General features: G+C 59.8%; 58 protein-coding genes (2 of these 58 running past the window's edge). 26 read left to right on the forward strand and 32 right to left on the reverse strand.

The features are described 5' to 3' along the window. The 3 genes from ACR0NJ_RS08690 to ACR0NJ_RS08700 all read left to right on the forward strand — a co-directional run. Positions 1–424 carry the final stretch of a class I SAM-dependent methyltransferase gene (locus ACR0NJ_RS08690; RefSeq protein WP_480816736.1) on the forward strand. 644 nt of this gene lie to the left of the window's left edge, so 424 of the gene's 1068 nt are visible here — the last part of the coding sequence; the start codon falls outside the window, past its left edge; its stop codon occupies positions 422–424. Next, positions 421–1179, forward strand: a complete 759-nt coding sequence (gene pgeF / locus ACR0NJ_RS08695) for a peptidoglycan editing factor PgeF (RefSeq protein WP_480816737.1) — start codon at positions 421–423, stop codon at positions 1177–1179. Before ACR0NJ_RS08690 ends, pgeF begins: the two co-directional genes overlap by 4 nt. Before the next feature lie 729 nt (positions 1180–1908). After that, entirely contained in the window at positions 1909–2691 is a 783-nt protein-coding gene (locus ACR0NJ_RS08700) for a Hint domain-containing protein (protein ID WP_480816738.1), read from the forward strand. A gap of 117 nt (positions 2692–2808) precedes the next feature. On the opposite strand, the gene ACR0NJ_RS08705 is transcribed toward ACR0NJ_RS08700, so the two are convergent. Next, positions 2809–3309, reverse strand: a complete 501-nt coding sequence (locus tag ACR0NJ_RS08705) for an Lrp/AsnC family transcriptional regulator (RefSeq protein WP_480816739.1) — start codon at positions 3307–3309, stop codon at positions 2809–2811. 225 nt (positions 3310–3534) lie between these two features. On the opposite strand from ACR0NJ_RS08705, the gene trxB reads away from it, so the two are divergent. The 4 genes from trxB (at position 3535) to ACR0NJ_RS08725 (ending at position 8614) form a co-directional block, all read left to right on the forward strand. Further along, positions 3535–4476 carry a thioredoxin-disulfide reductase gene (trxB, locus tag ACR0NJ_RS08710; protein ID WP_480816740.1) on the forward strand — a complete coding sequence of 314 codons (942 nt, stop codon included), beginning with the start codon at positions 3535–3537 and terminating at the stop codon, positions 4474–4476. 3 nt (positions 4477–4479) lie between these two features. Then, positions 4480–4944, forward strand: coding sequence for an RES family NAD+ phosphorylase (locus tag ACR0NJ_RS08715; protein ID WP_480816741.1), 465 nt, complete (start codon positions 4480–4482; stop codon positions 4942–4944). Between the two features lie 63 nt (positions 4945–5007). After that, positions 5008–6699 carry an adenylate/guanylate cyclase domain-containing protein gene (locus ACR0NJ_RS08720; RefSeq protein ID WP_480816742.1) on the forward strand — a complete coding sequence of 564 codons (1692 nt, stop codon included), beginning with the start codon at positions 5008–5010 and terminating at the stop codon, positions 6697–6699. A 196-nt stretch (positions 6700–6895) separates the two neighbouring features. Further along, positions 6896–8614: a bifunctional sulfate adenylyltransferase/adenylylsulfate kinase gene (locus ACR0NJ_RS08725; RefSeq protein WP_480816743.1), complete on the forward strand. Its 1719-nt coding sequence runs from the start codon at positions 6896–6898 to the stop codon at positions 8612–8614. Between the two features lie 67 nt (positions 8615–8681). On the opposite strand, the gene ACR0NJ_RS08730 is transcribed toward ACR0NJ_RS08725, so the two are convergent. The 4 genes from ACR0NJ_RS08730 to ACR0NJ_RS08745 all read right to left on the reverse strand — a co-directional run bounded on the left by ACR0NJ_RS08730 (position 8682) and on the right by ACR0NJ_RS08745 (position 11175). After that, entirely contained in the window at positions 8682–9542 is an 861-nt protein-coding gene (locus tag ACR0NJ_RS08730; RefSeq protein WP_480816744.1) for a hypothetical protein, read from the reverse strand. Next, positions 9539–10426, reverse strand: a complete 888-nt coding sequence (locus tag ACR0NJ_RS08735; protein WP_480816745.1) for a PhzF family phenazine biosynthesis protein — start codon at positions 10424–10426, stop codon at positions 9539–9541. Before ACR0NJ_RS08735 ends, ACR0NJ_RS08730 begins: the two co-directional genes overlap by 4 nt. 105 nt (positions 10427–10531) lie before the next feature. Further along, positions 10532–10756, reverse strand: a complete 225-nt coding sequence (locus ACR0NJ_RS08740; RefSeq protein ID WP_480816746.1) for a DUF1150 family protein — start codon at positions 10754–10756, stop codon at positions 10532–10534. A 5-nt stretch (positions 10757–10761) separates the two neighbouring features. Further along, positions 10762–11175, reverse strand: coding sequence for an Hsp20 family protein (locus ACR0NJ_RS08745; RefSeq protein ID WP_058275530.1), 414 nt, complete (start codon positions 11173–11175; stop codon positions 10762–10764). A 164-nt stretch (positions 11176–11339) separates the two neighbouring features. On the opposite strand from ACR0NJ_RS08745, the gene ACR0NJ_RS08750 reads away from it, so the two are divergent. The 4 genes from ACR0NJ_RS08750 to ACR0NJ_RS08765 all read left to right on the forward strand — a co-directional run bounded on the left by ACR0NJ_RS08750 (position 11340) and on the right by ACR0NJ_RS08765 (position 13936). Continuing rightward, the gene (locus ACR0NJ_RS08750) at positions 11340–11564 is read left to right on the forward strand and encodes a YdcH family protein (RefSeq protein WP_010441787.1); all 225 of its coding nucleotides are present in this window, start codon (positions 11340–11342) and stop codon (positions 11562–11564) included. Positions 11565–11628: 64 nt separating this feature from the next. Continuing rightward, the gene (gene purE, locus ACR0NJ_RS08755) at positions 11629–12114 is read left to right on the forward strand and encodes a 5-(carboxyamino)imidazole ribonucleotide mutase (protein ID WP_480816747.1); all 486 of its coding nucleotides are present in this window, start codon (positions 11629–11631) and stop codon (positions 12112–12114) included. Then, positions 12111–12866, forward strand: coding sequence for an NAD(P)-binding domain-containing protein (locus tag ACR0NJ_RS08760; protein WP_480816748.1), 756 nt, complete (start codon positions 12111–12113; stop codon positions 12864–12866). The genes purE and ACR0NJ_RS08760 overlap by 4 nt, the downstream gene beginning before the upstream one ends. A 2-nt stretch (positions 12867–12868) precedes the next feature. After that, complete coding sequence (locus tag ACR0NJ_RS08765) at positions 12869–13936, forward strand: 5-(carboxyamino)imidazole ribonucleotide synthase (RefSeq protein WP_480816749.1); 1068 nt, start codon at positions 12869–12871, stop codon at positions 13934–13936. Positions 13937–13996: 60 nt separating this feature from the next. On the opposite strand, the gene ACR0NJ_RS08770 is transcribed toward ACR0NJ_RS08765, so the two are convergent. The 6 genes from ACR0NJ_RS08770 to ACR0NJ_RS08795 all read right to left on the reverse strand — a co-directional run bounded on the left by ACR0NJ_RS08770 (position 13997) and on the right by ACR0NJ_RS08795 (position 19870). Further along, positions 13997–15148, reverse strand: coding sequence for an alpha-D-ribose 1-methylphosphonate 5-triphosphate diphosphatase (locus tag ACR0NJ_RS08770; RefSeq protein ID WP_480816750.1), 1152 nt, complete (start codon positions 15146–15148; stop codon positions 13997–13999). Beyond that, entirely contained in the window at positions 15145–15918 is a 774-nt protein-coding gene (locus tag ACR0NJ_RS08775) for an alpha/beta fold hydrolase (RefSeq protein ID WP_480816751.1), read from the reverse strand. Before ACR0NJ_RS08775 ends, ACR0NJ_RS08770 begins: the two co-directional genes overlap by 4 nt. A gap of 39 nt (positions 15919–15957) precedes the next feature. Further along, a complete protein-coding gene (locus ACR0NJ_RS08780) occupies positions 15958–16800 on the reverse strand; it encodes a DMT family transporter (RefSeq protein ID WP_480816752.1) in 843 nt (280 codons plus the stop codon). Between the two features lie 245 nt (positions 16801–17045). Beyond that, entirely contained in the window at positions 17046–18689 is a 1644-nt protein-coding gene (gene groL / locus ACR0NJ_RS08785) for a chaperonin GroEL (protein ID WP_480816753.1), read from the reverse strand. A gap of 54 nt (positions 18690–18743) precedes the next feature. Continuing rightward, on the reverse strand, positions 18744–19031 hold the full coding sequence (locus ACR0NJ_RS08790) for a co-chaperone GroES (RefSeq protein WP_480612517.1): 288 nt from the start codon (positions 19029–19031) through the stop codon (positions 18744–18746). A gap of 164 nt (positions 19032–19195) precedes the next feature. Then, complete coding sequence (locus ACR0NJ_RS08795) at positions 19196–19870, reverse strand: DUF2161 domain-containing phosphodiesterase (RefSeq protein ID WP_480816754.1); 675 nt, start codon at positions 19868–19870, stop codon at positions 19196–19198. 118 nt (positions 19871–19988) lie between these two features. On the opposite strand from ACR0NJ_RS08795, the gene ACR0NJ_RS08800 reads away from it, so the two are divergent. From ACR0NJ_RS08800 to ACR0NJ_RS08835, 8 genes are all read left to right on the forward strand, one after another. Further along, positions 19989–20969 carry a TraB/GumN family protein gene (locus ACR0NJ_RS08800; protein ID WP_480816755.1) on the forward strand — a complete coding sequence of 327 codons (981 nt, stop codon included), beginning with the start codon at positions 19989–19991 and terminating at the stop codon, positions 20967–20969. Positions 20970–21079: 110 nt separating this feature from the next. After that, positions 21080–22000, forward strand: coding sequence for a manganese-dependent inorganic pyrophosphatase (locus ACR0NJ_RS08805; protein WP_480816756.1), 921 nt, complete (start codon positions 21080–21082; stop codon positions 21998–22000). Between the two features lie 226 nt (positions 22001–22226). Then, positions 22227–23102 (forward strand): TIGR01459 family HAD-type hydrolase, encoded by an 876-nt coding sequence (locus tag ACR0NJ_RS08810; RefSeq protein ID WP_480816757.1) that lies wholly within the window; start codon positions 22227–22229, stop codon positions 23100–23102. Positions 23103–23202: 100 nt separating this feature from the next. After that, positions 23203–23646 carry a MaoC family dehydratase gene (locus ACR0NJ_RS08815; RefSeq protein WP_480816758.1) on the forward strand — a complete coding sequence of 148 codons (444 nt, stop codon included), beginning with the start codon at positions 23203–23205 and terminating at the stop codon, positions 23644–23646. Between the two features lie 88 nt (positions 23647–23734). Then, a complete protein-coding gene (locus ACR0NJ_RS08820; protein ID WP_480816759.1) occupies positions 23735–24226 on the forward strand; it encodes a ClbS/DfsB family four-helix bundle protein in 492 nt (163 codons plus the stop codon). A 92-nt stretch (positions 24227–24318) separates the two neighbouring features. Further along, positions 24319–25251 carry a bifunctional riboflavin kinase/FAD synthetase gene (locus ACR0NJ_RS08825; RefSeq protein ID WP_480816760.1) on the forward strand — a complete coding sequence of 311 codons (933 nt, stop codon included), beginning with the start codon at positions 24319–24321 and terminating at the stop codon, positions 25249–25251. After that, positions 25248–25721 carry a YcgN family cysteine cluster protein gene (locus tag ACR0NJ_RS08830; protein WP_480816761.1) on the forward strand — a complete coding sequence of 158 codons (474 nt, stop codon included), beginning with the start codon at positions 25248–25250 and terminating at the stop codon, positions 25719–25721. The genes ACR0NJ_RS08825 and ACR0NJ_RS08830 overlap by 4 nt, the downstream gene beginning before the upstream one ends. Beyond that, entirely contained in the window at positions 25721–26755 is a 1035-nt protein-coding gene (locus tag ACR0NJ_RS08835) for a threonine aldolase family protein (protein ID WP_480816762.1), read from the forward strand. Before ACR0NJ_RS08830 ends, ACR0NJ_RS08835 begins: the two co-directional genes overlap by 1 nt. On the opposite strand, the gene ACR0NJ_RS08840 is transcribed toward ACR0NJ_RS08835, so the two are convergent. Together ACR0NJ_RS08840 and ACR0NJ_RS08845 are read right to left on the reverse strand one after the other, a co-directional pair. Then, positions 26712–27560, reverse strand: a complete 849-nt coding sequence (locus ACR0NJ_RS08840; protein ID WP_480816763.1) for an alpha/beta fold hydrolase — start codon at positions 27558–27560, stop codon at positions 26712–26714. The two genes, ACR0NJ_RS08835 and ACR0NJ_RS08840, sit on opposite strands and share 44 nt — an antisense overlap. Continuing rightward, positions 27557–28159: a DsbA family protein gene (locus ACR0NJ_RS08845; protein WP_480816764.1), complete on the reverse strand. Its 603-nt coding sequence runs from the start codon at positions 28157–28159 to the stop codon at positions 27557–27559. The genes ACR0NJ_RS08840 and ACR0NJ_RS08845 overlap by 4 nt, the downstream gene beginning before the upstream one ends. A 108-nt stretch (positions 28160–28267) precedes the next feature. Between ACR0NJ_RS08845 and ACR0NJ_RS08850 the strand changes: the two genes are divergently transcribed. The 3 genes from ACR0NJ_RS08850 to ACR0NJ_RS08860 all read left to right on the forward strand — a co-directional run bounded on the left by ACR0NJ_RS08850 (position 28268) and on the right by ACR0NJ_RS08860 (position 30738). Continuing rightward, positions 28268–29287, forward strand: coding sequence for a ribose-phosphate pyrophosphokinase (locus tag ACR0NJ_RS08850; protein WP_480816765.1), 1020 nt, complete (start codon positions 28268–28270; stop codon positions 29285–29287). Between the two features lie 56 nt (positions 29288–29343). Then, a complete protein-coding gene (gene rpiB / locus ACR0NJ_RS08855; RefSeq protein ID WP_480816766.1) occupies positions 29344–29793 on the forward strand; it encodes a ribose 5-phosphate isomerase B in 450 nt (149 codons plus the stop codon). A gap of 255 nt (positions 29794–30048) precedes the next feature. Continuing rightward, the gene (locus ACR0NJ_RS08860; RefSeq protein ID WP_480816767.1) at positions 30049–30738 is read left to right on the forward strand and encodes a hypothetical protein; all 690 of its coding nucleotides are present in this window, start codon (positions 30049–30051) and stop codon (positions 30736–30738) included. Between the two features lie 46 nt (positions 30739–30784). On the opposite strand, the gene ACR0NJ_RS08865 is transcribed toward ACR0NJ_RS08860, so the two are convergent. From ACR0NJ_RS08865 to ACR0NJ_RS08895, 7 genes are all read right to left on the reverse strand, one after another. After that, positions 30785–31135 carry an H-type lectin domain-containing protein gene (locus ACR0NJ_RS08865; RefSeq protein ID WP_480816768.1) on the reverse strand — a complete coding sequence of 117 codons (351 nt, stop codon included), beginning with the start codon at positions 31133–31135 and terminating at the stop codon, positions 30785–30787. 115 nt (positions 31136–31250) lie between these two features. Next, positions 31251–31661, reverse strand: coding sequence for a F0F1 ATP synthase subunit epsilon (locus ACR0NJ_RS08870; protein ID WP_480816769.1), 411 nt, complete (start codon positions 31659–31661; stop codon positions 31251–31253). 12 nt (positions 31662–31673) lie between these two features. Beyond that, entirely contained in the window at positions 31674–33098 is a 1425-nt protein-coding gene (gene atpD, locus ACR0NJ_RS08875; RefSeq protein WP_480816770.1) for a F0F1 ATP synthase subunit beta, read from the reverse strand. A 20-nt stretch (positions 33099–33118) separates the two neighbouring features. Beyond that, the gene (locus tag ACR0NJ_RS08880; RefSeq protein ID WP_480816771.1) at positions 33119–33994 is read right to left on the reverse strand and encodes a F0F1 ATP synthase subunit gamma; all 876 of its coding nucleotides are present in this window, start codon (positions 33992–33994) and stop codon (positions 33119–33121) included. A 12-nt stretch (positions 33995–34006) separates the two neighbouring features. Further along, positions 34007–35545: a F0F1 ATP synthase subunit alpha gene (gene atpA, locus ACR0NJ_RS08885; protein WP_480816772.1), complete on the reverse strand. Its 1539-nt coding sequence runs from the start codon at positions 35543–35545 to the stop codon at positions 34007–34009. Further along, positions 35546–36106, reverse strand: coding sequence for a F0F1 ATP synthase subunit delta (locus ACR0NJ_RS08890; RefSeq protein WP_480816773.1), 561 nt, complete (start codon positions 36104–36106; stop codon positions 35546–35548). It lies immediately after the preceding gene. Between the two features lie 310 nt (positions 36107–36416). Next, positions 36417–37151, reverse strand: coding sequence for a class I SAM-dependent methyltransferase (locus ACR0NJ_RS08895; protein WP_480816774.1), 735 nt, complete (start codon positions 37149–37151; stop codon positions 36417–36419). A 61-nt stretch (positions 37152–37212) separates the two neighbouring features. Here ACR0NJ_RS08895 and gloB point away from each other — a divergent pair, with 61 nt between their 5' ends. Both gloB and clpA read left to right on the forward strand, forming a co-directional pair. Next, positions 37213–37980: a hydroxyacylglutathione hydrolase gene (gene gloB, locus ACR0NJ_RS08900; RefSeq protein ID WP_480816775.1), complete on the forward strand. Its 768-nt coding sequence runs from the start codon at positions 37213–37215 to the stop codon at positions 37978–37980. A gap of 174 nt (positions 37981–38154) precedes the next feature. Beyond that, entirely contained in the window at positions 38155–40479 is a 2325-nt protein-coding gene (gene clpA / locus ACR0NJ_RS08905) for an ATP-dependent Clp protease ATP-binding subunit ClpA (protein WP_480816776.1), read from the forward strand. Between the two features lie 71 nt (positions 40480–40550). On the opposite strand, the gene ACR0NJ_RS08910 is transcribed toward clpA, so the two are convergent. The 4 genes from ACR0NJ_RS08910 to ACR0NJ_RS08925 form a co-directional block, all read right to left on the reverse strand. Continuing rightward, on the reverse strand, positions 40551–41153 hold the full coding sequence (locus tag ACR0NJ_RS08910; RefSeq protein WP_480816777.1) for a histidine phosphatase family protein: 603 nt from the start codon (positions 41151–41153) through the stop codon (positions 40551–40553). A 4-nt stretch (positions 41154–41157) separates the two neighbouring features. After that, entirely contained in the window at positions 41158–42900 is a 1743-nt protein-coding gene (locus ACR0NJ_RS08915) for a peptidoglycan -binding protein (RefSeq protein ID WP_480816778.1), read from the reverse strand. A gap of 3 nt (positions 42901–42903) precedes the next feature. Beyond that, the gene (locus ACR0NJ_RS08920; RefSeq protein WP_480816779.1) at positions 42904–44085 is read right to left on the reverse strand and encodes a biopolymer transporter ExbB; all 1182 of its coding nucleotides are present in this window, start codon (positions 44083–44085) and stop codon (positions 42904–42906) included. Between the two features lie 69 nt (positions 44086–44154). Further along, positions 44155–44685, reverse strand: a complete 531-nt coding sequence (locus ACR0NJ_RS08925) for a gamma-glutamylcyclotransferase (protein WP_480816780.1) — start codon at positions 44683–44685, stop codon at positions 44155–44157. A 67-nt stretch (positions 44686–44752) separates the two neighbouring features. Here ACR0NJ_RS08925 and ACR0NJ_RS08930 point away from each other — a divergent pair, with 67 nt between their 5' ends. After that, positions 44753–45754, forward strand: a complete 1002-nt coding sequence (locus tag ACR0NJ_RS08930) for a DUF2125 domain-containing protein (RefSeq protein ID WP_480816781.1) — start codon at positions 44753–44755, stop codon at positions 45752–45754. Here ACR0NJ_RS08930 and ACR0NJ_RS08935 read toward each other — a convergent pair. The 3 genes from ACR0NJ_RS08935 to hisC are packed head-to-tail and all read right to left on the reverse strand — an operon-like array spanning position 45751 to position 48604. Continuing rightward, on the reverse strand, positions 45751–46605 hold the full coding sequence (locus ACR0NJ_RS08935) for an extensin-like domain-containing protein (protein ID WP_480816782.1): 855 nt from the start codon (positions 46603–46605) through the stop codon (positions 45751–45753). The two genes, ACR0NJ_RS08930 and ACR0NJ_RS08935, sit on opposite strands and share 4 nt — an antisense overlap. Next, a complete protein-coding gene (locus tag ACR0NJ_RS08940; RefSeq protein ID WP_480816783.1) occupies positions 46605–47522 on the reverse strand; it encodes a prephenate/arogenate dehydrogenase family protein in 918 nt (305 codons plus the stop codon). The genes ACR0NJ_RS08935 and ACR0NJ_RS08940 overlap by 1 nt, the downstream gene beginning before the upstream one ends. Next, a complete protein-coding gene (gene hisC, locus ACR0NJ_RS08945) occupies positions 47519–48604 on the reverse strand; it encodes a histidinol-phosphate transaminase (RefSeq protein WP_480816784.1) in 1086 nt (361 codons plus the stop codon). The genes ACR0NJ_RS08940 and hisC overlap by 4 nt, the downstream gene beginning before the upstream one ends. Between hisC and ACR0NJ_RS08950 the strand changes: the two genes are divergently transcribed. Beyond that, complete coding sequence (locus ACR0NJ_RS08950; RefSeq protein ID WP_480816785.1) at positions 48603–48821, forward strand: hypothetical protein; 219 nt, start codon at positions 48603–48605, stop codon at positions 48819–48821. The two genes, hisC and ACR0NJ_RS08950, sit on opposite strands and share 2 nt — an antisense overlap. Here ACR0NJ_RS08950 and rpsD read toward each other — a convergent pair. The 5 genes from rpsD to ACR0NJ_RS08975 form a co-directional block, all read right to left on the reverse strand. Beyond that, positions 48806–49426, reverse strand: a complete 621-nt coding sequence (rpsD, locus tag ACR0NJ_RS08955; RefSeq protein WP_480816786.1) for a 30S ribosomal protein S4 — start codon at positions 49424–49426, stop codon at positions 48806–48808. The genes ACR0NJ_RS08950 and rpsD overlap by 16 nt on opposite strands. Positions 49427–49677: 251 nt before the next feature. Beyond that, the gene (locus ACR0NJ_RS08960; RefSeq protein WP_480816787.1) at positions 49678–50124 is read right to left on the reverse strand and encodes a hypothetical protein; all 447 of its coding nucleotides are present in this window, start codon (positions 50122–50124) and stop codon (positions 49678–49680) included. Positions 50125–50491: 367 nt separating this feature from the next. Beyond that, on the reverse strand, positions 50492–52381 hold the full coding sequence (locus ACR0NJ_RS08965; RefSeq protein ID WP_480816788.1) for a TniQ family protein: 1890 nt from the start codon (positions 52379–52381) through the stop codon (positions 50492–50494). After that, positions 52335–53336, reverse strand: a complete 1002-nt coding sequence (locus ACR0NJ_RS08970) for a TniB family NTP-binding protein (protein ID WP_480816789.1) — start codon at positions 53334–53336, stop codon at positions 52335–52337. Before ACR0NJ_RS08970 ends, ACR0NJ_RS08965 begins: the two co-directional genes overlap by 47 nt. Further along, positions 53333–55353, reverse strand: the 3' portion of a protein-coding gene (locus tag ACR0NJ_RS08975) for a DDE-type integrase/transposase/recombinase (protein ID WP_480816790.1). The gene runs 241 nt beyond the window's last position; only the last 2021 of its 2262 coding nucleotides appear in the window; its start codon lies off the right edge, out of view — the gene reads right to left on this strand; it ends in the stop codon at positions 53333–53335. The genes ACR0NJ_RS08970 and ACR0NJ_RS08975 overlap by 4 nt, the downstream gene beginning before the upstream one ends.

Genomic DNA, 55353 nt, shown 5'->3' on the forward strand with positions numbered 1-55353 from the left:
GATTCTGACGGAAGTCGCCGGGCGGATTGCGAGGCATGGCGGGGCCGCGCTGATCGTGGACTACGGCGATTGGCATTCGCTGGGCGACACGTTGCAGGCGCTCAGGGTGCATGAAAGAACCGATCCGCTGGACGCGCCGTGTCAGGCCGATCTGACGGCGCATGTGGATTTTGAACCTCTGGCCATTGCGGCACAGGCCGCAGGTTGCGCCCATACGCGGCTGACGCCTCAGGGCGTGTTTCTGGAACGGCTCGGCATCACCGCCCGGGCGCAGGCTCTGGCCCAATCTGAAAGCGGTTCGCAGTTGGAAAACCTGATTGCCGCACATCGCCGGTTGACGCACCCGGGTGAAATGGGAAACCTGTTCAAAGTACTGGGTCTCTATCCGCTTCACTCTGCGCCACCACCGGGACTGGAACCATGACATTGGAAATTCTGACCTCGGACATGCTGTCCCCTGTTCGGCACGGGTTTTTCAGCCGGCGGGGGGGGGCCTCGTCCGGGATATTCTCGGGGCTGAACTGCGGCCACGGATCGTCGGACCTGTCCGAGGTCGTGGCCTTGAACCGCCGCCGCGTGGCCGACGCGATGGAGGTTGAACCAGACGCCCTGATCGGCGTGCATCAGGTGCACTCCCCGACCGTGATCACGGTCGATGGCCTTATGAACGGCGCAAAGCCCAAAGCCGATGCCGTGGTCACAGCGACCCCCGGACTGGCGTTAACCATCCTGACCGCCGACTGCCAGCCGGTTCTGTTTGCCGACCCTGACGCCAAAGTGATCGGCGCCGCCCATGCAGGCTGGCGCGGCGCACTGAGCGGCGTGCTCGAATCCACGCTGGACGCGATGGAGGAGTTGGGCGCATCACGCGAAAACACCCGCGCGGTGATCGGCCCCACCATCTCGCAGCGCGCTTATGAGGTCGGCCCTGAGTTTCTGGACGATTTCACCGCCGATGCGCCGGATAACGTACGTTTCTTCGCCAATGGTCAGGGGGACAGGCTGCTGTTCGACCTGCCCGCCTTTGGTCTGCACCGGCTGCGGCAGGCGGGTCTGGATCAGGTCGAATGGACCCGGCATTGCACCTATTCCGACCCGGACCGCTTCTATTCCTATCGCCGCGCGACCCACGCGAAAGAGGCCGACTATGGCCGCCTGATCTCGGCCATCAGATTGTAGACTTCGCCACAATTAAGGCAAATACGCCACCTTTCCGCCACATTTATTGTGTTTACCGGTTTCAAGAATCGTGTGGAATTTGTGCCAGTCCTCAGGTGGTTATCTGACTTACAGACCGTTGATGTCTGGCCTTCATGGAAAAGGTAAATATCAAACTTCATTTTTTATCCGCAATTGATCCCGGTTCAGCCTTATCCGCGCCGCAAACGGGCGTCACATAAGGTTCACAAGGGAAACGGGGCATCAGACCCCAAGCAGAGCAGGATCAGAGAATGAAGACAAAATCTCGGTTTCTCAGCGCCGTGGTTGCGGCGGCTCGGGACCAGAAGCTGGAAATGCCGTGGAAGCGGGTTTCAAGCAACTCCCTCAGGGTCGCGCGCCGTTTGGCAACGCGCCGCTGAAACAGGATACCCAAGGGGCCAGCTGCCGGTCCCAACGGGTTTAAGGCGCATCGGGTACGGCTCCGGTCTGATGCGTTGCGGGTCGCGGCCCTGACCGCGACCAGTGTTCGGAGCGTGTTTGCGGGAATTTGCCACCCGCAGAGTACGAGTTTGTCTGGGGGGTCAATGTGTTGACCAATGGGATGCGGAATTTATTCGCTGTGTGCTGGATTACAGACCGGCACCCTGAGGTTGTCCATTTATTTCAAGGCAAAGAACCAAACCATCAGGCGGGAGTGTACGGGGATTTCTCTCGGCTGGTCGGACATTTAGAGGGGAAGGAATATTAATGACTATTCCTAATTCATTGGCCCGCGCGGCCAGAAACGCTGTCGAAACGACGGCATTGCTGAAAAACGCACCGCGCCCGGCCACCAAAAGAAAAGCGCAACTGCGCCGCTACGAAGTCAGCACGTTGCTGAAGAACGGCGAGGTCGCGCAGACCCGCCATATCGCGCCCGCGTTGCCCATGTTCGAAGACGCGTTTTGCGCCTTTACCCGTGGCTCGCTGGTAGAAACCGAACTGGGCCCGATGGCGATCGAGGATCTGATGCCCGGCGATACGGTTCTGACGCAGGATGGCGCATCGGAAACGGTAGTGTGGAAGGGGTCTGTCACTCTGATCCCCGGCCGCGAAGACGCACGGGGGCGCACGCGCCCGCTAACGCGGATCATGGCCGATACATTCGGCATGCAAAAACCCATGTCAGGCGTCATTGCCGGCCCGTCGGCCCGCATTCTGAGCACACCTGCACATCTGCGCCACTTGAATGGTGGTGAACCGATTCTGACACCGGTTTCCGAGTTTCAGGACGGGATGGGCGTGATTGAGACAATGCCACCTACGCCCGTGGAATTGTTTCACATTTGCCTAAAACGGCATTCCGTTATTCGCGTGGATGGTTTACAATTTGAAACATATCACCCAGGTGTGAACGCGGTCCGGATGATCAGCCATTCGCTAAGGTCAATCTATCTGAACCTGTTCGCGCATATCGAATCGCTGAACGATTTTGGCCCGCTGCTGATGCCGCGCGCCGGAGACGGAGAGGTGGACGCGATATCGGCCTGAGACGTTAATGATTGCTGCAGTGTGGGGGCATTATGCAGATATTACTAAGTTGGATACTTTCGTTGGCGATTGCGGCCATGTTGCCGCCAATCGCACCGGCTACACGAAACGCGCAGCTTACGCCGTCCGGTTCATTCGTTCTTCCAAAACGTCGAACGGCACGCCTGGCTCGTCTTTTGCGCCTCGGATAACAAGCGATGTCTTGACGCTGGCCACGTTCGGCGTGGTCAGCAGATCGCCGGTCAGAAACTGCTGAAAACTGCTTAGGTCCGGGGCCACGCATTTCAGCATGAAATCCACCTCGCCGTTCAGCATGTGGCATTCGCGAACCAGCGGCCAGTCGCGGCAGCGTTCCTCGAACGCGCTGAGTTCTGATTCGGCCTGACTGTCTAGACCGACCATCACAAAGACTTGCACCTCGAATCCCAGTTCGCGGGCATTCACATCGGCATGGTAGCCTGTGATGTAGCCGGATTCTTCCAACGTGCGCACCCGCCGCAGGCAGGGCGGGGCCGAGATTCCGACACGTTTGGCCAGCTCAACATTGGTCATGCGACCGTCCGCCTGCAATTCCGCCAGAATCTTGCGGTCGATTTCATCCAGCCGAGTCGTGACCATCGAATGCTCCTGATTTTTCGGTTGTTATATCAGCACCCCGCTCATGCGCAATAATGTTTCGCATCTGCGCAACATTGTTGATCTTGTAATTCTCTGGTCCGGCGCTGCCCTGCCCTGGGTGCATAGCGGTTCACGGGCAAGAGGGGGCTTTAAGCCCTGCCCGCCCCTCGCTATATCGGAGCGACGGGCAAACGGCCCGGTTCAGGCAGTTCGAGCGGGGATACCATGACCGAGACACGTCACACCAAGGTTCTGATCATCGGATCGGGGCCCGCAGGATACACGGCCGGCGTTTATGCCAGCCGCGCGATGCTAAACCCCATTCTGGTTCAGGGGATCGAACCCGGCGGCCAGCTGACCACCACCACCGAGGTCGAGAACTGGCCCGGCGACACCGAAGTTCAGGGCCCCGATCTGATGGTCCGGATGCAGGACCATGCTAAAGCAATGGGGGCCGAGGTGATCGGCGACATCATCAGCGATCTGGACCTGAGCCAGCGGCCCTTCACCGCTAAGGGCGACAGCGGCACCACGTACACCGCCGACGCCGTCATTCTGGCCACCGGTGCCCGCGCAAAATGGCTGGGCCTGCCGTCGGAAGAGAAATTCAAGGGCTTCGGCGTCTCGGCCTGTGCAACCTGTGACGGGTTCTTCTATCGCGGGCAGGAAATCGTCGTGATCGGCGGCGGCAACACCGCTGTGGAAGAAGCGCTATTCCTGACCAATTTCGCCAGCAAGGTTACTCTGATCCACCGACGCGACGAATTGCGGGCCGAGAAGATCCTGCAGGACCGTCTGATGAAGAACGAAAAGATCGAACCGCTGTGGTTCCACGAGTTGGATGAGGTGATCGGCACCGATGCCCCGTTGGGGGTCGAAGGGGTCCGGGTCAAGAACGTCAAAACCGGCGAGATCACCGAGATTCCCTGTAAAGGCGTCTTCGTCGCCATCGGCCACGCGCCTGCCAACGAGTTGGTCAAGGACACGCTGGAAACCCACATGGGCGGCTATGTCGTGACCAAGCCCGGAACCACCCAAACCTCGATTCCGGGGGTTTTTGCGGCAGGCGACCTGACGGACCACGTCTACCGTCAGGCCGTCACCAGCGCGGGCATGGGCTGTATGGCTGCGTTGGACGCAGAACGGTTCCTGGCGGAGCAGGAGTAACAGGTGCTGGAATTCTCGGGCCCGGTCTGGAGAATTCTGTTCCTATCGCAAATCGAAGCCCCTCTGGCCCCCGCAAAGGCGCCAGAGGGGCGTTTTCATTACGCTGGCCAACCTGCGCTCTACGCCTCGCTCAGCGCCGAGGGGGCCGGGGTTGCGATCCGGCGTTATGTGTCAGCGGGCGACCCGCCAAGGGTTCTGCAGCGGGCACATGTCACGGGGGCTCGGCTGGTGGACCTGCGTGGACAACGCGCGGCGTCGATTGTCTGGCAGGAAATTCACGCCGATTCCGGCCGTTCTCCCACTTGGCAATTCTCGGACGACGCGCGTTCCCAAGGGGCCGACGGGTTGCTGTACAGTTCGCGCTCGCGCCCCGACCTCAGCCATATCGTGCTGTTCAGCATCTCCGCTGCCCTGATCCACGTCGATGCCCCGGCAACCACATGGACCCCGTGTTATTCTCAACCCTAGCTTGACCCGTTCGCCCGCCCGTATCAGACTCGGGCGTAAGCAAGGCGAATGCAGGTGATCTGATTGGATAGCGTTCTTTGGCGTGGAGGCTGGGCGACCCGGCTCAGGATCGGCAGCGGTCTGGTCCTGTTCACCTTTGCCTTTTTTCACTTCATAAACATCGGCTTGGGCCTGTTTCACACCGACTACCTGCACGGCATGCAGGACGGCCGCAAAGCCGTCACCCGCCACGATGTCATGAGCGCGTTTCTCTACGTTGCGCTGCTGGTGCATTCAGGGCTGGCGCTGACCTCGATTGCCCAGCGCAGGACCCTGCGCATGCCGGTCAGCACGGCGTTGCAGATCATTCTGGGGCTTCTGATCCCGTTGCAACTGATCTCTCACATCGTGCAAACCCGCGTCGCGCATGAGGTTTTCGACGTCAATGACGAGATGGGGTACATTATCGCGCTAATGTGGCCCAACTCGGCCATCTGGATGCAAAGCCTGCTGCTTTTGCTGGTCTGGGTGCATGGCTGCATCGGGCTTCACATGTGGCTGCGCCTGACAGGATGGTGGCGACAGGCCGTGCCCTATCTGATCGGGGTCGCGGTCTTCATCCCTTCGTTCGCGCTGGCCGGGTTGCTGACCGAAGGGCGGCGTATCTGGGCCGATTTCGCGGATGAGTTTCTGCGCGAACAGTATATCGAACACTATAACTGGCCCTCGCCCGAAGCCTTTCAGACCATGTTCAGCGTCAAGGACAACGCGGTGGCGGCCTTCCTCGCGGCACTGGCCGTGACCGCGATCATTTATATCGGGCGCAAGCTGTGGCGGCGCAGGCATTCTGTCCGGGTAACCTATACGCGCGGCCCCGAGGTTGTGGCAGAAAAGGGCATGACCCTGCTCGAAATCTCACAAGCCAACGGCATCCCGCATATCGCGCTCTGCGGTGGCAAGGGGCGCTGCACCACTTGTCGAGTGATCATCGAAGACGGCTCGGATAGCCTGCCCCCGCCCAGCGAGGTTGAGGCCCGCAGTTTGGCCGCCGTTGGAGCCTCGGCGCAAACCCGGCTCGCCTGCCAGATCCGCCCGACCGACCCGATTTCGATCTATCGCGTGTATCGTCCGGATGGTGGGCGCAACCGGGGTCACGCCAGTCAGGGGCAGGAACGCAAGCTGGCCGTCCTGTTTCTGGATATGCGCGGCTTTACGGCGCGCACCACGGGGCAGCTGCCGTACGACATCGTGTTCCTGCTGAACCGCTTTTTTGATGCTATCGTTCCGGCAATCACCGCAGATGGCGGGGTTGTCGACAAATATATGGGTGACGGGCTGCTGGCCGTGTTCGAACAGCCCGATGCCGCCGCCTCGGCCCGGGCCGGGTTGGAAGCGGCCATCGACATCAGCAAGGCTCTGGAGCGGTTCAACGAAAAACTCGAAGCCGAAGGCAGCCCCAGAATACGCATCGGTATGGGCCTGCATCTGGGCGATCTGGTTCTGGGTGAGATCGGTGCCGAAGGCCACGCCCCCCGCACGATCATCGGCGACGCCGTCAACGTCGCCAGTCGTCTGGAAGGCGAAACTAAGGCGCTGGGCGTAGAACTGTTGGCCTCGGGCGCATTACTGAATGCGGCGGGCCTGACCATCCCCGCAGGCGATCTGCAGCGCTTTGACTTGCGCGGTGTTCAGCACCCGGTTCCGGCCTTGCCTGTCTCTCGGGCGTTTGACTTTGATCCTTCCGTTTACAGGCAGGAACACAAACCCTCTGAGTGACGGAATTGTTGCCATATTGCGGGATCCTGGTCGGGTTTAGCCGACTGAACCGGAAAATCCTTCCAATCCGGACAAAATCGACGCATATCCTCCTTTGTTTTCCGCATGGCTGTGGACTTCATTGGGCAGTCGGGGCAAATGCCCCTCAAACACCCAAGAATCACTGGTCATAAACCACTGCGATAAGAGTATTCCGATGACGATGTTAAGCAATCTGGCTCCGATCCCCGAACTTTACGTGTCCTATGACTCGGCCCAAAAATTGAAGGTCGAAGCCGCCGATCTGACAAGCTGGGATCTGAGCCCGCGCCAGATTTGCGATCTGGAACTGCTGATGAACGGGGGCTTCAATCCCCTGAAAGGGTTCCTGAGCGAGGCGGATTACGACAACGTCGTCGAAAACATGCGCCTGGCGGATGGCACCCTATGGCCCATGCCGATCACGCTGGATGTCAGCGAAGATTTCGCGGACAGCATCGAACTGGGTCAGGACATTGCCCTGCGCGACCAAGAGGGCGTGATCCTCGGCACCATGACCGTCACCGACCGCTGGACTCCGAACAAGGCGCGCGAGGCCGAACAGGTGTTCGGCGCAGATGACGATGCCCATCCGGCCGTGAACTATCTGCACAACGTTGCGGGCAAGGTCTATCTGGGCGGTCCGGTGGTCGGCATCCAGCAGCCGGTTCACTATGACTTCCGCGCCCGCCGCGACACGCCGAACGAGCTGCGCGCCTATTTCCGCAAACTGGGCTGGCGTCGCATCGTCGCCTTCCAGACCCGCAACCCGCTGCACCGCGCGCACCAGGAACTGACCTTCCGCGCCGCCAAGGAAGCGCAGGCCAACCTGCTGATCCACCCGGTTGTCGGAATGACCAAACCAGGCGACGTTGATCATTTCACCCGCGTCCGCTGCTATGAGGCGGTGCTGGACAAATATCCGGCCTCGACCACCTCGATGTCGCTGCTTAACCTGGCGATGCGTATGGCCGGCCCGCGCGAGGCGGTCTGGCACGGCCTGATCCGCGCCAACCACGGTTGCACCCATTTCATCGTGGGCCGCGATCACGCCGGGCCGGGCAAAAATTCGGCGGGTGAGGATTTCTATGGCCCCTACGACGCGCAAGACCTGTTCCGTCAGTTCCAGGATGAGATCGGCGTCGAAATGGTCGACTTCAAGCACATGGTTTATGTGCAGGAACGCGCCCAGTACGAGCCAAATGACGAGATTGCCGACAAGGACAACGTCACGATTCTGAACATCTCTGGCACTGAACTGCGCCGCCGTCTGGCCGAAGGTCTGGAAATTCCCGAATGGTTCAGCTTTCCCGAAGTTGTGGCCGAGCTGCGCAAGACCAAACCCCCGCGCAGCCAGCAGGGCTTTACCGTGTTCTTCACCGGCTTCTCAGGCTCGGGCAAATCCACCATCGCCAACGCGCTTATGGTTAAGCTGATGGAGATGGGGGGCCGTCCCGTCACTCTGCTGGATGGCGACATTGTTCGTAAGAACCTGTCCTCGGAACTGGGTTTCTCGAAAGAGCACCGCGACCTGAACATCCGCCGCATCGGGTACGTGGCATCCGAGATCACCAAGAACGGCGGCATCGCCATCTGCGCGCCGATTGCGCCTTATGCGACGACCCGTCGTGCGGTACGGGAAGAGATCGAACAATTCGGTGCCTTCTGTGAAGTCCACGTCGCAACGTCGATCGAGGAATGCGAACGCCGCGACCGCAAGGGCCTGTACAAACTGGCGCGAGAGGGCAAGATCAAGGAATTCACCGGAATTTCCGACCCTTACGACGTGCCCGCGAACCCCGAACTCAGCGTTGAGACAGAGAATGTCGAGGTCGACAACTGCGCCCATCAGGTGCTGCTGAAACTGGAAAGCATGGGCTTGATCGCCGGGTCGTAAGCGAAGTCAAAACCCACTGAAAAGCCTCCGGTCCCGCCGGGGGCTTTTTCGTTGTGACGAAGGTTTATTACAACTCGGCCCGGATCGCCGCCACGGCGCGGCCCTCGAAATCACCGAACTCTGCGGCCTTGGGCTGAATGGCTTGCAGATGCGGCAGGCGTTCAGCGTAATCCTCGGGCGACATAGAATCGACCGCACGCTGGATATCGGCCTGCGTTTTGCACAGGACCATCCCCGATGTATCCATGAAATCGCCGATATTGGGGCAGCCCCAATAGATCGGCACGGTCGCACACAGGATCGCATCGGTCAGCTTTTCAGAGAAATAATTCCGCTCGCGCACATTCTCGATCACGATTGAATAGCGATAGGGCGCAAGCCCGTCCGATTTCTCGTCGAACGGCATATAGCCCCGGCCCATGATGTCCACGTCCACCCCGGTTTCGCGCACCCAGTCGATCAAAGAATGGCGTAACTGATGCCCCACAAGATCGCGCTTGGCCGAGGCGATCAGCGAGCAGGATTTGGTTTTCGTCGCATCGAGATCACGCCAATTGGGCACCATCGTCGGGCCGTAAGGCAGGAACACGGCGTTGGGGATGCCCTGCAGCAGGACATCGTGAAAGGTCAGCACCCGGAAAAACCGCCGCCAGGTGAAGCGCAGCATACGGTCGTGCTTGGCGTGGATTGCAGATGGCTCGCCCATCATCAGTGAAATCTGCGCGCGGGTGCCCCTGCGCCACCGCAGATGCACGGTCGAATTCGGGTACATGATCAGGTGATCGGTCGGCTCAAGGTCTCCGATTGTCTTCCCCTCCAGCCGTCCGGGGAAGCCTTCAGGCCAGATCAATTCGTCCAGAGGCACCTTGGCCAGATCAGGGCCAAGCCGGTGGCCATAGGGCAATATCGCAATCGCAGGCTCGGTCATTGCAGCCTGTCCGGCAAATCCACCTGCCCCCGCATCAGGACATGGCCGCGCCCGGCGACCTTGATCCCGGTCATCGCCTCAACCGGACCAACGCGTGTCACGGTGGCCTGCCCCGGACGGCCCATGTCGTGGCCTTGTTCGGCAGTGAATGTATCTTTGTTCATCAGGCCGTATTTCCACAAATAGGCCGCCATCGCACCAGTCGCCGACCCGGTGAACGGGTCCTCGGGCGGGCTGGGCGGGGCCATCAGCAGGCGCGAGAATGTGTCGCCCATCTCCGTCGCGCCTTTAAGCGTGACCAGAAACGGCTCGGCCATGTCTGAGCCTGAAAACCCTGCCTTAGCAGCCACTTCGCGCAGCGGACCTTCGGCCAGCTTGGCGGCGCGCAGGGCCTCATGATCCTTCAAAACGGTGATGCAAAAGGTCAGCCCGGTCGAGACCATCTGCGGTGGCGATATGATGGCGTCCTCGGGCAAGCTGATCGCCGAGGCCACAAGGTCAGCAGGGACATGCGCGCCGAATTCGGGCGCGACCTGGGTCATCTCGATCTCATCGCCCGCAAGGCGGATGGACACAATCCCGGCGCCAGTTTCCAGCGTCAGTTCATCCCCCGAAAACAGCCCCCGCGAGCGCATGGCGGCAACGGTGGCAATAGTGGGATGCCCTGCAAAGGGAATCTCGCGGCTGGCAAGGAAATAGCGTACTTTTACATCCGCTACATCGGACGGCCCGGTAAACGTGCATTCGACCAGAGAGGTTTCGCGGACATAGGCGGTGCAAACGTCTTCGGGCAGATGGGCCCCGCCATGGACAACGGCACATCCGTTGCCGCCGAACGCGCGATCACTAAATGCGTCTACCCAATCGAAATCGAACCAGCTCATGCAGATAAATCCCTGATGCAGTGCAAGCGGCAGGTCCCGCCGGTTCGTATGTGTCGCGCGTGTTGCGGGAAATGTCACGCCCCAAAACGGCGTGGAGGGGGCCGTTCAGTGAACGGCCACCGGGGACAGGTCGTGTTCGCGGGCCAGCACAAAGGCCAGTTTGCGGTCGGCCACAAGCGCCAACTGCTGCCCATCTGAATCGTGCACCGCATAAAGCTGATCCAGATCGCCCGCCTGATCGCGCAGATCGCGCGGCAAGTCCGCCACTTCGACGGTTTTTACGTAAACAATCCGATCCCCTTCGGTGTTAATTTCAATCGGTGTATTCATAGCTCTTACCCCTTTCTTATGTTGATTGTCTGCACCACGGTTTCCGGCACGGCGCGGGTCAGGTCCACATGCAGAAGACCGTTTTCCATGATCGCCTCGCCGACCTCGACGCCGTCGGCCAGCACGAACATGCGCTGAAACTGACGCGCGGCGATGCCACGATGCAGGAATATGCGCCCCTCGCTGTCGTCACGTTGACGGCCCCGGATCACCAGTTGGCGATCCTCGATGGTGATCGACAGATCCTCTTCCGCGAACCCGGCCACCGCCAGGGTGATACGGTACGAAAAGTCCGAGGTCTGTTCGATATTATAGGGCGGATATCCTTCATTTCCGGCCTTTGCAGACCGTTCCAGAAGGCGTTCCAGTTGCTCGAACCCCAAAAGATGCGGGTATGAGCCCAAGGTAAGTTTTGACACGGTGTCTCGTCCTTTTATGTCAAAGCGACGTATGGTGCGGCCCCGTTCTGGCAACCGCGTATGATAGAATATGGGAAGATACAGGGATGTCCACAAGGTCTGGCGGGATAAACCCGGACACACTATCTTGTGTGGCAAGCACCACCACAGCCACCGAGTCGCCCATGAACGCGCCCACCGATCTTTCCATGAAAACAGATGAAGTTCTGCGCGTTGAGCTTGAAGTTTTTCGCCGCCAGCACCGCGATCTGGACGAAGCTATTGAGGCGCTGCAGGCCAAGGGAACCTCGGACCAGTTGACGATCAAGCGGCTGAAAAAGCAGAAACTGAGGCTGAAAGACATCATCCGCCTGATCGAAGATCGCCTGACCCCCGACATCATCGCCTGACGCATTGCCACGAAGGCGGATTTGGCTATAGTTCGCGCTCTTTAAAAAGCCGGGGACACTGCGGATGGGTGAGATCAAAGTAGGCATTATTATGGGCAGCCAGTCGGACTGGCCCACGATGAAAGAGGCCGCTGATATTCTGGACGAGTTGGGCGTTGCTTACGAAAAACGCATCGTCTCGGCGCATCGCACCCCGGACCGGTTGTGGGACTATGGCAAAACCGCTGTCGACCGTGGGCTACAGGTGATTATCGCAGGTGCTGGCGGGGCGGCGCATTTGCCGGGGATGATGGCCTCGAAAACGCGGGTTCCCGTGGTTGGGGTACCGATTCAGACGCGGGCTTTGTCGGGGGTCGACTCGCTCTATTCGATTGTTCAGATGCCCAAGGGGTTCCCGGTTGCAACGATGGCAATCGGCACTGCAGGCGGGGCCAATGCGGGCCTGATGGCCGCCGGGATTCTGGCACTGCAGGACGAGGCTCTGGCCACGCGGCTGGAGGCTTGGCGTGCTGCCCTGTCTGCCTCGATCGCTGAAGAACCCGAGGGATGAGCCGTATCGGCTTTATCGGTACCGGGCATATTGCGGCCCCGATGGTGCGGTTTCTGGCGGCCAAAGGTCACGAGATCGCTGTGACAGAGCGCAACGCGCAGGTCTCGGCACAATTGAAGGCCGAACTGGGTGTTACCATCGGCGCGCCGCAGGCGGTGATCGACGCGTCAGAGATCGTGTTCCTCTGCCTGCGCCCGCATCTGGCGCAAGAGGTCCTGACGCCGCTCACCTTCCGCGCGGATCAACAGATCGTATCGGTCATGGCTGCCGTGCCTGCGGCACAACTGGCGATGCTCTGCGCCCCGGCCTCGGATTTTGCGCAGACCATTCCGCTGGGCTTTTTGGAAGCGGGCGGTTGCCCCTTGGCCGCCTTTGGCAATGACCGCCTTCTGGCCGTTCTTTTCGAACCTGAAAACCCCGTGGTCAAAGTCGCGGATGAGGCCGCGCTGAACGCCCATTTCGCAGTCTGCGCCATGGTGCCGGGCCTGCTGGATCTGTTGGCCACTGGCGCGGACTGGCTGGCCGGGGAAACCGGCGATGCGGACGGGGCGGAATTTTATACAACCCAATTGGTTGCGGGCTTTCTTTCCGTCATGGAAAAGGGCAAAGCGGGGCTGCTGGCGCAGGAACGCGACGCGCTGGCAACAGACGGCACGCTGAGCCTGCAGATGACGGAAACCTTGCGCGCGGGCAAAGCGCATGAGGCGTTACACACGGCGTTGACCGCCATTGGGAAACGGTTGGAGACCTGACGATGACAGACATGCTCGCCCCCGGCGCAACGATTGGAATTCTGGGCGGTGGTCAACTGGGCCGGATGCTGTCGGTCGCGGCAGCACGGCTGGGGTTTCTGACCCATATCTTTGAACCCGGCGCAAGCCCACCCGCCGGACAGGTGGCAGACCGCATCACGACCGCCGCCTATGACGACGCCGAGGCGCTAAAGGCCTTTGCCGCCTCGGTCGATGTCATCACCTATGAATTCGAAAACATCCCAACGCAGGCGCTGGACCTGCTGGAGGCACACCGTCCGATCCGACCCGGGCGCGAGGCGCTGCGGGTCAGTCAGGATCGGCTGACCGAGAAGACCTTTCTTCAGGGGCTGGGCCTGCACACCGCCCCCTTCGCCGATATCACCGATCTGGACAGCCTGAATGCGGCGATTGACGAGATCGGAACGCCTGCCATTCTGAAAACCCGCCGGTTCGGTTATGACGGCAAGGGCCAGGCCCGGCTGCGCGCGCCCGAGGATGCCGAAAGCGCGTTGGCGGAAATGGCCGGGGCGCCCTCGATCCTTGAGGGGTTTGTTGATTTCAGCCACGAGGTCTCGATCATCGCTGCGCGCGGTCTGGACGGTCAGGTCGCCTGTTTCGATCCGGGTGAGAACGTGCACCGGGATGGCATCCTGCACACCACCACCGTTCCCGCACGCCTGCCCCCGGCCCGGCGCACCGATGCGGTTCTGCTGGCCGCCAACATCCTGAACGCTCTGGACTATGTCGGGGTCATGGGGGTCGAACTGTTTGTGACGCCGGGCGGTCTGATCGTGAACGAGATCGCACCGCGGGTGCATAACTCGGGCCACTGGACGCAGAATGGCTGCGCCGTTGACCAGTTTGAACAGCATATCCGTGCCGTAGCGGGTTGGCCTTTGGGTGACGGGCAGCGACATTCGGATGTGGTGATGGAAAACCTGATTGGTCACGACATGGATCGGGTGCCCGAACTGGCGCGCGAGCGGGATGTGGCGTTGCATCTGTATGGCAAGGCCGAGGTCAAGCCGGGCCGGAAGATGGGGCATTTCAACCGGATCGTGCGCTGAGAAATCGCGCTGACGCGCGATGCCTCCGGCGGGGATATTTTTGGCCAGATGAAGCGCGGATCAGGTGACGAACCGGGCCGCGATATCCCCGGCCATGTAGCTGACCCGCCCTGCCGCAAAGGTGGCGGCCACGCGGTCGGTCTGCGCCTCCAGAATGGTCAGGTCCGCGCGTTTTCCTGAGGCCAGCGTGCCCCGGTCCGTCAGGCCCAGCACGCGGGCGGGGCCAGAGGAAACCAGCGCCCAGGCTCCGGCCATATCCAGCAGGCCGGATTTGGCCAGCATCAGCGCGGCGCGGCGCGGACTGGGATAGTGGTAGTCCGAGGCCAGCGCATCGCACAGCCCCATCGCGATCAGGTCCAGTGCGCTGGCATTGCCCTTGTGCGACCCGCCACGCACCACGTTGGGAGAGCCGAGGATGATGTGATCCCCGGCGGCGCGAGCGGCCTCGGCGGCCTCGAGTGTTTCGGGAAATTCCGAGATCGTCGCGCCGACCTGCCGCCACCACGCGCGGGTCTCAGAGGTCGCGTCGTCATGACTGCCCATCCGGACGCCCTGCCGGTTCAAGTCGGCGCAGAGCGCGGTGAGCGCGGATGGAACTTCGTCCCTGCGGGCATGCATGGTTTGCAACATCTCCAGATGCGCCTCGGGGCTGCGTCCGGCTTTCAGGGCTTGCCCGGTCAGGCGGGGCGGCGTGCGGCCCTGCGCCAAACGCTCATGCGGCAGGTGATCGTTGAACACCACATAAGGCACCTGCCAGTCGGCAATGCGCTGTGGCAGACCATCGTAGTCGTCCAGCATGTGCGTCTCGAACCGCAATTGCGGGATCAGATCGGTGACGGTGCTGTCTTTGATCGAAGCGATGGCTCCGAAGACTTGCGCGGCGAAGTCCGGGCCGCGCACTCCGCCTTCCCAACTGTAGAACTGGGCCAGAACAGCGGTTGTTATGCCGTTGGCCGCCAGTTCGGCCTCGACCGACAGGATGCCTTGATCCATCTGTTTCATCGCACCCCGGCGCGGCGCGATGTGGCGTTCGAACCCGTCGCCATGCAAATCCACGATCCCCGGCAGAACCAGATATCCGGTCAAGTCGATCCGGCGACCTGTCGCGCTTTTGCTGACCAGACCCTCCGCAATCGCCAGATCGGTGCGCGTCAGTCCATGTTCCGGCAACAGAACCTCTGCGCCGGTCAGCGTTAGGTCTAACGCAGTCATTCGCTGGGCTCCGAGTCAGGCTCTGAGCAATCCAGCCCGATGCAAATCTCGTCAATCGCATCCAGCACCCCGTCCAGCCAGGTGATCTGCGGGTCAAACTGGCCGAACTCGATGAAATGCAGTGCTTGCGCCATCACACGCGGATTGTTCATCATGAAAGTATGGGTCACGGGCAAAACAATGTGATCCGCCATCCCCTCGACCTTGGTGGTCTCGATCGAGACCTTGCCGTCATCCTTGCCGTCAATCATCGATGAAAACAACGGATTCAGAGAGTTTTCGCCCGCAATCACGCCCAGTTCGAAATCAACAGGCGGCAGTTTTCGCGGGATGCCCTCGGGGCCGGTGCCGAGCGCCAAACCGGCGGGGCCGTTGAGCATGCCGAACACCTCCCACGCGCCAAGCTCATCCACAAGCTGGCTGCCCTGATTGGGCGGGCCAAGCATGACGACGCGGCCCAGATTGTCCGGGTGATTGTCCTGCAACCAATAGCGCAACAGGATACCGCCCATGGAATGCGCCACAACATCTACCGTGTCGTCACCACAGGCGGCAAATGCATCCGGTAGCGTCTGGTCGGCAAGATCGGGAATGGGCAGGTCGGTCGACGGATACCCCGGGCGCACAACGGTATAGCCGTGCGCTTTGAACAACTGCTCCATGACCGTGAAAGACGCCTCAGTCCGTGCAAGGCCGTGCAGCAGCACGACGCATTTGGCCTGAGCCGCAGCCGGAACAAGGAACAGAAACAGGGCGAGCAGGTATCTCATAAGCCGCCAGATAAAGCCTAACAGGGGCGGATTAAACCCCTAGCGCGGCTTCCGTTGCAGCACCGCGAGCGCAATGCCGCCCAGAACCAGCGCCGCCCCAAGGATCAGACGCAGGCTGGCGACCTCGCCCAAAAGCACAACACCCGCGATTATGGCGATGATCGGAACGCTCAGTTGCACAACAGCCGCCGTTGTAGGAGCAAGTTGCGGCAGAACCCGGTACCAGAGCGCATAGCCCATCCCCGACGTCACCCCTCCGGACAGAGCCGCCAGCAGATAGCCCGCTCCAGTCATATGCCAGCCCCCGCCCGTCGCCAGCAAAGCCAAACCCGTAACGGGCAGCGCCACGATGAAATTGGCCGCCGTCCCGGCCAGCGCATCCGGTTCAGTCCGCCCGACCAGCGAATAGATCGCCCAGCCGATTCCCGCAGCGGTCATTAGCCCAGCACCCAGTGGATCGACCTGAACGGCCCCGGACGGCCACAGCACATAGGTCAACCCAACCAACGCAATCACCGCCCCGGAAATCTGCCGACCCGTTGGCGCGCCACCGGTGGCAGAACTGACGGCAAACATCGTGATCTGAACGACTCCGAACAGGATCAACGCGCCAAGGCCTGCGTCCAGCGTTAGATAAGCAATTGAAAACCCGATCATATAAAGCGACAGCGCACCTGCACCCGCAATCCTGCGCCTGTTGCGCAGGGGCAGATGCCCTCGCCTCAAGAACACCAGAACGGTCAGAACAACCGCACCGGACAGAACGCGCACCACTGCAAAACCCGCCGGGTCGCTCGCCCCGCTGTCTATGGCCAGACGGTTTAGAATGGAATTCGCCGCAAAGGCGCACATGGTCAAAGCGGTAAGCAGAAACAGTCGCATATCAACCGCATAGCGGGTTCGGCAGGGTTTGCACACTCACTTTCGCGCAACCAGCGAGCCGCCCTTCTTCTGTTCAAAAATACCTCCGCCGGAGGCATGCCCGCCCAGCGGGCATTCCAATCGAAACGAGGCCGCCCGAAAGCGACCCCGTCAATCTTGTGCTGCGGCCTCCTTTTCGGCAGCTTGGCCATTTGGCCAAGCGCCTGTTGGGGTCGTCAGAATTCGCCAGAGCGAACTCGACGTGCTTACATCATGCCGCCCATGCCGCCCATGTCGGGCATGCCACCGGCAGGTGCCGCGCCTTCTTTGGCGGGCTTGTCGGCAACCATCGCTTCAGTGGTGACCAGCAGACCAGCAACCGATGCCGCATCTTCCAGAGCGGTCCGGACAACTTTGGCCGGGTCGATCACGCCGAACGAGAACATGTCGCCATATTCTTCGGTCTGAGCGTTGAAGCCGAATGCTGCGTCAGCCGATTCACGGACTTTGCCAGCAACAACTGCACCGTCAACGCCTGCGTTTTCAGCGATCTGGCGCAGCGGCGATTCGATGGCCTTGCGCACGATGTTGATGCCTGCATCCTGGTCAGCGTTTGCACCTTCCAGATCGTTCAGCGCTTTACCGGCCTGAACCAGAGCGACACCGCCGCCAACAACAACGCCTTCCTGCACAGCAGCACGGGTCGCGTTCAGAGCATCGTCAACGCGGTCCTTACGCTCTTTCACTTCCACTTCGGTCATGCCGCCGACGCGGATAACGGCAACACCGCCTGCCAGTTTGGCAACGCGCTCTTGCAGCTTCTCGCGGTCGTAGTCCGACGAAGTTTCTTCGATCTGGGTGCGGATCTGAGCAACACGTGCTTCGATCTCGGCTTTCTCGCCAGCACCGTCGACGATGGTGGTTTCGTCTTTGGTGATTTCGATCTTCTTGGCGGTGCCCAGCATGTCCATGGTCACGGACTCGAGCTTCATGCCCAGATCTTCGCTGATGACCTGACCGCCGGTCAGGATCGCGATGTCCTGTAGCATGGCTTTGCGGCGGTCGCCGAAGCCCGGTGCTTTGACAGCAGCAATTTTCAGGCCGCCGCGCAGTTTGTTGACAACCAGAGTCGCCAGCGCTTCGCCTTCAACATCCTCAGCGATGATCAGCAGAGGCTTCTGCGACTGGATCACCTGCTCAAGCAGCGGAACCATCGGCTGCAGCGAGGACAGTTTCTTTTCGTGCAGCAGGATCATGCAGTCGTCGAGCTCTGCGATCATCTTGTCTGCGTTGGTGACGAAGTAAGGCGACAGGTAGCCACGGTCGAACTGCATACCTTCGACAACATCGGTCTCGGTTTCCAGACCTTTGTTTTCTTCGACGGTGATGACGCCTTCGTTGCCAACCTTCTGCATCGCGTCTGCGATCTGCTGGCCAATTTCGGCTTCGCCGTTGGCCGAAATGGTGCCAACCTGAGCAACTTCTGCCGAGTCTTTGACTTCGCGCGAAGCCGACTTGATGCCTTCAACAACCTTGGCGGTTGCCAGGTCGATGCCGCGCTTCAGATCCATCGGGTTCAGGCCAGCAGCAACCTGCTTCAGGCCTTCGCGAACGATGGACTGAGCCAGAACGGTTGCGGTGGTGGTGCCGTCGCCGGCTTCGTCATTGGTGCGGCTGGCGACTTCTTTCACCATTTGCGCGCCCATGTTTTCGAACTTGTCTTCCAGTTCGATTTCCTTGGCAACCGAAACACCATCTTTGGTGATGCGCGGTGCGCCGAAGGATTTGTCCAGAACCACGTTGCGGCCTTTGGGGCCCAGGGTCACTTTAACCGCGTCGGCCAGGATGTTCACACCTGCCAGCATACGATTGCGCGCGTCTGTTTCGAACTTGACGTCCTTAGCAGCCATGTCGTTTCTCCTTGAGAAATATGTTTGGAATAAAGATCAGAGAAAGCGTGCCGCTTACTCGATGATCCCCATGATGTCGCTTTCTTTCATCATCAGCAGCTCTTCGCCGTCGATGGTGACCTCGGTGCCCGACCATTTGCCGAACAGGATTTTGTCACCGGCCTTAACGGCCATCGCGATCAGCTCGCCGCTGTCCTTGCGTGCGCCTTCGCCGGTCGAGACAACCTCGCCTTCGCTGGGCTTTTCTTTTGCACTGTCAGGAATGATCAGGCCGCCTGCGGTTTTCTCTTCGCTTTCAACGCGACGGACCAGCACACGGTCGTGAAGCGGTTTCAATGCCATCTTTGCAGCTCCTTGGGCTCAAAGTTTATCTATCCTCCCCTCGCCGGATGACGAGGCGTTAGCACTCATGCTTGCCGAGTGATAACGACGCATAGCTAGGGGGTCGAAAACCCCGAGTCAACAAGACGTGAAAGATTTTTTGGCATTGGGGGCTTATCGGCGGATCAGTCGGCCTCTTCCCAACTGTAAGCCCAGTGTTTCAGCCCCTCGGCCCCCTCGGATGTAAGCCCGTAGATGCCCTTTTCAATCTTCTCAAACCACCCGTAGTGGTTTTCCCGCATCAACCGTGTGGCCACCGGTACGCCGACCGCACCTGCCACCTCGGACCCTTTGGTCGGGCCGTGTTCGGCCAGATGCGCAGCGCATTTCAAAGCGTCCTGCCGATAAGCTGTCACGATCCCGTGGCGCGTTGCGCCGCCGGAATTCGGATCACCCTCCAACCGGTCAAACTCGCGCAGCAGGCGCGCGGTTCTTGCCTTGTCCTTACGTGGCGCATATGGGCCGGGATCGCACTGCACCTCGACCCGCCCGTCAGCCCGAACCGTGATCAGACCCAACCCCAGCCTGCGGCACAGGGCAAGGTTATCCTTCAACGCCCGGCGCGCAGACCGCCCTTTGGGCTTGCAGACCGCGATATAGACCTGATCGGTGATCCTGAGCCGGGCAATCGCCTGATGGAACAAGGCAAGCGAGAACCGCAGTTTCAACTCAACAATGACCGGGTTTTCGCCATCGCGCATGGCCACCACATCGGCAGCGCCGACCTCACCCTTGACGGTGTAGCCCTGACGCTCCAGCAGCGCCTTGATCGGAGAGTACAGATCCTGCTCGCGGTCCATGCCTGCATGCTATTCGAAATGCTGAGGAATGCCAGAGTTGCGGTACCGGGCCGCTTGCATGAAATGCGCAGGCACGGCTATGTCTTGGCGCAACCCCTTCGTCCGAATGGATAGACCTATGCGCCTGATAACATTCATTGCCTTTCTGTTGCTGCCCGCGTTTGCCCATGCGGCGTGTGAGGGGCGCGACCTCCGGCTCGACCTGACGCCCGAGCAACGGCAAGAGTTGCAGCTTGCCATGGCCGACATCCCCTTTCCGGAAGGCAACCACTGGATTGCACGGAAAGGCGATACGGTTCTGCATCTGATCGGCACCCTGCACACAACCGACCCGCGCATGGAGGCGGTTGTCGACCGTCTGACCCCATCCCTCAGCCAGGCCGATGCGTTTTACTTCGAGGTCACGCAGGCCGAGATGGAGGCGTTTGAACAGGGTTTGGCCAAAGACCTCAGCCCGGTGATGATCACCTCTGGCCCGACCCTGATTGACCTAATACCCGAAGAGGATTGGGCCACGCTATCCGCAACGCTAGCCGAGCGCGGCATTCCTAGCTGGATGGCCGCCAAGATGCGGCCCTGGTTTCTGAGCATGATGCTGGGCGTACCACCCTGCCTGCTGCAAAACCCCGATGCGAACCACGGCATGGATGCGCGCCTGACTGAACTGGCCGAAGCGAAAAACATCCCGCAGCATTCGCTGGAACAGATCGCAGACCTTGTGGCCATGTTCGACAGCCACACGATCGAGGAACAGGTGCAGTCCCTCCTGCGCCTGTCGGGTGCCATTCAAGGAAGCGAAGATCAACTGACCACGCTGGCCAACGCCTATATCGAAGAGAAACACGCCGAGATCATGCAACTGGCGCGCATTCACGGGCTGGAAGTTTCCGGCCTTGAGCCCGAGGTGTTCAACGCCGAATGGAGCGGCTTCGAACAGCAGATACTGGTCGACCGGAACGCCAACTGGATGCGGCACATTCTGGCGATCACGGACCAAACCGTCGTCATCGCGGTGGGGGCCGGACATCTAAGCGGCGAACACGGTCTTCTGCACCAATTGCAGCAGGCAGGCTACACCCTGACCCGCGCGCCATTCTGACCGAAACCGGCGATTTCAAGACCAACCGCCGCAGAGGCAAAGCTGCCGGGTGACAACCCGCCCCGACGGCCCTATAAGGCGCGCAAATTTATCATTCTCAGGACGCTGACATGACAACGCTCGTATTTGGCCACAAATCCCCCGACACCGATTCCACAGGCTCTCCGATCCTGTGGTCCTGGTACCTGAACGAAGTCAAAGGTGAGACGACCGAACCGGTACTGCTGGGAGAACCCAACACCGAAGCAGCTTTCATGCTGGACAATTGGGACCTGCCCAAGCCGCGCATCATCGAAGACTTGGCCGCGGACACGCCCGTTGTGATCGTCGACACCAACAACCCGGCAGAACTGCCCGCCTCGATCAACGACGCAGATATCCGCGCCATCATCGACCACCACAAGCTGGTCGGCGGTCTGGAAACCAAAGGCCCCATCGACATCACCGTGCGCCCGCTGGCTTGCACCGCGACCATCATGGTCGATCTGATGGGCGATGACGCGGCCAAGATGCCCGACGCCATCAAAGGCGCGGCCCTGACCTGCATCCTGTCCGACACGCTCGAGTTCCGCTCGCCCACCACCACCGCCCATGACCGCGCCGTTGCCGAAAAACTGGCAGCTGAGCTCGAGCTAGACATCTCGGCCTATGCCGCCGACATGTTCGCGGCGAAATCTGATGTCTCATCCTTCTCGGATGCCGAATTGCTGCGCATGGACAGCAAGGAATACGAGGTCGACGGCACCAAGTTCCGCGTCTCGGTTCTGGAAACCACCGCACCGGGCGTTGTGCTGGATCGTAAGGCCAGCCTCGCGGATTCGATGGTGGATGTCGCCAAGGAAGATGGCGTCGATCAGGTTCTTCTGTTCGTCGTGGACATCCTGAACGAGGAAGCAACCCTACTGGTGCCCAACGATCTGGTCAAAGGCGTTGCCGAAAAGAGCTTCGGAGCATCGGTCGATGGCGACGCGGTTGTACTGCCCGGCATCATGAGCCGGAAAAAGCAGATCATCCCGAACCTCAAAGTCTGAGACCCGACAATCAGCGCCCTTCGGGGCGCTTTTTCTTGCGAGGCTCTGCCTCGCGCTCCGGGATATTTAGAGCCAGATGAATAAAGGATCCCCTGCTTCATCTGGCCAAAAATATCCTGGGGGAGTCGCCCGAAGGGCGGCGGGGGCAAAGCCCCCTACTGGCCAAACGGGTCAGGCTCTGCCATAGGCTTGGGCAGCAATCCTGCCGTTTCAACAAGGGCCTGTCATGACTCAGATCGTCCACACGCTTGCCGAAATCTCTGACCGCTACAAGGCGCTGTTCGTCGATCTTTGGGGCTGCGTCCACAACGGCATCACCGCCTACCCCGAGGCCGTTGCCGCGCTTCAGGCGTACCGGCAAAAGGGCGGAACCGTGGTGCTGGTCACGAATTCCCCTAAACCGCGCGCCGGGGTTGCCACGCAGTTGACCCAGTTCAACGTGCCATCCGACGCCTATGACACCATCGCCACCAGCGGAGATTCAGCTCGGTCCGCAATGTTTCGCGGGGCTGTTGGCCACAAGGTCTACTACATGGGCGAGTGGGGTCGCGACGCGGGTTTTTTCGAGCCGCTGAAACTGTTGCAACACCCCATTCACATTGAGCGCGTCCCGCTGGATCAGGCCGAGGGCATCGTCTGTTGCGGCCCGTTTGATCCGATGGCGGACCCTGATGTGAACCGCCCCGATTTCCTCTATGCCAAACAAATGGGCCTGAAACTGCTCTGCGCCAATCCCGACATCGTGGTGGACCGGGGTGAGGTTCGCGAATGGTGCGCCGGAGCGTTGGCGAAGTTATACACCGAAATGGGCGGTGAGAGCCTGTATTTCGGCAAACCCCACACTCCGATCTACGATCTGGCCCGCCGCAGGCTGCAGGAACTGGGCGTTGATGTATCCGACAGTGACATCCTCGCCATCGGCGATGGCCCCCATACAGACATCCTGGGTGGTATGGGCGAGGGAATCGATACGCTCTTTATTTCAGGTGGGTTGGCGGCGGCGGAGACCAAAACGTCGCACCACCCGCATCATGAGTCTTTAAAGGACTATATACAAAGGGAAAATATCAACCCAACGTACACGATCGGCCGCCTGCGATAGCCAGAAAAGGCTTGATTTTCTGCGCTTGCGAAGTAATAAAGTTACCGAACTTGGGTAACTTGGGTTTCTTTGTTACTCTTTGAATGCGAGCGAGGGCAACATGTTGGATAATCTTCCGCGCGGAACGATCTGTATCGAAGACATCGAAATGGGCATGACCCGGCACCTGCGCAAAGTGGTGACGGATGAAGATATCGAAATGTTCGCTCAGGTCTCGACCGACCGGAACCCGGTGCATCTGGACGATGACTACGCCCGCGACACGATCTTCGAAGGGCGCATTGCCCATGGGATGCTGACGGCCGGTCTGATCTCGGCGGTCATAGGCGAGCAACTGCCCGGCCACGGCACGGTCTATATGGGACAGTCGCTGACATTTCTCGCTCCGGTGCGGCCCGGCGACATGGTCTATACCGAAGTCAAGGTGATCGACATCAATTTCGCCAAGCGCCGCGTGAAGCTGGATTGCCACTGCTCGGTCAATGGCAAAAAGGTCCTGGTGGGTGAGGCGATGGTTCTGGCCCCGTCGCGCAAGTTCGACTGACCCGCACTGTCCACCCTTGATCTGTATCATTCGCGGCGCGGCGCGGCGCGATACACTCCGATGTTGATTGATCTGCTGGGGGTGAAACATGGCGGCATCAAGCAAATCGGAACTGCAGGAGATTATCGAACGGGAGTTTTCGAAGCTTCGGGCGTTGATTGCGTCCCTGGATGCGAAACAGACCCTTGTGAAGGATGACGACAACACATCCATTAAGGACGTCATCGGGCACAGAGCGCACTGGATCGATCTGTTCCTGGGATGGCACGCCGATGGGCAGGCCGGAAAAGAGGTGCATTTCCCGGCCAAGGGTTACAAATGGAACGACTTGCGCCGCTATAACGCAGAGCTGCGTCAAAGGCAGGCGGCGATGTCTTGGAAGGACGCGGTGCAACTGCTTGACAACGCGTACCGCAGGTTGGGTGAGTTTCTTGAAGCACATTCTGACGCCGAGTTGTACGACGGTCCCATGAAAGGTGCCAAAAACAACTGGACATTGGGCCGGTGGGCCGAAGCCGCAGGGGCCAGCCATTTCAGGTCGGCCGCAAAATACATCCGTAAACGGCTGCGATCCATGTAACCTAAGGTTCTAGTCCGGCTTCATCGGTGATTTTGACCCGGCTCGAAAATCATATGCTTGAACATAGGCCTGAGGAACAGTACCCACGCCTCATGCAGATCATCCGGGATTTCCAGTTTGTCGACCCCGAGGACCGAGGTGCCAGCGTGGCCATCGGCAACTTCGATGGTGTCCATGTCGGGCATCGCTCGGTCATCGAACTGGCCCGCAACGCCGCTCCGGATGCGCCGCTGGGCGTGCTGACATTTGAGCCCCACCCGCGTGAGTATTTTGCACCCGATGCGCCTCCGTTCCGGCTGATGCGGGGCAATGCGCGGGCGCACCGGTTGCAAAAGCTGGGCGTGCAGAAACTGTACGAACTGCCCTTTAATGCAGCGCTTGCCGGGCTGTCCCCCGATGAATTCGCCCGCAACGTCATCCGCAATGGGCTGGGCCTGTCGCATGTGGTCGTGGGGGCCGATTTCTGCTTTGGCAAGGGCCGCAGCGGCACGGCGCAAGATATGGCCCGGTTTGGGAATGAGATGGGGTTTGGCGTGACAATCGCACCGTTGATGGAACGAACCGACAGCGTTGTCTCTTCGACCGCGATCCGCACCGCACTCGACGAAGGCCGCCCCCGCGATGCGGCGGCGATGCTGGGGCACTGGCACCGGATCGAAGGTACCGTGATCGGGGGCGAACAGCGCGGGCGAGAACTGGGCTTTCCCACCGCCAATATGTCGATCGAAGGGCTGCACCCGCCGAAATTCGGTGTCTACGCGGTGCTTGTCGACGTGCTGGATGGCCCGCATAAGGGCAGCTATCACGGTGCGGCCTCGGTCGGGGTCCGGCCCATGTTTCAGGGTGAATTGCCCAATATCGAAACCTTCCTGTTTGACTTCTCGGGCGACCTGTATGGCGCAACTCTGTCAGTCGGTCTGGTCGACTTCCTGCGCCCGGAAACGACCTTTGACGGGCTGGACAGGCTGATCGCTCAGATGGACGCCGATTGCGATCAGGCGCGTGACCTTCTGGCGGCACTATGAGCAGAGACCCCATTGATCGCACCGGCCTAGCCCACAGGTTCTGGGAACGCAAACCTCTGCGTAAGATGAACCAGCGCGAGTGGGAGGCGCTGTGTGACGGCTGCGGCAAGTGCTGTCTGAACAAGCTGGAAGACGAAGACTCGGGCGAGGTCGCCCTGACCTGCGTTGCCTGCCGCCTGCTGGACGATGATAGCTGCCGCTGCACCCAATACGACATCCGGCATCAATTCGTGCCCGAATGCATCGTGATGACGCCCGATAACATCGACAGCCACGCCTATTGGCTGCCGCAGACCTGCGCTTATCGGCTGCTGTGGGAGGGCAAACCGCTTTACGACTGGCACCCGCTGCTGTCTGGTACGCCGGACAGCGTGCACCGTGCGGGCGTGTCGGTTCAGGGACGCACGGTGTCCGAGTTCGAAACGCCCGTCGAAGAATGGGAAGACTATATCATTGAGGAGCCCAGCTGATGTACTTCGCCTCTGACAATTCCGGCCCCGTTCATCCGCAGGTCATGGCAAAACTGGCCGAGGCCAATCAGGGCTATCAGATGGCCTATGGCGCGGACACCCTGATGAACGAGGTACGGGATCGCATCCGCAGTATCTTCGAGGCTCCGGACGCGGCGGTTTATCTGGTGGCGACGGGTACGGCGGCGAATTCGCTGGCTTTGGCGACGCTTTCCCAGCCGTGGGAGACGGTGTTCTGCTCTCCGGTCGCGCATATCCACGAAGACGAATGCAACGCGCCCGAGTTTTACACCGGGGCCAAGCTGACTCTTGTGCCCGGCGGCGACAAGATGACTGCCGAGGCCCTGCGTGAGACGATACTGAAGGAAGAAACCCGCGGCGTGCACGGCCCGCAACGCGGCCCTGTTTCGATCACGCAAGTGACCGAGCGGGGGTCGGTTTATTCGCTAGAGGAAATGCAAGCGCTCTGTGCAGTGGCCAAAGAGTTCGGTCTGCCGGTGCACATGGACGGCGCGCGGTTCACCAATGCGCTGGTCGCGCTGAATTGCTCGCCCGCCGAGATGACGTGGAAATCGGGTGTGGATGCGGTCAGTTTCGGCGGCACAAAGAACGGGCTAATGGGGGTCGAAGCGGTTGTTTTCTTTGATGAAAGCAAGGCGTGGGAGTTCGAGCTGCGCCGCAAACGCGGTGCGCATCTGTTTTCCAAGCACCGCTATTTGTCGGCCCAAATGGCGGCCTATCTGCAGGACGATCTGTGGCTGAAACTGGCGCGTCAGGCCAATGACAGCTGCGCCCGTCTGGTGGATGGGCTGCGCGCCAAAGGGGCCTCGTTCCTGCATGAGCCGCAAGCCAATATGGTCTTCGCCTCTTTCCCGCGCGCCAAGCACCGGCAATTGCATGAGGCCGGGGCGGTCTATCACCTGTGGGGCGACGAGTTGGAGGGCGAGGACGAGGCAGAAGATCTCGCCTGTAGGCTCGTCTGCGACTGGTCTATTGAAGCGGATCAGATCGACCGGTTTTTGGCCCTTCTGTAGGGGTGCTGCGCCAGAAGTCCTGAACCAGCGCGGCGGTTTCGCGGGGGTGCGTGATCGGCAGCATATGTCCCGCCCCGTCGACCACAGCGCTGGTGGCTGAGAGCAGCCGCGTTCTCAGACCTTCGCAGATGGCAGGAAGAACCGGGTGCGTGTCCGTGCCTACCAACAACAGGACCGGCATCGACGCACGTTTCAGTCTGGCCGGTTCGAGCAACTGCGCAGCATCGTCGAACAAAGCACCGTGGACTGCCGGAACCACATCAATCCCCCGAATCATCGCCGCGCGGGTGCGGTCCGGCAGGTCCGGCCATTTCGGACCGGAAGATGCCCCCCACATCCGGTTGAACAGCCGGGCGGCCATGGCCGTATCTCCGACCGCGAACGCGTCGTCTACCGGCTGCGCGTCCCGTTCGTGCCGGGCGAACAGCTCGGGGGCGTCATGCCGGGCGACCGCAAAGAACACCGGTTCTATCAACACCGCACTGCGCACCCGTTCAGGGCATTCGACGCACAGGCGCAGAGCGATCATCGCGCCGAAGGAATGGCCGATGATGTCCATCGGTGCGATCAGCTGGTCCTTGGCATGGGCCGTAACCGCGTCGAAGTAATCGCTGTGACCGTCCCATTCCGGGCTGCGGCCATGCGAGAGCATATCCGGGGCGACCAGTGTGGCATCGCCAAGCGCCTGTGACACGCCCGACCACGCGCCGGAATGCGCCAGCGTGCAATGCAGAGCGAGGGCATGCCGCGCGCCCTCTCCCATCTTCCTTACATACACGGACGGGGTCGCCGGGTCGGTCGTCACCCCTTCATCTCGGCCAGATGCCGGTCCAGATCATCCAGCCTGTCCTGCCCCCAGAATCGCTGATCGTCGGGCGTGATGTAGAAGGGCGCGCCGAACACGCCGCGCTCGACCGCCTCCTCCAGATTGGCGGCATAAGTCTCGGCCCCGACCAACAGGCCGCTGTCTGCCAGCGCCGGATCAAACCCGGCCTGCGACAGGCAATCGCGGATCACATCATCCTGCGCCACGTCCTTTTCCTCGGCCCAGCAGGCGCGCAGGATCGAATGGCACAGCTTGCCGATGTCACCCGATCCATCCTTGGTCGCCGCTATGATCGCGTACGAGGACGGGGCCGCATTGGTCGGCCAATGCGCGGGCTGAAGGTTGAACTCCATACCCAAAGAACGCGACTGCCGCAGCAACTCCTGCGCGCGGTATTCGACGCGCGAGATGTGCCGGTCCTTCGGCGCGGTGCCACCGGTCCGCCCGAACAGGGCGATAATGTCCAGCGGCTTATAGTTGATCGTGGCCCCGTGCTTCGCCGCAACCTCCTCAAGCCGGGTGCCCGCCAGGTAGCTGTACGGCGAAATTGTCGCAAAATAGTAGTCAATCTGGGCCATCTTCACTTTCTCCGCTGCGTTATCTTTGCGGAACGGTAAGGCCATGCTAAGCGGTGTCAACATCACGAATCTGTCACATTGCCATTGCTGCCCGGGGACCTTCAGCCGATGCCGACACTTCACGAACCCAAGCTGATCGCTGGGAACGCCAATCTTCCGCTTGCCGAAACCATCGCCCGCCGCATGAGCCTGCATCGCGGCGTCAACCAGGGTCTAGTCGATGCCCGCGTCGAACGCTTCAATGATGGCGAGATTTTCGTCGAGGTTTTCGAGAATGTCCGCGGCGAGGATATGTTCATTATCCAGCCGACCTCGAACCCGGCCAATGACAACCTGATGGAGCTGCTGATCATCGCCGACGCGCTGCGCCGGTCGTCGGCCCAGCGGATCACCGCTGTCATTCCCTATTTCGGCTATGCCCGTCAGGACCGTCGCACCAAGGCCCGCACGCCGATTTCGGCCAAGCTGGTCGCCAACATGCTGACCGGAGCCGGGATCGAGCGTATCCTGACCATGGACCTGCACGCGGCGCAGATTCAGGGCTTCTTCGACATGCCCGTCGACAACCTCTATGCCTCGCCGATCTTTGCGCTTGATGTGCAGAACCAGTTCAAGGGCCGGATGGATGAGATCATGGTCGTCTCGCCGGATGTGGGCGGTGTGGCCCGCGCGCGTGAACTGGCCAAGCGTATCAACGCCCCGCTCTCGATCGTGGATAAGCGCCGTGAGAAAGCCGGTGAAGTGGCCGAGATGACGGTTATTGGCGACGTGAAAGACAAAATCTGCCTGATCATCGACGACATCTGCGACACCGCCGGAACGCTCTGCAAAGCAGCACAAGTCCTGATGGATAACGGCGCAAAAGAGGTGCATTCCTATATCACGCACGGCGTCATGAGCGGCCCTGCGGTTGAACGCGTCACCGGTTCTGTCATGAAATCTCTGGTTTTGTCAGATACGATCCAACCGACCCCCGAGGTCGCAAGCGCCGCCAATATCCGCATCGTACCCACCGCACCGATGTTTACGCAGGCAATCCTGAACATCTGGAACGGAACCAGTGTGTCGTCCCTGTTCGAGGACGAAACCCTGAAACCGATTTACGAGTCCCTCTATCATATGGACTGAGGTCTGGGCGGGATGCCTATTGCACCGGACACATTCAACGACAGGATGAAGCCGCTATGACTGCCTCGAACCGCATCGTTCTTTCCAGCGACCACGCCGCCATCGCGTTGCGGCAGGCGGTCGCCGACCACGTCGCCGCCAAAGGCTGGGAGGTCGTGGATATCGGTCCTACAACCCCCGAAAGCACGCATTACCCCAAGCACGGCAAGGCCGCAGCGCAGGTCGTCGCCTCGGGCGATTGTCAGCTGGGCATCGTGCTGTGCGGCACCGGGCAAGGCATCATGATGGCCGCAAACAAAGTGCCCGGCATCCGCTGCGGCGTCTGCTCAGACGCCTTCTCGGCCCGCATGATCCGCGCGCACAACGACGCCAACATGCTGTCCATCGGCGCACGGGTCGTCGGCGAAGGACAGGCACTGGACATCGTGGATGCGTTCCTGAGCGCTGAGTTCGAAGGCGGTCGCCATGCGACGCGGGTGGATATGATTGAGGGGTTGGACGGCTAGCCCCCCCGAAATGACGCCGGTCGTGGCGCGTCTTTGCACCTACAGACACGGATAACGCCCGTTCCTTAGGTGGTTTTCTGCGCGCGCCTAAATGGCCTCTGGTCCGTTTGATACCTGTGATCTCAGCGCGGATCGTCGGCTGTCGGTCCGGATCAAGGATTGTTGCCGACAGCGCCGTGATCCGACCAATTGTCACCACATTCCCGGTTCACTGTGACAGCGGAAAGCAAATTCGAAATCAGGAATTTTCGCCCTATGTCCAACGCAAGTTTTGAAGATCGCATTCGACGTCTTAATGCCAAATCTCCGCAACTGCAGCCTGCCCACTCAAGCGGCCCCAATGCGGGTCCGACCCGAACTTCCAAATCGGGTTTGCCAAAGCTGATTATCGGTGCCCTCTTTCTGAGCGTTGGCGGAAAAGTTCTGAAGTATACAAATGAAAACTACGAAGCCATCCGAGACGGGAGCGGGATAGAAGCGGCTGTCGGATATAGCCTTGCCGGGCTGGCGGTTTTTTGCATCGGGGTGGTCGTAATGGTGCGCGGAGCGTCCGCGCTTCGGGCGCGGCGCACTGGCCAGGGTTCTTCTGGCGCGCTGTCCGGTGAACGAACAAACCGAAAAGCATCGGGCAAAGCGCAGTTCTTTGCCTCGCTGTTTGGCTCCACGCTTGGTGTCGGTGCCTGCCTTTTAACATATGTTGCCGCACGAACGATGCATATCGAAACGGAACCCGCCCAGCAACTTTTCCACGGTGTTTCTAAGTTGGCTGCTGCGCTGTTTGTGGTGGCATCACTTACAGGATTTCTTGGAAATTTCCTTCGCGGGTATGCGCTTGGTCGCGTACCGATGTACTTTCTTCTGGGTGCCTTGATCGCTTTTTCTATCATCCGCATTTCAGGCGTCGGCCTCAGCGAAGTGGAACCTTTCCTCCCCGCCCTTCAATAAGCGCATTATGGAAAACAAAGGGACAGAGTTCTGAGGCAGTTACGCTCTACGAAATATCCCAGTCATCCGCATGCGCCACCTCTCCGATCGCGGTCCAGGTGACGCGGATGCGGGCGATGCGGGTGTCGGACCAGGTTCGGAACACGGCGTTGAAGCCTTTGGGGGTGATATCTTCGGCCTGAACCTCGGCGCGCAGGGCCGAGGATGTGTCCACATCCCATAGCGACACGCCGATCTGGACCACAGGAGCCGAGCGGAACGGCTCGGAGAATCGGATCGCGGTGCGGCGTTCTCGGGGGCCGTCTCCGGTCCACATCTCGCCACCATCGGCAAACTCGGAAAACAACACTTCTTCGCCCTGATCAATACCGATGGGATGGGTCTGAAACTTCTTCATTTCGCGATCATTATTATTGAATTCCCGAAACTTACCGCGAACCCCCGGCAAAAGCACGACAAAAAAACGGCCCCGCAATCGCGAGGCCGCTAATATTTTCAACGCTTTCAGAACCTTACAGGCTCATATGCGTTCCAAGGGCTTCCATATCGGCCAGCAGCTTGGCGGCGTCGTCGACAATCGTCTGATCGTCACCTGCCTTTGCGGCCTCGTGCGAGGCGCGGGCTTCGGCGATCATGTCATCCAGATGCGATCGGGTCACTTCGGCAACCGGAATGGCCTTTTCGGCCAGAACCGACAGGCTGTCGCCGTTGATCTGGGCAAACCCGCCGGTGACCAGGTATTCGCTGGACCCTTCGGGTGCCTCAACCTTCAGCAGACCTGGGCGCAGCGTGGTGATGGTGGGGGCATGGTCGGGCATTGCCGTCATGTCCCCGTCCGCGCCGGGAATCTGGACCGCGGTGGCCTCAAGCGAAGCAAGGCTCCGCTCGGGGCTGACGAGGTCGAATTGCATCGTGTTTGCCATCAGGGATACTCCTTAGGCGGCTTCTGCGGCCATCTTCTCGGCTTTGGCGATCACTTCTTCGATGCCGCCAACCATCAGGAAGGCCGCCTCGGGCAGGTGGTCGTATTCGCCAGCCACAACGGCCTTGAACGACGAGATGGTGACTTCCAGAGGAACCTGAACGCCGGGCGAACCGGTGAAGACCTCGGCCACGTCGAACGGCTGCGACAGGAAGCGTTCGATCTTACGGGCACGGGCCACGGTCAGTTTGTCTTCTTCCGACAGTTCGTCCATGCCGAGGATGGCGATGATGTCCTGCAGCGACTTGTAGCGCTGGAGGATCTGCTGAACATCGGTCGCAACCTTGTAGTGCTCTTCCCCAACGATGGCCGGGTCAAGCAGACGCGAGGTCGAGTCGAGCGGGTCAACAGCCGGGTAGATACCCTTTTCCGAGATCGCACGGTTCAGAACGGTGGTCGCGTCGAGGTGCGCAAACGAGGTCGCAGGCGCAGGGTCGGTCAGGTCGTCCGCCGGAACATAGATCGCCTGCACCGAGGTAATCGAACCGGCTTTGGTCGAGGTGATGCGTTCCTGCAGCGCGCCCATGTCGGTGGCCAGCGTCGGTTGATAGCCCACAGCCGAAGGGATACGACCCAGCAGAGCCGAAACCTCGGAACCCGCCTGCGTGAAGCGGAAGATGTTGTCGACGAAGAACAGAACGTCGGTCCCGGATTGGTCACGGAACTGCTCGGCCAGGGTCAGACCGGTCAGAGCAACACGCGCACGCGCTCCCGGAGGTTCGTTCATCTGACCGTAAACCAGCGCAACCTGCGAGTCCGACAGGTTGTCGGGCTTGATCACGTTCGATTCGATCATTTCCCAGTACAGGTCGTTGCCTTCACGGGTCCGTTCACCAACACCCGCGAACACCGAGAAGCCCGAGTGCACTTTTGCGATGTTGTTGATCAGTTCCATGATGAGAACGGTTTTGCCAACGCCGGCACCGCCGAACAGGCCAATCTTACCGCCCTTGGCGTAGGGGGCCAGCAGGTCAACAACCTTGATGCCGGTGACCAGAATTTCCGACTCGGTCGACTGTTCGTCGAATTCGGGCGCGGGCTGGTGGATGGCGCGGGTCTCGGTCGCCTCAACCGGGCCCTTTTCGTCGATCGGCTCGCCGACCACGTTCAGGATACGGCCCAGGGTTGCGTTACCAACCGGAACCGAGATCGGTGCGCCGGTGTCGGTCACGGCTTCGCCGCGGACCAGACCTTCGGTCGCGTCCATCGCGATGGTGCGGACAGTATTTTCACCCAGGTGCTGAGCAACTTCCAACACCAGGCGCTTGCCGTTGTTGGTGGTTTCCAGCGCGTTCAGAATTTCAGGCAGCTGATCTTCGAAGTGCACGTCGACGACGGCCCCGATGATCTGTGTGACTTTGCCTTTTGCATTCGCCATGTTTCGTCTCCGGTATGTCTCTACAGCGCTTCGGCGCCGGAAATAATTTCAATCAGCTCGTTGGTGATCACGGCCTGACGCGAGCGGTTGAACTGGATCGTCAGCTTGTCGATCATCTCACCCGCGTTGCGTGTCGCGTTGTCCATTGCAGACATCCGTGCACCCTGTTCAGACGCTCCGTTTTCGAGCAGAGCAGAGAAGATCGCGGTTGCAACCCCCTTGGGCAGCAGGTCGGCCAGAATGGCCTCTTCGCTGGGCTCGTAGTCGAAAATGGCACCGCTGTCGTCGCCCTTGGTCTCTTCGAACGAGGCCGGGATGACCTGCTGTGCCGTCGGGATCTGGGTCACGACATTGACGAACTTCGAGTAGAAGATCGTGGCAACATCGAACTCGCCCCCGTCAAAGCGCGACAGGACGTCCTTGGCGATGTCTTGCGCGTTGGAATAGCCCAGACGCTTGACCTCGCTCAGGTCAATATGTCCTACGAACAGATCGGCAAAGTCGCGCTTCAGGGCGTCGCGACCCTTTTTACCAACGGTCAGAACCTTAACCGTCTTGCCTTTGCCGCGCAGCTCTTCCGCTTTGGCGCGGGCCAGCTTGGCGATGTTCGCGTTGAAGCCGCCACACAGGCCGCGTTCAGCTGTCATGACAACCAGCAGATGGACATCATCACTGCCCGTACCACGGAGCAGCTTGGGGGCGCTGTCGCTGCCCCCGACCGACGCCGCCAGCCCCGCCATCACGGCATTGAACCGCTCGGCATAGGGGCGCGAGGCTTCGGCAGATTCCTGGGCGCGGCGCAGTTTTGCAGCCGCGACCATCTGCATGGCCTTGGTGATCTTGCGGGTCGATTTGACCGACTCGATCCTGTTTTTAAGGTCCTTCAGACTAGGCATCGGAACCCCCTATCAAGCGAAGGTCGCGGCGTATTCGTCGATCGCTGCCTTGATCTTGTCGGACGCGTCACCTTTGACCTTCGGGTCTTCGTCGGTGATCCACTGAAGCAGGTCGGCATGTTTGCCGCGCAGATGCGCCAGCAGACCGGCCTCGTAACGGCCAACGTCAGATACGTCGATCTTGTCGAGGTAGCCGTTGGTGCCCGCGAAGATGACGCAGACGATTTCCGCGTTGGTCAGCGGCGAATACTGCGGCTGCTTCATCAGTTCGGTCAGGCGCGCACCACGGTTCAGCAGCTGCTGGGTCGCGGCGTCGAGGTCGGAACCGAACTGCGCAAAGGCCGCCATTTCGCGGTACTGCGCCAGCTCCAGTTTCACCGGACCCGCAACCGATTTCATCGCATCGGTCTGAGCCGAAGAGCCCACACGCGAAACCGACAGACCGGTGTTCACGGCAGGACGGATGCCCTGATAGAACAATTCGGTTTCAAGGAAGATCTGACCGTCGGTGATCGAGATCACGTTGGTCGGAATAAAGGCTGATACGTCACCACCTTGGGTTTCGATAACCGGCAGAGCGGTCAGCGAGCCTGCACCGAAGTCTTCGTTCAGCTTCGCCGAACGCTCCAGCAGACGCGAGTGGAGGTAGAAAACGTCACCCGGATACGCTTCACGTCCGGGCGGACGACGCAGCAGCAGGGACATCTGACGATAGGACACGGCCTGTTTTGACAGGTCATCATAAATGATCAGCGCGTGGCGGCCGTTGTCACGGAAGTATTCGGCCATCGCGGTTGCGGCATAAGGTGCCAGGAACTGCATCGGCGCCGGGTCGGACGCGGTTGCGGCCACAACGATCGAATAATCAATCGCGCCGGATTCTTCCAGTTTCTTCACCAACTGCGCAACGGTCGAACGCTTCTGACCGATCGCGACGTAAACGCAGTACAGTTTCTTCGACTCGTCGTCGCCTGCTGCGTCGTTATAGACTTTCTGGTTCAGGATGGTGTCCAGAGCAACGGCAGTTTTACCGGTCTGACGGTCACCAATGATCAGTTCCCGCTGGCCACGGCCAATCGGGATCATCGCGTCAACCGATTTCAGGCCGGTTGCCATCGGCTCGTGCACCGATTTACGCGGGATGATGCCCGGCGCTTTGACGTCTGCAACGCCACGCTTGGAGGCATTGATCGGGCCTTTGCCGTCCAGCGGGTTGCCCAGACCGTCCACAACGCGGCCCAGCAGCTCATCCCCGATCGGAACGTCCACGATCGAGTTGGTGCGCTTAACGGTGTCACCTTCTTTAATGTCACGGTCGGAGCCAAAGATAACGACACCTACGTTGTCGCTTTCCAGGTTCAGCGCCATGCCCATGATGCCGCCGGGGAATTCGACCATCTCACCGGCTTGCACGTTGTCCAGGCCGTATACACGGGCAATCCCGTCACCGACGCTCAGCACGCGGCCGATCTCGGCCACTTCGGCTTCCTGACCAAAATTCTTGATCTGGTCCTTCAGGATTGCAGAAATCTCTGCAGCTTGGATTCCCATTTATCCGACCTCTTTCATTGCATTCTGTAGGGAGTTCAGCTTCGAACGGATCGAACTGTCGATCATCTTCGAGCCCACTTTAACGACAAGACCGCCGATGAGGCTTTCATCAACGGTCGCATTGATTGTCACGGTCTTGCCCACACGCTCGGACAGCGTCTTGGACAGTTTATCCAGTTGTGTCTTGGTCAGCGCCTTGGCCGAGGCGACATCGGCGGTCACTTCGCCGCGCTCTTCGGCCAGCATGTCGCGCAGAACCTGCACCAGTTGCGGCACCACAAACAGACGGCGCTTCTGTGCCATCAGACCCAGCGTGTTGCGCAGGATCGGGTTCAGGCCCATCTTGTCAGCAATTGCGGTGATCGCGCCTTCCTGTTCGGCGCGCGAAACCAAAGGCGAGGCGATCAGGTCGCGCAGTTCGGCGCTGTCACCCAGGGCTGCCGCAAGATCGTTGATGCCGGATTCCAGACCTGCAAGGTCTTTATTCTCTTTGGCGATCTCGAAGATCGCTGTGGCATAGCGTTCCGCAATGCCAGTGGAAATCGAAGCTGGTTCGGACACGTCCACCCTTCCGATATTTGAGGCCCCGAAAGTGTGTAGCGGCCGCTACCCGGGGCGTGAGGAAACCCCGTCCTGAAAGGGCGGGGATCAAAATCACCGGGGATGTAGCAGAGCCGAACCCAGCTAGCAATATATTATCACGGTGGAAACGTTATCCACAAAATGTTTGATTTCAGTCGGTTAGCAAGGGTGCGACCCTTTTATCCGCTTGGCAGGCGCGAAAAATGTTACCGAAGTGTAGGTTTTTGCGATTCCTGCGGCCCTTTTCCCGCATTTTTTCCGTCAAAGACGGTGAAAATCTACGAAAGCTTCACGCGGGCTTCAGCACCCCATCTAGTGCCTTGATCGGGCGACGCTGGGTATCTTTTGTAACACTGCCGCTGGGCGGACGGATGTGTTTGCTGACCTCGACCATCAGCACGCCGCCCGCCATGATCGTTGGCAACTTCTGTCCCGTTTTCTCGATCAGACCACTGGATTTCAGCCAGAAACGGCGGAAGGACGGCGGCAGGTACAGCGCGGAACAATGGGTTTCGGGCAGGAAGTGATGCGCCCTAAGCTGGTTTTCCAACTGAGACGCGGAATAGGGGCGACCGAACCCAAACGGCGTCCGGTCTGTCCGCGACCACAGGCCCGCACGGTTTGGCACCACAAACAGCGCCCTGCCCCCCGGCCCCAGCACGCGCCAGCATTCGTCCAACAACTGGCTGGGCCGCCCCGAGGTTTCCAGCCCATGCATCACCACCAGCTTGTCCACATGGCCGGTTTCGATGGGCCAGCGCGTCTCCTCGGTCAGCACAGATACGTTCGGCATGCCCGCAGGCCACGGCATCACGCCCTGTGGCCCCGGCATCAGCCCGATGACCCGCCGTGCATCGGCCAGATAGGGTCGCAGCAGCGGCACAGCAAAGCCAAAGCCCGCAACGGTCTGGCCCTTGGCCTCGGGCCACAGCTTGACCAACCGACCGCGGATCGCCGCCTGCGCCGCACGACCCAAGGTGCTGCGGTAGTAAAAATTCCTCAGATCCTGCACATCAAGATGCATTGCGGACACCCGGTCAATCGGCTTAGCTGGGCGCAGTCTAGCAACGAAAGGGCAAAAGGCCATGCCTCTTGAGATCGTCACTATCCCCTGTCTCAGCGATAACTACGCCTTTCTGGCGCATGATGCCGCCAGCGGCGACACCGCACTGATCGACGCGCCCGAGGCGGGGCCGATTCTGGCCGAACTGGACAGGCGCGGCTGGAGGCTGTCGCACGTCCTTTTGACTCATCACCATTGGGATCACGTGGACGGTCTTGCAGGGATTTTGGAAAAGCAATCGGCCAAGGTGATCGGTGCCGCCGCCGATGCCCACCGCCTGCCGCCGCTGGATCAGCAGGTGAGTGAGGGCGATACATTCGAAGTCGGGGGCGAGCCGGTCGAGATGCTGGATGTCTCGGGCCACACGGTCGGTCACGTGGCATATTACATGCCTAAAAGCGCGGCCGTTTTCACCGCTGACAGCCTGATGGCCTTGGGTTGCGGCCGCCTGTTTGAGGGTACCGCGCCGCAGATGTGGGCCTCGCTCAGCAAGCTCGCTGCCCTGCCAGACGAAACAATCGTGTGTTCTGGTCACGAATACACACAATCCAACGGCAAATTTGCCATCACAGTCGACCCCGACAACGCCGCGCTGCAGAAACGCATTGATGATATTGCGCGCGCCCGTGCAGCCGGAGAGCCCACGGTTCCGTCCTCTCTGGCATTGGAAAAGGCCACGAACCCGTTTTTGCGCGCAAAAGACCCGGCGATTCAGGCGCATCTGGGGATGGAAAATTCTGACCCTGCGTCAGTTTTTGCGGAAATTCGAGCGCGAAAGGACCGGTTTTAATGCACAAATGCCCCTCTTCACGGTCACGGTCACAGGAAATTAGACTGTCAAGAGGAAGAAAACCCTTGAAGCCGCGCCACGATCAACCAAACTCTAATAGTATGAGGACATGGTTGGGATGGGGTTCCGGCCAAAAACCCGCCCCCTTCTGACCCAAGACAGAGGAGCACCCGCGTGCCTTCATTCTCGAGCACACTGGAACAAGCCATCCACGCGGCCTTGGCGGCTGCGAATGAACGGCGACATGAATTTGCGACGCTGGAACATCTGCTGCTGGCGCTGCTGGAAGAACCCGACGCGATCCGGGTCATGAAAGCCTGCAGTGTCGATCTGGACGAGCTACGCAGCACTCTGGTCGAATTCATTGACGAAGACCTGTCAAATCTGGTCACCGATATCGATGGGTCCGAAGCGGTCCCCACTGCTGCTTTCCAGCGGGTCATTCAACGCGCCGCGATCCATGTGCAAAGCTCGGGCCGGACCGAAGTGACCGGGGCCAACGTGCTGGTTGCCATATTCGCCGAACGCGAAAGCAATGCCGCTTATTTCCTGCAGGAACAGGACATGACCCGCTATGACGCGGTGAATTTCATCGCCCATGGCGTGGCCAAGGACCCGGCTTATGGCGAAAACCGCTCGGTCTCGGGCGCAGATCAGGTGGAAGAAGAGGTTCAGGCCAGCACGGGCGAAGGCGAGCAAAAGGAAAGCGCGCTCGGCAAGTATTGCATCGACTTGAACGCAAAATCCCGCGCGGGCGACGTTGACCCGCTGATCGGCCGCGCCGATGAGGTTGAGCGTTGCATTCAGGTCCTGTGCCGCCGCCGCAAGAACAACCCGCTGCTGGTGGGCGATCCGGGCGTGGGCAAAACTGCCATTGCCGAAGGTCTGGCTCATAAGATCGTCGCCGGTGAGGCCCCGGATGTACTGGCCCACACGACAATCTATTCGCTGGATATGGGCGCGCTTCTGGCCGGAACCCGCTATCGCGGCGATTTCGAAGAACGTCTGAAAGCGGTCGTGACCGAACTGGAAGATCACCCCGACGCAGTGCTGTTCATTGACGAGATTCACACTGTTATCGGCGCAGGCGCGACATCCGGCGGGGCCATGGATGCGTCGAACCTGCTGAAACCTGCACTGCAGGGTGGCAAGCTGCGCACGATGGGCTCGACCACCTACAAGGAGTTCCGCCAGCATTTCGAAAAAGATCGCGCGCTGAGCCGCCGGTTCCAGAAGATCGACGTGAACGAGCCTTCGGTCGAGGACAGCGTAAAAATCCTGCGCGGCCTCAAGCCCTATTTCGAAGAGCATCACGAGATCAAGTATACCGCAGACGCGATCAAAACCGCCGTAGAACTGTCGGCCCGCTACATCAACGACCGCAAGCTGCCTGACAAGGCCATCGACGTGATTGACGAAGCAGGCGCGGCTCAGCATCTGGTCGCGGAAAGCAAACGCCGCAAGACCATCGGCGTGAAAGAGATTGAGGCCGTGGTCGCCAAGATCGCCCGCATCCCACCCAAGAACGTCACCAAGGACGATGCCGAGGTTCTGAAAGACCTCGAAGCCTCGCTGAAGCGCGTGGTGTTTGGTCAGGACTTGGCGATCGAGGCGCTGTCGAGCGCAATCAAGCTGGCCCGTGCTGGTCTGCGTGAGCCTGAAAAGCCCATCGGCAACTACCTGTTTGCCGGCCCCACCGGTGTGGGCAAGACCGAGGTGGCGAAACAACTAGCCGATACGCTGGGTGTGGAATTGCTGCGCTTTGACATGTCGGAATACATGGAGAAGCACGCGGTGTCCCGTCTGATCGGTGCACCTCCGGGTTATGTGGGGTTCGATCAGGGCGGTCTGCTGACCGACGGTGTCGACCAGCATCCGCATTGCGTGCTGCTGCTGGACGAGATCGAGAAAGCCCACCCGGACGTGTTCAACATCCTGCTGCAGGTGATGGACCATGGTGAGTTGACCGACCACAACGGTCGTACGGTGAACTTCCGCAATGTGGTGCTGATCATGACCTCGAACGCAGGAGCGCAGGAACAGGCCAAAGCCGCCATCGGCTTCGGTCGCGACCGCCGCGAGGGCGAGGATACCGCTGCGATTGAACGCATGTTCACGCCGGAATTCCGCAACCGTCTGGACGCCGTGATCTCCTTCGCGCCGCTGCCGAAAGAGGTCATCCTGCAAGTGGTCGAGAAATTCGTCCTGCAGCTTGAGGCGCAACTGCTGGATCGCGGTGTAACCATCGACCTGACCCCGAAAGCCGCCGAATGGCTGGCAGACAAGGGCTATGACGACAAGATGGGTGCCCGTCCGCTGGGCCGCGTCATTCAGGAACACATCAAGAAGCCGCTGGCCGAGGAGTTGCTGTTTGGCAAACTGGCCAAGGGCGGTGTGGTGCGTGTCTCGGTCAAGAAAGGCGAGTTGAATCTGGAGATTCTGGGCCCGGACCAGCGGCGCATTCCGGGTGATAAGCCGCCGTTGTTGACCGCAGACTAGGATCACCACCGATCTGACATTGAAAGCCCGCTGTCTGACCAGCGGGCTTTTGTTTTTCAGGATGCGGACGGTTAGCGCCTGGCCAAGTCCTCCATCGGCCGCCAGCCGTTTAATGGCTTCCTGTCCTGCGCTCTGAACTGAAACCAGTTACCGCCGCCTCCGGGACCCTGATCATGTATCCTGTCAATCGGCACACCGGCCAAGGCGCAGAACAGCAACGTGCCAACGCCGCCATGGCCGACAAGCAAAACATCCCCCTGCCCCGGCTCGGAAAGGCACTCTGACACCGCCCGCACGATGCGCGCCTGCGCGTCGGAGGCCGTTTCCCAGCCGTGTATGCTGTCATCGGGATTGTCGAAGAACTGATCGGCCACAGTTTCAAACTCATCTGGCGGCAGAAAACCCGTCGCGCTGCGGTCATTTTCATGCATGTCCAGGCGGATTTCGAACTCTACCCCCAATGCATCAGCCAGCGGAGCAGCGGTTTCGACGGCCTTTGTCTCGGCGCTGCTGATGATCCGCATTGTCCCTTCTAGCGCGCCCAGGTTTTGCGAGAGAAATGCAACACGAGACCTGCCGGTTTCGTTCAGCGACCAGTTCGGTATGTCCACAGAAGGCTCAATCAGCACCTGCGGATGGCTAAGGTACCGAACAACGCGCTGATCAGCCGCCACAACCCTATCTTTCCGTCAGTTTCAACTCGATCCGCCGGTTCTGCGCCCGCGCTTCCGGCGTGTCTGCAGGATTGACCGGCTGGAACTCTCCGAACCCGTTGGCCGCGAGGCGATTGGGCGGAATGCCCAGCGCATCAACCATGTAGCGTACCACCGACAAAGCGCGGCCCTGGCTGAGTTCCCAGTTGTCCCTGTAGCGCCCCGATCCGGCCAGCGGCACGTTGTCGGTATGCCCGTCGACCCGGATAACCCAGTTCAGGCCGGGCGGAATTTCTGCCGCCACGGTGCGTAGGATATCGGCGACCTTGGCGACCTCCTGCCGGCCCTCGGGGGACAGGATCGCCGAGCCGGTGGCAAACAGCACCTCGGACGAAAACACGAACCGGTCGCCTTCGATCCGCACGCCTTCCTGATCTCCCAGAACATCGCGCAGCCTGCCAAAGAATTCCGAGCGGTAGCGCTGCAAATCCTCGGCCTGCTCCGCCAGTTCTTGATTTTGACCGGCCAGAGCTTCGGCCTCGGCCTCCAGACGCTTGCGCTCGGCCTCTTCCAGCAAGCGGCGGCGGCGCTCTTCCGAGGCGGCACGGGCCAGCGCGGCGTTCAGGTCCTGACCCAAGGTCTGGATCTGCACCTCGGCAGCGGCATTGCGTTCTTCGAAATCATCCAGCAGGGCTTGCAGCGATCCCAACTGACCGCGCAGGGCCGCGACCTGTTGGTTCAAAAGCGCGGCCTCACGCTGTGCTTCCTCTGAAATCGCTTTCTCATCGGACAACGTGTCGCGCGCAACAGCCAGCAGGGCATCGCGTTGCGCGGCCAGCGCCGTTTGCGCGTCCGCCTCGGCCTGAGTCTGCGACTGAGCCTCTAGCGCGGCCTGCAGTTGCGCCTTCAATTCTTCGGCGTTCAACTCCCCGAACTGCCGTTCCAACTCGGCCTTTGCGGCCTGCGCGGCGGCCAGCAGGGTTAGCGTATCTTCAGCCTCTTGCCGCTGCGCTTCCAAGGCCAGCGTCATCGCCGTCAATTCCGCATCCGCGTCCTGCAGGCGGGTGCGCAGATTTTCGGCGGCGGCGGCTTCGGCCAGCCGTGCGGCCTCTTCATCCGTTAGCTGTTGTTCCAGATCGGCGATCTGCGCCGCGCGATCTTCACCGCTTTGTTCCAGATCGGCCACCAAGGCTTCCAGCGCCCCGCGGCGGGCGGCGGCGAGACGGGCCGCCTCGGCTTGTGCATCAATTTCATTGCGGCTTTGCGCAAGGGCCAGGTTCAGCGCTTCCTGCTCGGTCAGTAGCTGTTCCCGTTGGGTTTCCAAAGCGGCAATGTCCCCCAAAGCCCGTTCCTGATCGGCCAGCAAAGCGGCAACCTGAGCTTCGAAATCGGTGATACGCGTCTGCGCTTGATCCAGCGCGGCGGCCTGCCGGTCCCGTTCAACCGTCAACGAAGAAATCAGCGCCTGCGCCTGCGCCAGATCGTCTTCGGCCTGCGACAGGGTGGTGTTCAGCGCGCCAAGCCGGGCCTGCAACCGGCTGTTTTCCCGTTCCTCAAGCCCCAGCGCCCCGGCAAGGGCGGTAATCTCATCCGCAAGGGTGGTCAGTTCATCCTCCTGCCCCGAGATGGTTTCGCGCAGCACAAACTGGATCACCATGAAGATGGTCAGCACGAAGGTCAGCACCATCAGCAGCCCCGTCATCGCATCCACGAATCCGGGCCAGACCGAGCCCTGGAACCGTTGACCTGTGCGGCGGGACAGGGCCATGGGTTACTCTCCGTCCGGCGTACTGCGTACCGCGCCACGCGGCAGCGTCAACGCCTTGACCAGCAGTTCGATATCCTTGCGGAATTCGTTCATGCTCTCCTGCCGACCGGCCGAGATTTCTTCGAGGATGCGCAGCAGTTGCACGTCCATCGAGCGCAGGCGCATGCGGCTTTCGGCATCAATCCCTTCGCCCGCGCCGTGATCGCGCATGTGATCCAGCAGCGCGTCCTGCCCCAAGGCCACCCGTTCCAGCGCGGCGGTGACGCCTTCGGTCTCGGACTGCCGTGTGTTCATCTGGCCGATCGCATCCACCAACTGACCCAGCTTGGCCGAGACCTCGGCCCGGTCCAGTTCCTGCGCCGAAAACAAGTCCTGCAGCGCGTTCATCTGTTCCGACATCGCGTCCAGAACCGGGGTCAGAACCTCAAGTTCAGGCCCCGCGCCATCTTCGACACCGGCAAAGCCGACGCGGGTGATTGAGGACAGCCATTCCTCCAACTCGCGGTAGAAGCGGTTCTGACCATGCCCCGCGAACAATTCCAACAAGCCGACGATCAGCGAGCCCGCAAGCCCGAGCAGGGACGATCCGAACGCAACGCCCATGCCCTGCAACTGCGCCTCAAGTCCCGTCATCAGGCGGTTGAAGACGGCCAGCCCTTCCTCGCCCTCCTGCGGGTTCAGGCTGCGGATCGTGTCGACGATGGCCGGGACTGTGGTGGCCAAGCCAAAGAAAGTACCCAAAAGGCCTAAGTAAATCAGGACGTTGGTGATATATCGCGTGATCTCACGCTCTTCCTCGACCCGTTCGGCAACAGAATCCAGAATAGACCGCGTCGACGTACTGCTGATCTGCGACCGCGCGCCCCGTTCGCGTAGCAGCGAGGCCAAGGGTGCCAAGAGCTGCGGCGTGCGGGCATCTTCCCGCACAACGCCGCCGACAAAGGCCTCGATCCAGCGGACCGAGCCGATCAACTGCCCGACCTGATAGAAACAGGCGAACACGCCGATGACGAAGACCAGCAGGATAAAGCCGTTCAGATAGGGGTTGGCGTAGAAAACCGGCAGCACGTAGGGCAGCGCCATGAACACCCCAAGCCCCGCAAGGCCAATTGCGACCAACATCATCACAATCTGACGAATGGGATGCGAGAAATGGGGTCTTACGCCCTGTCGTGCCTGCGCCATGCGCGTGGTTCCCGGTACTTGCCTGCTCTGGCCCGAATCTAGCGAAGTTCCGCCGGTGACGCCAAGGGTTTATGCGGTAAGGGTCCGCACCCGTTGCGACAACCACTCAAGATCGGGATCGCGCAGCCCGATCTCGGCCAGATGTTCGGCGGTATTGTACAGATATTCGGTGTTCGGCCCGCGCCCGCCCACCGCATGGGCGATGATCTGGGCCTGCTCTTCCAGCGGCAGGCCACCGCAATACTGCACGTGGTCCGCGTCGATGACATAGATCACCGCATTCACCACCTCACCGCCCTTCAATTCCACATCCAGCATCTTCTCGACATAGGCCGACGAGATCAGTTCGCGCTCGCGCAGTTCCTGCAGCGTGCGGTCCTCATGCCCGGCCTCGACCGCCAGCGCCAGGCCGGTGCAATGGGCATCTGCCTGCTCGTCCAGCGCCAGCACGAGGCCCGGATTTTCCTCGGTCCCGCGATGGTGGATGGAACTCATGCAGAAGGACCGCGCGTATCCGTGCAATGTCGCGTGTTCGCTGCGGGCCACCGGGAAACCCGGATTCCACAGCAGCGATCCATATCCGAAAACCCACATCGTCATTGCACTGGTCCTTGCTCGTTTGGGCCTATAAACATCAATTTCAGGGCAGGAAAAAGGGCCATTCCTCATGCGCCGACTGATACGCGTGTTCATTTTTGCAGCCGTCGCATGGAGCGCCTACTGGTTCATCGCCGGATACGGGCTGCGCAATGCCATCACCGGATGGTTCGACCAGCAGCAGGCGCAGGGCTGGCAGGCCGATTTCTCGGATGTCGCCACCGCCGGGTATCCCACGCATCACACGACCCGGCTGAACAACCCGGCCCTTGCGGACCCGGTCACCGGCACCGCCTGGAGCGCTGACTGGATCGAGTTCCAAAGCCCCGCCATCTGGCCCGGGCGGCAGGTGTTACGCTTTGCCGACACGCCCCAGCGGCTGTCGTACTTCGACCAAACCGCGACGATTACAGCGAACGACCTGACTGCCGAGTTGCAACTGCAGCCCGGTGTCGCGCTGGTTGTGGAGAAATTGGCCCTAACCGCTGGCCCTTGGTCCGTCACCGAAGAAACCGGCCCCGTCGCGGCCGGTGAAACCTTTGGCCTGGTGATGGAACAGACGGCCCAGCCCGAGGCCTATGCCATCACCGCCGAAATGGACGGCTTCGCGCCCGGCGAGGATTTGCGCAGGCTGATGCGCTCGGCCACGACCCTGCCGCAGGCGTTCGAGGCGCTGGAACTGGATATGCTCGCCACCTTTGACAAACCCTGGGACCGCAGCGCGCTGGAACAGGGTCGCCCGCAGCCGGTCGCCATCGACCTGAAACTGGCCGAGGTCAAATGGGGCGAGTTGCGCCTGTTTGCGACGGGCCATCTGGACGTGGATGCGCAAGGCATCCCGACCGGCGAGGTCGCGGTAAAGGCCGAAAACTGGCGGGATATGATCGCAATGGCCAACGCGGCGGGCGCTTTGCCGGATCAGGCGGTAGACCCTGTGACCACGGCGCTGAACTTTCTGGCAGGTCTTGGCGGCAACCCGAACGCATTGGACGTGCAGTTGAATTTCCGCGACGGATTTGTGGCCTTGGGCCCGATCCCGCTGGGCCCTGCCCCGCGCCTGATCCTGCGTTAACGGCAGTATGGTCCGGTGCGGTAGCGCGCCGTGTCCAGATGGAAATGGTCGCGGTGGTAGCGATCCGAATTGGGCCCCAACACCGTGCCGAACGGCCCACAGGCCCCGCGCCAGATCTTCTTGAGCTGCTTTTGCGAGGGGTTCTTGCGCCAGCCGTCATAGACGGTGACAACCTCTCCATCCGCCATCACGAAGCCCGAGATATCGATGGCGCGGCCCTTGCCATGTTCCGACACCCGCGCGCCCTTGCGGTTGTTGCGGGTCCGGCAGGCGTAGTGCGCCGCCACCTGTAGCTGTACCACTGGCCCACGCCGTTTGAAGGTCGGTTTGACCGTTTTGTCGACCCATTTGTTTAGCGCAATGGCGGTGCCGCAATCCATCGTCGAAGGGCGGCTGAGTTGCACGCCTGAGACCGAGGTGATCTGCACCGCATCCTTCACCCCGCACGCCTTGATCCGGCCCGGCACTTTGCCGACCGCTTTGCCCTGAATATCAATGTCGCCGCAAACCGATCCCTTGCGCAGTTTGCGTTTCTTGAACAGCACCTGCTGCTCCAACGATTTGGGCCGCATGTAAGGCATCAAAGAGGTATCGGGGCCCAGCAAGGGCAAATCTGCCCGGCGCGCGGCAACGGCCTGGATTTGCGGTGAAACCGGGCGCGTTTCTGGTCTGATCTTTGCGGTGATCGCCAGCGGCTCTGCCGTGGGAAGCGCTGCCGAAGCCAGCGCCAGATCCGTGTATTCCGCCGGACGTGCGGCTGGGACCAGAGACTTTTCCAAAGGCGCGGCCTGACCCGTTGCGGCGTAAAACACCGCCAAACCGATCAGAAACCGCCCCCAAAGCCCTGTCATCAGCTTGATTTCCCCCGTCCGAAATCGGGGGCATCCGTATCCTGCCCCGCGTCGATGATGCCGCGCCGGATGGCACGAGTACGGGTGAAATAGTCGAAAAGATGGTCTCCGTCACCTGTTCGAATGGCGCGCTGCAGGGCAAAAAGTTCCTCAGTAAAGCGCCCAAGGATTTCAAGCGTCGCATCCTTGTTGGTCAAAAACACATCGCGCCACATGGTCGGGTCCGACGCGGCGATCCGGGTGAAATCGCGGAAACCGGCGGCCGAGTATTTGATCACCTCGGTATCCGTCACCCGGCGCAGATCATCGGCCACACCAACCATCGTATAAGCGATCAGGTGCGGTGCATGAGAGGTCACGGCCAGAACCAGATCGTGGTGATCCGCGTCCATCTCATCGACATAAGACCCCATCCCTTCCCACAGCCCGCGCAGGCGAGAAACGGCCTCGGGGTCCGAGCCTTCGACCGGGACCAGCAGGCACCAGCGGTTGTCGAACAGTTCGGCAAAACCGGACTCCGGCCCCGAATGCTCGGTCCCCGCCAGCGGGTGCGCGGGGATGAAATGCACACCCTCGGGAATATGTGGAGAGACGTCCTGAATGACGTGCCGCTTGACCGAGCCTACATCGGTGACCGTCGCGCCGGGCTTCAGCGCCGCCGAAATCTGACTGGCGACCGCACCCATCGCGCCGACCGGGACACACAGCACAACCAGATCGGCCCCGTCGACCGCCTTTTCCACCGTGTCGCAGACCCTGTCGCACAACCCGATGCGGCGGGCGGTGTCGCGGGTGGCCTGAGACCGGGCATAGCCGGTGACCTCGCCCGCCAGACCGGCGCGTTTGATGGCCCAGAACATGGACGAGGCGATCAGGCCCAGCCCGATCAGCGCCACGCGGTCGTAAATCTGGCTCATGCAGCGCCCCCTTTGAACGCGGTGATGGCCGCAACCACGTGGCGGCAGGCCTCTTCATCGCCCACGGTGATCCGCAGGGCATTCGGCAGGTTGTAGCCCGCAACCCGGCGCACAATCAAACCCTGGGTTTTCAGGTAATCGTCGCAGGCCTCGGCCTCGGCCTGATCGGCAAACCGCGCGAGGATGAAATTGGTGCAGGACGCGTCCGAAGGCACGCCGATTTTAGCCAGTTCATCCGCCAGCCAGACCCGCAGGCGGGCGTTCTCGGACTGGCAAAAGGACAGGAACTCGACATCGTTCACCGCTGCTTCAGCCGCCGCCAGCGCGGTCAGCGACAGGTTGAACGGCTGACGCACGCGGTTCAGCACGTCGATGATCGGCTGTTGCGCATAGCCCCAGCCAACCCGCATGCCGCCCAGTCCGTACACTTTCGAGAAGGTCCGGGTCATGATGACGTTCTCATGCCGGTCGACCAGAGCCGCACCGCCGTCGAACCCATCCACGAATTCCGCGTAAGCACCGTCTAGAACCATCAAGGTTGTGTCCGGCAAGCCTTGAGCCAAACGCTCCAGTTCCGCATCCGAGATCATTGTCGAGGTCGGGTTGCCCGGGTTGGTGACAAACACGATCCGCGTCTTGCCTGTCACCGCGTTCAGGATGGCGTCCACATCGACCTTGCGGTCGCGTTCGGCCACCATGACCGGCGTAGCCCCGGCCATCCGCGCGATGATCGGGTACATGGAAAATCCGTGCTCGGTGTAGATGGCCTCATCCCCCGGCCCGGCATAAGCCTGAGCAATGAATTGCAGCACCTCGTCACTGCCGACGCCGCAGACGATCCGTGCGGGATCAAGCCCGTGCCGCGCCCCAATCGCCGCGCGCAGGCTGGCATGGTCAGTGCCGGGATAGCGATGCAGGGTGGCCGCGCTTTCACGCGCCGCCTCAATCGCCTTGGGGCTGGGACCAAACGGGTTTTCGTTCGAGCTGAGCTTGATCACATGCTCCACCCCCGCCACCTTCGACTGGCCGCCCTGATACAGCGCGATATCCATAATGCCGGGTTGTGGGGTGATCTTGGTCATGAAAGGCTCCGTTGATTGCGCCCCTCATACCCGCCTCAACGCCTTGAGAAAAGCGGCAATTCCGTCATGCCGTTTTGAAGCAGGACGTTGCCGGGTTCGGAATGGTTTCCCGGGCATCGCCCGCAGCCTGACCCGCACCGCAAAAGGAAAAGGCCGCACCCGAATGGCGCGGCCTTTCCAAATTCGAAACGTCGGCGAAGATCAGTTCTTCGCGTAGAATTCGACGACCAGGTTCGGCTCCATCATCACCGGGTAAGGCACATCGCCCAAGCCCGGTGCGCGCACGAAAGTGGCAGTCATTTTGGAGTGATCGGCGTCGATGTAATCCGGCACATCACGCTCGGCCAGGCCAACAGCTTCCAGAACAACGGCCAGTTGCTTGGACTTGTCGCGCACTTCGATCACGTCGCCTTCTTTGACGCGATAGCTGGGGATGTTGACCCGCTTGCCGTTCACTTTGACATGGCCGTGGTTCACGAATTGACGTGCTGCAAAGACGGTCGGCACGAACTTGGCGCGGTAAACAACGGCGTCCAGACGGCGCTCCAGCAGACCGATCAGGTTTTCACCGGTGTCGCCTTTGACACGCTCGGCTTCGGCATAGATGCGGCGGAACTGCTTCTCGGTCAGATCGCCGTAGTAGCCTTTCAGCTTCTGCTTGGCGCGCAGCTGCAGACCAAAGTCCGACAGTTTGCCCTTGCGGCGCTGGCCGTGCTGGCCGGGGCCATATTCACGACGGTTGATCGGGGATTTCGGACGACCCCAGATGTTTTCGCCCATCCGGCGGTCAATTTTGTACTTGGCAGACGTGCGTTTGGTCACGGCTGATCTCCTTCGTTGTGGTCGAAGGCGCTCCCCTGCTAAGGGAGTAGGCGCCTACTATGAAGGGCGTTGTCCTCTTGAGGTTTCCCCCATGACAGGCATCCCCTTGCGGGGGCCACCAACACCAATGAAGCCGCGCTTATATCCGCCGATTGTGCAGAGTCAACAGGCCGCGCCGGACAACGGCATATTTTTATGAGAAACAAGCGGGGCGACCAGCGCCCCCTATTCACATCCCGCCTAAGTGGTCGTTACTGAGCCGGAAAGACGATGACTGTGGATCGGCTTTCCATTGCGGGGTTTTGCACGACCGCAATTTCGGTAATCTCGCTGATCCAGAAATCCTGATGCCGCGGCGGGCAGGTCCCTTCGAAAACCAAAACCGGATCGCCGCCTTCCGCGTCAGCAATCAGATCCGCGCTGAATCGCTGCGCCCCATTGGACAGGGTAACGGTCCCGACAATCTGGCCCGAGGGTTCACGGCCCCCCAGCACTTCGCCGCTGGTCCGGGCCACAACGCCGCCGGCTGTCCCCGCCTGCTCAAGGTTCTGGCTACAAGCAGCAGCCAACGCCACCGCCTGCCCTCGCCAGGACCACGCAGCACCAACGGCCATAAAGGCCAAAGGCGCAGCCTCGAGCCCGTCAAGTTCCGTTTGTTTCCAAGAAATGGCTATACGACCGTTTGATCCGGTTCTCATTTGCCTGCTCGCACCTTTTGACTGCCCACCACTTACTCACATTCTACTATCAGTCCCGATTCCGGCGGAAAAGAGACCGAAATGCAGCAATCAGATGAATGTTGCAGAAGTGAATCAGAAGGCTGGACCGGTCTAAGACTAACGCGTTGAAAACTGGTCCTTCGCCTGTTTGTTCCGTTGGGCATAAATAGCCCATAATCGGCAGCCCCCAAAAAACTAAATCATTGATTTTTATATATATTTAGTATCACCTTTGATTATGCCGCGGCCACTTCGCCCATCTTGACAACTCATTGTCGCCCACAAAAAAATTTGGGCAACAAAAAAGCCGCCCCGAAGGGCGGCTGTTACTTCAGCTTTTGTTCTTCTAGAATTCTGAGGTTCTGTAGAGCTCCACTCCCGCCGCTTTGGGTTCCCAAACTGGCAAGATCCCTCGAGATTTTAATTTCCTTCGGGCTTCCGGAACTGTTGTTGCCATTCTCGTCGCAACGTCGGTGATCTTTTGGTAGTCCACCTTGAAACGGTCCACGCTAGCAGGGCTGACAAGATCACGCATCTGCCCCATGTGTCTAGTTTGTCCGCAAATTTTCAGAACCGGTTCCATTCCGTCTGGTGGAGTTCGAAGAAGGAAGTCGACTGAGGTGGCAGAAAGGCCAAGCTTTCGCGCGACATCCGAAATCGATTTCCCGGGAGAACCAGTTCGGCAACCGAGTTTTTCACCCACTTCTGCCACGTCAACAAGTACAGATTGGTAACGCAGTTCTTCGTCGAGAAGCTCAACTCCAGTTAGTTGCATTTGGAGCAACAGTTCGACAATCTTGACAGCGGGCACTTTCAAGGCTTCAGCCGCATTGGTAATTCCCAACATACGCTCTGAGGGTTCAGAAATGGGCTGTCCGAAACTTCGCAAGCGGTTCACAAAACTGTCCAGGTCGTTGGCGTCAACTCCCTGAGCAATGCTCCTTCGGCCATCTCTACAGCCCGCGATTGGTTTAAGCATCCCAGCTTCGATGAGCTGCGCCACTTGGGGCCGTTTGCAGCCTAGATATTTTGGAACCTCAGAAATCGGAACCGAACGCCGCATCCTCCTGAGAAGGTCTTCAGAACGAGCAACGTCAATGGCTCCGAAATCCCGTTTCGCGTCATAGTCCGCAGGCAGTAGATCGGCGACCATCAGCGCATTTTGAACAGTTCTGGGATGCACACCAAACTTCTGGCTCAGTGACACAACAGAATGACGCCGCCGCTGCACAACGGGTTCTCCAAACAGAATCGTTCCCGCACCAATTGGCATGGTTTCCAGAATATGTTCACGGAAAACCTGCCGAAACGGCCCAATCGGTTTTCGGTTTTTTTTGAACTGAATCCACTTATAAAGAACACCGAACACACCTTGCGGCCCGGCTTGGACCTTGGAGCATGGCGTCTTCTTCTGCACCGCTTCAAGCCCTTCTCGAACGCCTTCGGGGCCACATCGAGTAAACTCGTAACCAACAGCCCCGGCCAAGTCCCAATCCGCTTGCGATAGACTTGGAAGATTTGCATTTGGACCAAATGCGATACACGCACCGAGCATTTCAGATGCACGTGAGGCTAGATCAATCAGCTGCCCGTCTAGCCACTCTGGCCCGGGGTGCCCTTCAAGCCTGGCTTCAAGGTAAGATTGCAGTTCAGAGACGCGCCTCTGTTTCCCAATTTCGGCCAGCTTTGCCAATCGCGCTTCGTCTGGCATATGGGCAGCCAAATCCAGAAAGAGATTGCCTCGGCCTCTCCCAGGCTCTCGGACCAAAGGAACGGAATGAACGGGACAAGTTCTCACAGGTGAAAAAGCCCAATTGATCTTCCCAACCGGCATTCTCAACGACTCAGGGCAGTCCGAGATGTCGTTCAAGATGCATTGCGGGCAATAACTTACCCGATTGCCCGCAACGAATTCTGAATGGAACTCTTCTTCTCGATGTTTGTAGTAGCGAAAGGCAAGCTGTTTGTATCCGCCCTGCGTAAGTCGCTCCGCAGGAATGCCGGTCAGCTGATACATCTGCTCAACCGCGTTGTCTCGGGTCCTGGCGAGGTCCTGAAGCGGAATACGCACAAAAGAAGAAAACTCTTTCGCAGACATATCACATTGAACACGGGCGAACCGGCTGACCCATGAAACAAAGCTCTCACCTGGCAAAATGGGCATCATTGGCAAAATTGTACTCAATGAATCAACCCCGTCCAACTTGCTGATGTTGCCGCCGGGTTCGTTCTGCATCAAACTCTTCGGCGTCGCTATCGATCTCCAGCGCTGCCCAATCATTGATCTCGAACACGTTTTGATCCCAAGAACAGCCTTCTTGGATGCTCCAAGCTTCCGCAAAATGAGATCGTTTCAAACAGCAGCTCTCTTCGTAGAGGGCTTGTTCGATGGCCGCGAGAATAGTCTCGATTGCTCTTCCGAACAGACCCCGGCTGCCATGGATAAGTCGCCTCAGTGTATCCGGTTCGATGTCGGCTCGGATGCCGGCCATCTGACAGTATGTATCAATCAAGCCTTGAAGATTTTGTTCGTGGTGGCCCACGACGAGCGGTCGAGACATGATTTTTCTGAACCGTCTGTCAACTTGCTGGTCATAACGCGCCACCTCAAGAAGCCGGTCAGTGCCACTGAGAACGAGAACCACTGCTTGGTCTCCTTGCATCAGCGATTTCAGCGTTTTGAGCATGTCGTCAATCTCACGTGCTGAGCGTGACAGGAAAACGTCTTGGGCTTCATCGATCCAAAGCACGACGATGCCCGACAACGACAAGCGATGCTTCACGACACGCCAGATGTCCCAAGCGGGGGCCCGCTCTGAAACGTCGTTCATTCCAAGTTCTCCGAGAATGGCGCGGCCCAGGCTTTTGAGTGTCGCTGGACTTGGCACCTGAATGCGGATGTACCGAGGCAAATCCTGCCCCGTCGCCGCTTGCAACGCCGGGTGGCGACTCAGAACCCTGTGAACCGCGGTAGTTTTGCCATCCCCCGGCTTTGCAACAACCATAAGCCCCCTGGCCTCAAGCCCTCCTGCATGGAGTTCCGGAGCAGGCAACCTACCACCTTGCTGGTCGGGTTGAAGCAAACGGTCAAGTTCACGCGTAATTTGGTGGTGCCGATTGTTTGTGAAGTACTTGGCCCGCAACGACTGCATAATAGTCTGAGGATCAATAACTGGGTTGGTCTGGTTCATTTGTCACCCTCCTCGTCGCTCTCCCAAACATCTTTTTCAACGAGTGGATGACGGTCCTGGTTACCCTCGTCCTCGGACAAGTAGTCCGGTTTTTTCGGAGCAACGGTAGTGCCAAACTGCGTTGGCCCCTGTTCCAGCCGTGTCTCAGACGAGGAAACGGTGAATCCGACAAACAGTTCTTTTTCCAACGCCGCCATGCGTGTCTCAGAGTAGACCTGTGAAACCAGACCAAACTCGAGCGTTTTTTTGAGGTTCATTGCGTCAATGGCTTCAAGCGCCTTTGCTACGACATTTTGCTCCCACGCCCTTTGGCGCGGTTCAGCACTCTTCATCTTGCGTCGAGCTGCAACCCACTGTTGTGCATGAACACTGTCGAATTCTTCGTAAACCGCTGGCACTTCATGCCAATATTCCCCAAGCTTCACAGAGATCGTCCCAATGTTCTCAGGCAACCAGCTGACTTGCAGATCCTGCTTGCCACGATGCGCAAACCACTCCGCCAATTGCTCTGAGTGGTACTGAACACCCAAGACTGTGACACCTGATTTACTCAGAGTCCGTTCAAGTCTTTTTCCAAAAATCAGCCGCCTCTTGCGCATATCAGGCGTCGCCTGCGCGGGGAAGTTGCCGTCCGCGATGTCTTTGTTCCACTGCTCGAGCGGCGTCCGGCCGTGCAGACCTTCATGAGGCGTATTATGGTAAACGTCCACAATCCAGCGCACCAGCGCAAAGCACAGATCTTCTGTGTTCAAGCAGGTGCGCTCCTCTGTCGGATGTTCTCCGCGTTCAATCGAATTCGAAAACGTGCGACCATGAAGTCGGGCAGCAAGCCCCGTCGATGCAGTCTTGAAAAACCTTTCGACTGTTCCGCGCATACCGGGCATGCCGGCGATGGTTTTTTCAACGGTAATTCCCAGATCCAGGCAAGTGCTGATGAACTCTTGCGATTTGTAGGCAGCTCCATTGTCAGTAACAAGGACTTCCGGCAAACCAAACATGTCCCAAGCCGCTTCAGCGCCTACGGCATCCACCCATGCACCTTTGTCCTGTACCGCCATTTGCAAGCAATCGATTGCCGTAGCGGATTTAGGGTTCTTCGTCAGTTTCATCGCAAGAATGCAGCGACTGCGGCAATCAATCATGACAGACAACCACCAACGTGTGCTCTTTGCCCCCTTTTCGCCAAGCAAACCAAGGTCCTCGAGCTCTTTCTGATTGAACAGTTCGCCAAGACCTGTGCTGTTCACAAGGGTGCAAAGATCGACCCGCCATTCATCCATTTGAGCCTTTTGGAGCAATCGAGAAGTCTCAATTCCCCGCCCTACCGGCTTGCAGCGTTTCATCGCCTCGTCGTACCCGTACCGGTGCAGCAAAACTTCGAACTCACTATAGCTCTTGATGCATCGGCGCACTGCATCGCGACTAGGCACGCGGAATGGGGTCAGACCCTCTTTTTCACGTTCCTCGTTGACCCTTTCAAACGCCCGCTGAACGTCTTCGGTAGTCTTCTTTTGAGTCGGTCGGTTGAGATTGAAGTAACTTTTTCGTGTTTCTGCATCGAGCAATTTTTTCTCTTCGGAGCTGAAGTAACTATACCGATTTCCGCGGTTATGAACGCTATCGATGAGACCAAGCTTGCCGTTGCGACGATATGCAGTCACCCACTTCCTCAGTGTGGTCGCATGGACGGGCTCAACGCTCCCTACAATCCGTTTGCCGCCCTGACGACGACGCCGCTTTCCAGACCGAATTTCTTCGTCGCGCATGCACTCTTCTGGGGTCCGCATCTCTTCCGAGGCAATTGTTGCGGCCAATTGACAAATTTCCGCCATACACTCCTTGATCGACTTGTCATTTGGTGAGACACGATCCTCGCTTTCCAGCTCCAGATATGCGCTTACCAAGCTGTAGCGTTTCCAGAACCGCTCTTTCTGCTTTTCCGTCAAATCGAACAGCGAGATAGAGTTATTGAAGTTTTGATTGCGATCCGCCTTGGGCAGGAAGTGGTTACGTTCAT

This window comes from Ruegeria sp. F11, assembly GCF_056533855.1.

Bases quoted from the DNA above. Each gene is read 5' to 3' on its own strand.
- ACR0NJ_RS08925 (WP_480816780.1), bottom strand. From the start codon at position 44,685: ATGACGATGTGGGTTTTCGGATATGGATCGCTGCTGTGGAATCCGGGT.
- ACR0NJ_RS08815 (WP_480816758.1), top strand. From the start codon at position 23,203: ATGTTGGATAATCTTCCGCGCGGAACGATCTGTATCGAAGACATCGAA.
- ACR0NJ_RS08725 (WP_480816743.1), top strand. From the start codon at position 6,896: ATGACGATGTTAAGCAATCTGGCTCCGATCCCCGAACTTTACGTGTCC.
- ACR0NJ_RS08865 (WP_480816768.1), bottom strand. From the start codon at position 31,135: ATGAAGAAGTTTCAGACCCATCCCATCGGTATTGATCAGGGCGAAGAA.
- ACR0NJ_RS08810 (WP_480816757.1), top strand. From the start codon at position 22,227: ATGACTCAGATCGTCCACACGCTTGCCGAAATCTCTGACCGCTACAAG.
- ACR0NJ_RS08960 (WP_480816787.1), bottom strand. From the start codon at position 50,124: ATGAGAACCGGATCAAACGGTCGTATAGCCATTTCTTGGAAACAAACG.
- ACR0NJ_RS08760 (WP_480816748.1), top strand. From the start codon at position 12,111: ATGAGCCGTATCGGCTTTATCGGTACCGGGCATATTGCGGCCCCGATG.
- ACR0NJ_RS08780 (WP_480816752.1), bottom strand. From the start codon at position 16,800: ATGCGACTGTTTCTGCTTACCGCTTTGACCATGTGCGCCTTTGCGGCG.
- atpD (WP_480816770.1), bottom strand. From the start codon at position 33,098: ATGGCGAATGCAAAAGGCAAAGTCACACAGATCATCGGGGCCGTCGTC.
- atpA (WP_480816772.1), bottom strand. From the start codon at position 35,545: ATGGGAATCCAAGCTGCAGAGATTTCTGCAATCCTGAAGGACCAGATC.
- rpiB (WP_480816766.1), top strand. From the start codon at position 29,344: ATGACTGCCTCGAACCGCATCGTTCTTTCCAGCGACCACGCCGCCATC.
- ACR0NJ_RS08830 (WP_480816761.1), top strand. From the start codon at position 25,248: ATGAGCAGAGACCCCATTGATCGCACCGGCCTAGCCCACAGGTTCTGG.
- ACR0NJ_RS08775 (WP_480816751.1), bottom strand. From the start codon at position 15,918: ATGAGATACCTGCTCGCCCTGTTTCTGTTCCTTGTTCCGGCTGCGGCT.
- ACR0NJ_RS08740 (WP_480816746.1), bottom strand. From the start codon at position 10,756: ATGAATACACCGATTGAAATTAACACCGAAGGGGATCGGATTGTTTAC.
- ACR0NJ_RS08735 (WP_480816745.1), bottom strand. From the start codon at position 10,426: ATGAGCTGGTTCGATTTCGATTGGGTAGACGCATTTAGTGATCGCGCG.
- ACR0NJ_RS08765 (WP_480816749.1), top strand. From the start codon at position 12,869: ATGACAGACATGCTCGCCCCCGGCGCAACGATTGGAATTCTGGGCGGT.
- ACR0NJ_RS08825 (WP_480816760.1), top strand. From the start codon at position 24,319: ATGCAGATCATCCGGGATTTCCAGTTTGTCGACCCCGAGGACCGAGGT.
- ACR0NJ_RS08790 (WP_480612517.1), bottom strand. From the start codon at position 19,031: ATGGCATTGAAACCGCTTCACGACCGTGTGCTGGTCCGTCGCGTTGAA.
- ACR0NJ_RS08845 (WP_480816764.1), bottom strand. From the start codon at position 28,159: ATGGCCCAGATTGACTACTATTTTGCGACAATTTCGCCGTACAGCTAC.
- ACR0NJ_RS08915 (WP_480816778.1), bottom strand. From the start codon at position 42,900: ATGGCCCTGTCCCGCCGCACAGGTCAACGGTTCCAGGGCTCGGTCTGG.
- ACR0NJ_RS08820 (WP_480816759.1), top strand. From the start codon at position 23,735: ATGGCGGCATCAAGCAAATCGGAACTGCAGGAGATTATCGAACGGGAG.
- ACR0NJ_RS08870 (WP_480816769.1), bottom strand. From the start codon at position 31,661: ATGGCAAACACGATGCAATTCGACCTCGTCAGCCCCGAGCGGAGCCTT.
- gloB (WP_480816775.1), top strand. From the start codon at position 37,213: ATGCCTCTTGAGATCGTCACTATCCCCTGTCTCAGCGATAACTACGCC.
- ACR0NJ_RS08860 (WP_480816767.1), top strand. From the start codon at position 30,049: ATGTCCAACGCAAGTTTTGAAGATCGCATTCGACGTCTTAATGCCAAA.
- trxB (WP_480816740.1), top strand. From the start codon at position 3,535: ATGACCGAGACACGTCACACCAAGGTTCTGATCATCGGATCGGGGCCC.
- ACR0NJ_RS08800 (WP_480816755.1), top strand. From the start codon at position 19,989: ATGCGCCTGATAACATTCATTGCCTTTCTGTTGCTGCCCGCGTTTGCC.
- ACR0NJ_RS08950 (WP_480816785.1), top strand. From the start codon at position 48,603: ATGAAAGGCTCCGTTGATTGCGCCCCTCATACCCGCCTCAACGCCTTG.
- ACR0NJ_RS08880 (WP_480816771.1), bottom strand. From the start codon at position 33,994: ATGCCTAGTCTGAAGGACCTTAAAAACAGGATCGAGTCGGTCAAATCG.
- ACR0NJ_RS08705 (WP_480816739.1), bottom strand. From the start codon at position 3,309: ATGGTCACGACTCGGCTGGATGAAATCGACCGCAAGATTCTGGCGGAA.
- ACR0NJ_RS08895 (WP_480816774.1), bottom strand. From the start codon at position 37,151: ATGCATCTTGATGTGCAGGATCTGAGGAATTTTTACTACCGCAGCACC.
- ACR0NJ_RS08835 (WP_480816762.1), top strand. From the start codon at position 25,721: ATGTACTTCGCCTCTGACAATTCCGGCCCCGTTCATCCGCAGGTCATG.
- ACR0NJ_RS08965 (WP_480816788.1), bottom strand. From the start codon at position 52,381: ATGCAGAACGAACCCGGCGGCAACATCAGCAAGTTGGACGGGGTTGAT.
- ACR0NJ_RS08730 (WP_480816744.1), bottom strand. From the start codon at position 9,542: ATGACCGAGCCTGCGATTGCGATATTGCCCTATGGCCACCGGCTTGGC.
- ACR0NJ_RS08795 (WP_480816754.1), bottom strand. From the start codon at position 19,870: ATGGACCGCGAGCAGGATCTGTACTCTCCGATCAAGGCGCTGCTGGAG.
- ACR0NJ_RS08770 (WP_480816750.1), bottom strand. From the start codon at position 15,148: ATGACTGCGTTAGACCTAACGCTGACCGGCGCAGAGGTTCTGTTGCCG.
- purE (WP_480816747.1), top strand. From the start codon at position 11,629: ATGGGTGAGATCAAAGTAGGCATTATTATGGGCAGCCAGTCGGACTGG.
- ACR0NJ_RS08805 (WP_480816756.1), top strand. From the start codon at position 21,080: ATGACAACGCTCGTATTTGGCCACAAATCCCCCGACACCGATTCCACA.
- ACR0NJ_RS08700 (WP_480816738.1), top strand. From the start codon at position 1,909: ATGACTATTCCTAATTCATTGGCCCGCGCGGCCAGAAACGCTGTCGAA.
- ACR0NJ_RS08750 (WP_010441787.1), top strand. From the start codon at position 11,340: ATGAACGCGCCCACCGATCTTTCCATGAAAACAGATGAAGTTCTGCGC.
- ACR0NJ_RS08930 (WP_480816781.1), top strand. From the start codon at position 44,753: ATGCGCCGACTGATACGCGTGTTCATTTTTGCAGCCGTCGCATGGAGC.
- hisC (WP_480816784.1), bottom strand. From the start codon at position 48,604: ATGACCAAGATCACCCCACAACCCGGCATTATGGATATCGCGCTGTAT.
- ACR0NJ_RS08970 (WP_480816789.1), bottom strand. From the start codon at position 53,336: ATGAACCAGACCAACCCAGTTATTGATCCTCAGACTATTATGCAGTCG.
- pgeF (WP_480816737.1), top strand. From the start codon at position 421: ATGACATTGGAAATTCTGACCTCGGACATGCTGTCCCCTGTTCGGCAC.
- ACR0NJ_RS08940 (WP_480816783.1), bottom strand. From the start codon at position 47,522: ATGAGCCAGATTTACGACCGCGTGGCGCTGATCGGGCTGGGCCTGATC.
- ACR0NJ_RS08935 (WP_480816782.1), bottom strand. From the start codon at position 46,605: ATGACAGGGCTTTGGGGGCGGTTTCTGATCGGTTTGGCGGTGTTTTAC.
- groL (WP_480816753.1), bottom strand. From the start codon at position 18,689: ATGGCTGCTAAGGACGTCAAGTTCGAAACAGACGCGCGCAATCGTATG.
- ACR0NJ_RS08850 (WP_480816765.1), top strand. From the start codon at position 28,268: ATGCCGACACTTCACGAACCCAAGCTGATCGCTGGGAACGCCAATCTT.
- ACR0NJ_RS08920 (WP_480816779.1), bottom strand. From the start codon at position 44,085: ATGGCGCAGGCACGACAGGGCGTAAGACCCCATTTCTCGCATCCCATT.